The following is a 57,671-nucleotide window of genomic DNA, read 5'->3' as shown; positions in this document are numbered from 1 at the left end:
CGTGTTTGTCTAACATCACGGATATCAAATACGTCATTGTCTTTGGTTAAAATGCACAGTAGTACGTCGCTACCTGTAATTTCTACACCACATGTTCTCATGGTCTTTCTCTAAATAACTTAATTTGCGCAATTATAGCAAGTAACGTTATGAAAAACAGGTGCTTTAAAAATGAATTTTAATAGCGATAGCACTGTGGTCACTTACGCTAATATCTTCACTAAGGATGCTTGGTGATATATGCCTATCATAACTTTCATAATCGAGCGCTTTAACTTTCGAAACTTGGCAGTCAGGATTAAAATGTGCAGAGGCGAGAATGTAATCAAGTACATTCCCTTTTGATTGATAATAATGGCTAAAGGGCTTTGATTTATTCTCATAAAATGAGCGGCTAAACTCATAGCTGTCGGTTAAACCTACAACGGGTTCGTTATGTTCTATGCAAGGTTCGCGACGAGTTGGGTGAAACCCTTGAGTCATAAACGATAAAGTTGGGCTGGTGAGTACATCATTAAAATCCCCCATAACAAGTGTTGCACATTGCTTTTCGCGTTGGGTTTTAAGGGCATCATAATAAACAATGGATGCCTCTAATGAGCGCGAGATTTGAGACTGCATGGTGCCTACAGTTTGATGTAGTAACTGCAAAAGTGGATCTTCAAGGTTATGGATATTAAGAATATGCGCCATTGACTGGACGCGCTGTGATTTAAAGTGAACTACATAAAAGCACACTTCACCAAAATCAGGTAAATCAATTAAGCATTTAATAGGCGTGCGATTAAATTTGAACTCATTTTGATTATTTAAATACTCAAGTAATTCAGGGCAAGGCGATAGTGCATCGGAAGATTTAAATGGGTGTTTACTCGCGATAGCGACAACAGGGTTAAATAATACCTGTGGATAAAGACCATCATGGGATGGGCTATCTACGGTATTAAAATAATCGTAGCCTGCTTCTTTACATTGAACTTCTAAGTCATGTGGACTGAACACTTCTTGAAAAGCCACTACATCTGCATTTGACTCACTCAAAAAGTTAGCAACAAACAACTGTTTTTGCTGCCATTGTGTATTGTTGTATCGTTCATGTAGCTGATAAAAGGAGTAGGGTGGAGCGGTATAATTTAATAAATTAAACGTCGCAAATTTAAACGTACGCGTGTGTGGCATTTTGATCACCCTAAAAGTACTAACTCATTAAGTATGAAATGAGTTAACTAATTGTCAATTTAGTCTTCTAACTACTTGTATTTGAGTACGTGAGCGGCGACAATGGTCGCTTGTATTTGTGAAGACTCAGTAAATACAAGCTTAATTAGCAATGCTATTCGTAAAAGCGTTGCAGAGTTACTTAAAATTAATTTAAAAATATTACATGTGGTGCATTGTAGGCATCACCACTGTATAAGGATTTATAATGCCAGTTATTACCCTCCCTGACGGCAGTCAGCGTAGTTTTGAAAACCCAGTAAGCACATATGATGTAGCAAATGATATCGGTCCAGGTCTTGCCAAAGCAACTATTGCAGGCCGTGTAAATGGCACCCGTGTAGATGCATGTGACTTAATTACCGAAGATGCGCGTTTAGAAATTATCACTGCAAAAGATGATGATGGTTTAGAGATCATCCGTCACTCTTGTGCGCACCTTATCGGCCATGCGGTTAAGCAACTTTTCCCTGAAGCAAAAATGGCAATCGGTCCGACCATCGATAACGGTTTTTATTACGACATCGATATGGATCACTCTTTAAGCCAAGACGATTTAGATGCAATCGAAAAGCGTATGCTTGAACTTGCTAAAACAAACTACGATGTTGTTAAAAAGACCGTAAGCTGGCAAGAAGCGCGTGATACTTTTGAAGCACGCGGTGAAACATATAAAATGGAAATCCTAGACGAAAACATTGCAAAAGATGATCGTCCAGGTTTATATCACCACGAAGAATACATCGACATGTGTCGTGGTCCACACGTACCAAACATGAAATTCTGCCAACACTTTAAAATTATGAAAGTGGCAGGTGCATATTGGCGTGGTGATTCAGAAAACAAAATGCTGCAACGTATCTACGGCACAGCATGGGCAGATAAAAAGCAACTTAAAGCGTATTTAAAACGCTTAGAAGAAGCTGAGAAACGTGATCACCGTCGTATTGGTAAAGCGCTTGATTTATGGCATTGGCAAGAAGAAGCACCAGGCATGGTGTTTTGGCACAATGATGGTTGGAGCATTTACCGTGAGCTAGAAGACTTCGTTCGTGAAAAACTACGCGAGTATGATTACGAAGAAGTAAAAGGCCCATTAATGATGGACCGTGCTTTGTGGGAAAAATCAGGTCACTGGGACAAATACGCAGATGCGATGTTCACAACTGAATCTGAAAAGCGTGAGTACGCAATTAAACCAATGAACTGCCCAGGTCACGTACAAATATTTAACCAAGGTTTAAAATCATACCGTGATCTACCTTTACGCATGGCAGAGTTTGGTTGTTGTCACCGTAACGAACCATCAGGTGCATTACACGGCCTAATGCGCGTTCGTGGCTTTACCCAAGATGATGCGCATATCTTCTGTACTGAAGAGCAAATCATGGATGAAGTATCGTCATGTATCAAAATGGTTTACGACACATACGAAACGTTTGGCTTTGAGAAGATCGTTGTAAAACTTTCTACTCGTCCTGAAAAGCGTATCGGTGAAGACGAAATGTGGGATAAAGCTGAGCTTGCACTTGCAGAAGCATTAAAAGCAAACGACATTGAGTTTGATTACCTACCAGGTGAAGGAGCGTTTTACGGTCCGAAGATTGAGTTCACACTGTATGACTGTTTAGACCGCGCATGGCAATGTGGTACTGTACAGCTAGACTTTGCATTACCAGATCGTTTAGGTGCAACTTATGTTGCTGAAAATAACGAACGTCGTACACCGGTTATGATCCACCGTGCTATTTTAGGTTCAATCGAGCGTTTCATCGGTATTTTAACTGAAGAGTATGCTGGTTTGTTCCCAACATGGCTTGCTCCAAAGCAAGTAGTGATCATGAACATCACGGATAAACAAGCAGATTATGTGCAAGAAATTGTACAAAAATTAAATAAACTTGGAATTAGAGCCGCTGCTGACTTGAGAAATGAGAAGATTGGCTTTAAAATCCGTGAACATACGTTAAAACGTATTCCATATTTACTTGTTGTTGGCGATAAAGAAGTTGAACAACAAGAAGTGGCAGTACGCACTCGCACAGGTGAAGACCTAGGCAAATTTAATGTTGATGATTTCGTTGCAAAAGTAAGCGAAGAAATTAAAAATCGACAATAAATCATGAGCGTGTAGGGCAAAACAAACAGCCAACTACACGCTTTTTATTTTATATTCTTGGAGGATCGTACCATTAGAGGCGGCAAGAAAGGGCAACAAACAGCTCAAAAAAATCGTATCAACGAAGATATTACAGCTAAAGAAGTTCGTTTAATTGGCATCGAAGGCGAGCAAGCTGGCATCGTGTCATTAAAAGAGGCGCAAGCTATCGCTGATGATGCGGGTGTAGATCTTGTAGAAATCAGTCCTAATGCTGAGCCACCTGTTTGTAAGGTTATGGACTACGGTAAGTTCATCTTTGAGAAAAGCAAAGAACTAAAAGAACAAAAGAAAAAGCAAAAGCAGATCCAGGTTAAAGAAATCAAATTCCGTCCTGGTACTGACGAAGGTGACTACCAAGTTAAACTTCGCAGCTTACGCAAGTTCTTAGAAGCGGGTGATAAAGCTAAAATCACTATCCGTTTCCGTGGTCGTGAAATGGCTCACCAAGAAATTGGTATCGAATTATTAAACCGTGTTAAAACTGATTTAGAAGATGTTTCACAAGTTGAATCATTTCCAAATCGTGTTGAAGGTCGCCAGATGGTTATGATGATGGCACCTATTGCTAAAAAGCAATAAACAGGGTATATTACGCACCGATTTTATTTCAGGTCTGCAAGTAACAGTTTACTGTTCACCTGAAATAACCGGTTATAAGTAAGGTTGCACTGCTTTTGTAGTGAGCCTTCACCGGATTATGGCAGTAAGTTAGGCCTTAAAAGTAGAGCTATTTTATATCTCTCGCCTGCTTGCTAATTTTTAAGCAATACATTTGGAGTTATTGCAATGGCTTACAAGCTAAAAACTCACAGAGGCGCGGCTAAGCGTTTCAAGAAAACTGCTTCTGGCGGTTTCAAGCGTAAACAAGCGCATCTTCGTCACATTCTGACTAAGAAAACTTCTAAGCGTAAATTACACTTACGTCCTAAGATGATGGTTCATAAGAATGACCATGGTCTAGTTTCACGTATGTTACCATTCGCTTAATAGGAGTCTTCAGAAATGGCAAGAGTTAAACGCGGTGTTATCGCACGTGCACGTCACAAAAAAGTTTTAAAGCAAGCTAAAGGTTACTACGGAGCACGTTCACGTGTTTACCGCGTAGCTTTCCAGGCAGTTACTAAAGCAGGTCAATACGCTTACCGTGACCGTCGTGCTAAGAAACGTACTTTCCGTCAACTTTGGATTGCACGTATCAATGCAGCAGCTCGTCAAAACGGTCTTTCATACAGCCGTTTTATCAATGGTCTTAAAAAGACTTCTGTAGAAATCGATCGTAAGATCCTTGCAGATATCGCTGTTTACGACCAAGTTGCATTCGCAGCTGCTTGTTGCAAAAGCAAAAGAAGGCCTAGCGGCTTAATTTCGCTTTTCATAAAGTTTAAAAAGGAGCCTAGTGCTCCTTTTTTTGATCTTAAATAAAATTCATAAATAACAACGATTTTGCATAGCGTATGTCGTTTGCTCCATTTTTTTGTTGAATCACCGCAGTTTACGCAATCCATTCAGATTAGTTGTTATAATTTCCCCAATAGAATAAGTACCGCACTTGAGAGTGATATGTTTGCGAGTTTAGTGTTTTTATCTGCTGCAGTAACTTTAGACAGCCACTTACCCCCATTGTTGCCATGGCAAGGCGACAGTGTGTCTTTAATGCAAGAAAAAGGACCATTGACCACTGATTTTGAGTTAAGCAATGGCACATTATCGCCGAACTACACAGACACAATGGCGTTTGTAGACCGCCTTGTTGCAGCAAACCCAACGCAATTCAAAGTCACGACTATTGCAACTAGCAGTGCAGGTCGTGCTGTTAAGATGTTAGTGGCGAATGAACAAGGTTTATTTGATGCAAAACAACTTGTTGCAGATACTAAACCAACTATTTTCATTCAAGCAGGTATTCACAGCGGTGAAATAGATGGCAAAGATGCCATGTTTATGCTGCTACGCGATATTGCTACAGGTAAACGCCGCGATATTCTTAGCAAATTAAATATTCTGTTTATTCCTATTTTAAACGTTGATGGTCACGAGCGTAGTAGCCAATATAACCGTATTAATCAGCGTGGCCCAGTAGAAATGGGTTTTCGAACGAATGGTTTAAATTTAAATTTGAATCGTGATTACACTAAGCTTGATACACCTGAAGTACGCGGTGTGATGCAAGTGATTAATCAATTTAAGCCAGATTTATACGTGGATGTCCATGTAACTGATGGCGCTGATTATCAGTATGACGTGACCTACGGCTATAATCCTGTTTTTTCTAGTGAGTCACCGAGCGTCTCAGAGGCGCTTGATAACCTATTTAAACCTGTTATTGATGCAAAATTAGAAAAAGCAGGGCATATTCCAGGTCCACTGGTATTTGTAATGGACAAGCGCGAGTTTAAAAAAGGCTTAGCAGGTTGGGTTGCAACACCTCGTTTCTCGAATGGTTGGGGGGATTTACGTTCATTACCAACTATTTTGGTTGAAAACCATTCATTAAAACCGTATAAACAGCGTGTTTTAGGTACGTATGTGTTTATCGATGGCGCAATTGACGCCTTAGCTGCAAACGAAAAAGCACTGAATGATGCAGTTAAAAAAGAGCTCGATTTCAAACCAACACAGTTAGTCGTTGAACGTGGTTATGCAAAAGAAGCAGATACCATCGAATTTAAAGGTATCGCTTATTCAAGAACTGAAAGCGCATTGTCAGGGCAGCCTGAAGTTAAATATTTAGGTGAAGCTAAAAACTATGACGCCTTGCCTATTTACTGGCAAAAAGACGTTAAAAAGACCGTAAATGTGCCAACCGCATTTTATATTCCGCCTGCGTACAGCCAATTGGTTAGTAAACTTAAATTACATGGCATAGAAGTAACGACACTCAATGAAACTGTTTCTGAGCCATTAACCCAAGCAAGCGTTGCGGATTATTCATTTGCAAAGGCTCCCTTTGAAGGGCGCTTTCGTGTAGAGGCGACATTTGAATACAATACCGTTGAAAATGTTGATATGACGGGTTGGTACAAGGTTTCAACCGATCAACCATACTCTGAGCTGGCTACGCATTTATTACACCCAGAAGCGCCTGATTCATTCTTTGCTTGGGGTGAGTTTAATACTATTTTTCAGCGCACTGAATACGTTGAGAATTACGCGTTAATGCCGTACGCACGCCAAATGCTTAAAGAAAAGCCAGCATTGGCTTTAGAATTCGATAAAAAAATTCGTGAAGATAAAAACTTTGCAAAAGATGCAGATGCACGTTTGCATTGGCTTTATGAGCGTACACCGTTTTATGATCAAGGCTATTTAAAATACCCAATTTTAATGGCGTTTGAGCAGTTACAAAAAGGACAATAACATGAAGGTAGTCTCTGTTCCTGTTACTGGCTTTGCGCAAAATTGCCGCATTATCATTTGTGAGCAAACGAATAAAGCTGCACTGGTAGACCCAGGTGGTGATGCAGAGAAGCTGCAAGCGGAACTAGCTGCGTTAAATTGTGAGTTAGAGGCAATTTACTTGACCCATGGTCACTTAGACCATGTGGGTGCTGCAAAGCAACTCGCAGATCACTTCAGCGTCGATATCATAGGCCCACATCTAGACGATAAATTTTGGTTTGACGCTTTGCCAATGCAAGCACAAATGTTTGGTTTTGCAGCCATCGCGCCATTTTATCCAACCAAATGGTTAGCTCATGGCGACACTATCACAGTAGGTGAACTTGTATTAGCCGTACGTCATTGCCCAGGGCATACACCTGGTCACGTTGTTTTTTATCATCAAGATTCAGAACAGCTGATTGTGGGTGATGTGATTTTTCAAGGCTCTGTTGGTCGTACTGATTTTCCAAAAGGGGATAGTGCACAATTACTCGAATCAATTAAGTCTGAGATTTTATCTTTCCCAGATGACGTTGCTATTTTGCCAGGCCACGGTCCGAATACCACCGTAGGGCACGAGCGAAGAACAAATCCATTTATTAGTGGTCGTTTTGGTTAATGCCAACTCGCACAAACAGCTAGTTATTTGATTAAGTGGATCGGTATAAAATTGCAATTTTTTTGCATAAATAGTAGAAAATAGGCAGACTGATTTTTAAATCAGTTATATAATTTAACCAGTATTTTTACAGAAAAAGAAATAAAATGTCTCTGAACCAAGTAGATCGCCAAATTTTGGCATTATTACAGCAGGATGCTAGCTTATCTACGGCAGAAATTGCCGATAAAGTTGGTTTATCTCAATCTCCATGTTGGCGTCGTATCGCTAAGCTTGAGCAAGATGGCTATATCAAAGGTAAAGTTGCTTTGCTTGATGAGAAAAAGCTTGGCTTTGATATGTTGGTTTATGCCCATGTTCGCTTATCTAATCACGGCAGAACAAACCTCGCTGAATTTGAGCGTTTGATCATGAGCTATGATGAAGTGACTGAGTGTTATAGCATGGCGGGTACGATGGACTTTATGCTTCGTATTATCTCTAAAGGTATTGAGGGCTACGAGCAATTTGTCCGTGATAACCTGCTAAACCTTGAATTTGTTCAAGAGGTTCACTCGAACGTAACAATGACTTGCGTTAAGCGTAGTACGTCTTTACCTCTTTAATCTTTTTCTACTACGTTTTATTTTTTCAAAAACGGTTAGTGCTTTTCGGTACTAGCCGTTTTGTTGTTAATAATTGTTAACTTTTGCGGATTTTGCTAGAATTCTGCGCCTTGCCGAAATGCACTCATTACAAAGAGGATTTTAATGTTTAACTTACTCAGCAAAGCGCCAAGCTCTGCTAAAAACGATATATTATCAGGCCTGACCGTTGCGTTAGCCTTGGTACCAGAAGCAGTCGCGTTTGCTTTTGTTGCTAATGTTGAGCCTTTGGTTGGTTTATATGCCGCATTTATTGTTGGTTTAATCACGGCTATTTTTGGTGGTCGTCCAGGAATGATTTCTGGTGCTACAGGTGCACTAGCCGTTGTGATGGTAAGTTTAGTATTAGATCATGGCGTAGAGTATTTATTTGCAACCGTCTTGCTGATGGGGATACTGCAAATACTTGCCGGCATTTTTAAGCTGGGTAAGTTTATCCGAATGGTACCTCACCCAGTTATGCTGGGTTTTGTTAATGGTCTTGCGATTGTTATTTTCTTAGCGCAACTCGGTCAGTTCAAAGTGCCTGATGGCATGGGCGGTCAACAGTGGATGGAAGGACAAGCGCTTTACATCATGCTTGGTTTAGTGGCTTTAACCATGGCCATTATTCATTTTTTACCAAAGTTAACCACAGCAGTGCCTTCATCATTAGTTGCGATTGTTACCGTGACTGCAATCGTGATTGGCTTTGATTTAGAAGCGCGCACTGTACTTGATTTCTTAAAAGGTATGACTGGTAATGAGCAGGCAACCATTGCCGGTGGCTTACCTGAATTCCATATTCCAATGGTTCCGTTTAACTTAGAAACGTTTAAAATCATTTTTCCATATGCATTAATTTTAGCGGCGATTGGCTTAATTGAATCGTTATTAACGCTGACCTTAATTGATGAAATTACCGAAACTCGCGGTCAAAGTAATAAAGAGTGTATTGGCCAAGGTGCTGCAAACATTACCTGTGGTTTCTTCGGCGCTATGGGTGGATGTGCAATGATTGGTCAATCTATGATCAATATTAACTCGGGTGGTCGTTCACGCTTATCGGGTATTACTGCTGCGCTAATGCTGCTTGTGTTCATTATTTTTGCAGCAGGGTACATTGAAATGATCCCACTGGCAGCGCTAGTGGGTGTTATGTTCATGGTTGTACTGGGCACCTTTGAATGGGCAAGCTTTAAGATGATGAAACGTGTACCAAAATCGGACGCGTTTGTTATTGTACTTGTTTCAGGTGTTACAGTAGCGACAGACCTTGCAATTGCGGTATGTGTAGGTGTGATTGTGTCTGCACTGGTTTTTGCTTGGCAACATGCTAAACACATTTATACGAGTAACTACATTGATGAGCAGGGCTCTAAAGTGTATGAGCTTCATGGCCCATTATTCTTTGGCTCGGTTAAGAATTTTGCTGAGTTATTTGATGTTAAAAATGACCCAGAAGATGTGATCATTGAATTTAAACACAGCCGTGTCGCTGATCACAGTGCTATCGAAGCAATTGATAGCCTAGCTGATAAATATGCTAAAGCAGGCAAACAACTACACTTGCGTCATTTAAGCCCAGACTGTATTCAGTTATTGCATAAAGCACGTGATTTAGTTGAAGTAAATGTCATTGAAGATCCACATTACAAAGTGGCATCAGATAAATTAGCTTAAAAATCAATCTTAGGAAAAGCGAAGGCGGGAATCGTCTTCGCTTTTTTTATATCTGCAGAATGCGGTAAGGCTATTAAAAATTAAGATAGGCGGCAGTGCTTTGTTCTCGTGACTATCGGTATAATAAAAATAATTATGAAAGGTAATCTGATATTTTGAATTGGCAATCATTAGTTGATAATCGACAACGCTTTTTCTGGGTGCTGCAAATTGCAGGCTGGATAGGGTATGCGTTAGTTAATTATATCGGCTCTAAAGTCTTTGAAATGCGTGATATTTACGTATTTGTTATTGTATTAAACGCTTATGCAGGCTGTTTAATGACAGTACCTTTACGTTATATGTATCGTAAAGTCTGGAATGCCTCACCGTGGGTGTTGATGCTTGTTGTATTTGGGGCCTCTTATGTTACTGGTACATTGTGGGCTGTTGTTCAAAAATTCAATTTATGGGAAATCTACCGTCACGGTTACCGACCAAATGAATGGTTTTATTATTTTCAACAAGGCTTAGATTCGGTTTATATCATACTTTGTTGGAGTGGCTTGTATTTTGGTATTAAGTACTACCAGTTGTTGCAAAGTGAGCGTCAAAAAGCCCTAAAAGCAACCACCATGGCGCACGAAGCACAGCTTAAAATGCTGCGTTATCAACTTAATCCACACTTTTTATTTAATACTTTAAATGCCATCTCAACCTTAATTTTGGTTAAAGAAAACAAAGATGCGAATTTAATGGTATCTAAATTGAGTGACTTTTTACGTTACACACTCAATACCGATCCGATTAAGAAAGTACCGTTAGAGCAAGAAATTCACGCTTTGATGTTGTACTTAGAGATTGAAAAAGTACGCTTTGATGAACGTTTACAAGTTAACGTCGAAGTAAGCGAACAGGCAAAAGAAGCCTTAGTACCAAGTTTGATCCTCCAGCCTATTATCGAGAACTCGATTAAATATGCGATAGCGCAATTAAATGAAGGCGGTGTGATTGATATTAAAGCACAAGTTTTTGCAAATGAACTATTATTGGAAGTAGGCGATAATGGTCCTGGCACTGAGCTAAAAAATGGCCAACTGGTTAATTCACAAGGCGTTGGCATAGCAAATACACAGGACCGCTTAAAAACACTTTATGAGAACAACTACTCATTCGTTCTCTCTGACAATACGCCAAGTGGATTAAAAGTTAATCTGCGAGTTCCGTTTGAAAAGGCTGTTAAGAAATGAGCAAAATTAGAACTTTGATCGTTGACGATGAACCGTTAGCACGTAAAGGCTTAGCTGTTCGACTATCTGAGTTTGACGATATAGAAGTCATTCGTTTATGTAGCAATGGTCAAGAAGCAATTGATGAATGCGTATCAGGCAATATTCAATTGGTTTTCTTAGATATTCAAATGCCAAATATGAACGGTTTTGAGGTGGCACGTGCGCTTAGTGAAAGTGTTAACCCATTACCAGCAATTGTATTTGTTACAGCTTTTGATCAGTTTGCTGTTAAAGCATTCGAGATTCATGCGTTGGATTATATTCTTAAACCAGTCGATGACAACAGACTAAAACAGGCGGTAGAAAAAGTGCATACCTATTTAAAAACGCAACAAGATAACGCCCATAAGAAAAAACTAGCGAGCTTTGTTGCAGGTATTACCGGTAATAATTGCGAAGAAATTTTAAAGAAGTTAGCAACGGGAGATAGCCTTGCTGATCGTCGTTATCCTGAATCGTTAGCAGTAAAAGAGCAGGGAGAGATTGTTCGTGTCCCTGTGGTGACAATTCAATGGGTCGATGCGGCTGGTGATTATATGTGTCTACATTGCCAAGACGGGCAAACACATATTCTTCGTAAAACAATGAAAGAGCTTGAACAAGAGCTTGATCCACAATTATTCGTGCGTGTTCATCGCGACGCAATTGTGAATACGAAACAAATTAGCAAACTTGTTACCCAAGTGAGCGGTGAGTATCTTTTAGTGTTAGATAACGGCCAAGAATTAAAAGTAAGCCGTAGTTATCGCGACAAAGTGAAAGCAGCTCTGGCGAGCTAATAGCTGTATAAAACTAAATAAGTTAAAAACAAAAAAGGCGCAATAAATTGCGCCTTTTTTAATGAATAATTGTAACAGTTTAAACGGTTACAATTTTCATCGTGTTTGTCGCACCAATCGTTTCCATCGCATCACCGTGAGTTAAAATCACAGTATCACCAGCAACAAGCGAGCCTTGCTCAACAAGTGTGTTTAATGCGTCACGTACCATGCTGTCATCTTCACATTTGGTTGAATCGAAGAATACAGGGTAAACACCACGGTAAAGTGCCGTTTGACCAAGTGTGCTTGCATGGCGTGATAACGAATAAATTGGTAAGCCAGAACTAATGCGCGACATCAATTTAGCTGTACTGCCTGATTCAGTCAGTGTCACAATCGCTTTTACAGAATCAAGGTGGTTAGCTGCATACATCGCCGATAAAGCAATTGATTCTGCATTTGAAGAAAAACGGCTGTCTAAACGGTGTTTAGAAACGTGAGTTTCTTTTTGTGATTCGGCACCTAAACAAACGCGAGCCATAGTCGCTACAGTTTCTTCAGGGTAGTCACCAGCAGCTGTTTCAGCTGATAGCATAACGGCATCAGTACCATCTAATACGGCGTTTGCAACGTCCATAACCTCAGCACGTGTTGGCATTGGGTTATCGATCATAGATTCCATCATTTGTGTTGCAGTCACAACAGTACGGTTAAGTGAACGAGCACGGCTAATGATAAGCTTTTGTTTACCAACAAGCGCTGCATCACCAATTTCAACACCTAAGTCACCACGCGCAACCATTACGGCGTCAGATGCTAGAACGATATCGTCAATTGCTTCAACAGTTTCAACTGCTTCTGCACGTTCGATTTTTGCAAGAAGTTGAGCGTTTGAGCCCGCAGCTTCTGCTAAAGAGCGAACATAACGCATATCGTCGCCACTACGTGGGAATGACACAGCAATATAATCAACACCGATTTCTGTCGCTGTAATTAAATCTTCTTTATCTTTATCAGTAAAAGCAGGGGCTGTTAAACCACCACCTAAACGGTTAATACCTTTATTGTTCGAAAGCACACCGCCAACAGTTACTGTTGTGTGTACTAGGGCACCATCAACGCTATCAACTGTTAATTGAATCAAGCCATCGTTTAAAAGAAGTAAGTCACCTGATTTAACATCATTTGGCAATTCTTTATAGTCGATACCAACAGCATTAACGTTGCCTTGACCTTTTTCCATTTTTGCATCAAGGGTAAATTTTGCACCTACTTCAAGGTTTACTTTACCGTCTTTAAACGTTGATACACGAATTTTAGGACCTTGTAAGTCTGCAAGGATAGCAACGTGTTTGCCTAAACGCTTAGCAATGCTACGTACCGCATCTGCGCGGTCTTTGTGATCTTGTGCTACGCCATGTGAGAAGTTCAAACGAACCACATTTGCACCTGCACGAATAATTTTTTCTAGGTTGTTATCGCGATCGGTTGCCGGTCCAAGGGTCGCAACAATTTTTGTGCGTCTTAGCATCAAATTCTCCTGTGCGCTTAAATTTTTAAGCGAATTGATGGTTATCTATTAAAATGTCGTGCTATAAACCTTCTTTATTGGCTTATACATCTGCACGAAGTAGAACTCATAAGTAAAAAATGATTGTTTTTACTTATGAGGATCTGGCTCTTTGTATTAATTATAGAGTATACAAAGGGTGAATGACGTTATTATGACACCGGTGTCAGGTAGCGTCAATACACATACCTTTTTAAAGGGTATTATAAAAATCTGGTCCGATGCCTTGGTTATTTTGATATACTGAGTGCAACGTCGCTTCATGATTTCGATGATTTATCTCAAGTTGGCTTACAAGCTCGCATTTTTGGGCTGCTTGGGTATAATGCGCGCGTAATTATTTTGATTAACTAACCAATAGTTGTTACCGAGGAGGACACTAAATGCAAGTTGCATTAGTAGGGTTAGGCGTTATGGGTAAAAATCTTGCCCTCAACCTGATTGAAAAAGGGCTGACATTAGTAGCTTATGATAAAAACCCAGATGCGGGTGCCGAGTTACTAAGCTGTGCGAAAGCACTAGGTTTGGCAGACCGTTTACATATTGTGTCTGATTTAAATGATATGGTTAGACGCTTAGAGCCGCCTCGTTCGATTCTACTTTTAGTTCCTGCTGGTGAATTAGTTGATAAAGTATGTACAGAGCTTGCAGAAGCAGGTGTTGACTGTGATGACATTATCGTAGATTGCGGCAACAGTAACTACAAAGATGGCATTAGCCGCAAACTTAAATATCAAAACAAATTTGAATTTGCCACTATGGGTATTTCTGGCGGTGCAGAAGGTGCACGTCACGGCCCTGCAATGATGGCAAGTGGTTCAGAAGGCGGCTGGGAGCGTGTTGAGCCGTGGTTTGAAAAAGTAGCGGCAAGCTACAAAGGCGAGTCATGTTTCGCGCGTGTAGGCCAATCTGCAAGTGGTCACTTTGTGAAAATGGTTCATAACGGTATCGAATATGCGTTAATGCAATTAATTGCTGAAATGTATCAATTACTACGTTTAGGTACTAATCGTTCACCAAAAGAAGTGGCTGACATTTTCAATGAATGGTCAGAAGGCACTTTAAATAGCTACTTACTGTCAATTTCAAGCCATATCTTAAGCCTTGAAACGACAGAAGGTGAGCCGCTCGTTGATTTAATCGACAATAAAGTTGGCGCGAAAGGCACGGGTTTATGGACTGCACAAAATGCCCTAGAGCTTGGTATTGCAGTGCCATCACTAGTTGCAGCTGTTCAAGCTCGTCACTTAACAAATACCTGTGATACGCATGCTGCTAAAGAAATGACTTACGCTGCTAAAGCAACGGATACCGTTGATTTAGACTTAGCTGAGTTAAAAGATGCATTTACATTGGCAAGTTTACTTGCTTATCGTCAAGGTTTAGCGCTTATCAAAGGTGCGTCACGTGCGCATCAGTGGAAAGTTGATCTTTCTAAAACGCTACAAACGTGGCGCGCAGGTTGTATCATCCGTGCTGATTACTTAGACAATGTCGCTGAAGGTGTAGAATTTATTGATTCTATGCAGCGTGAATCAGCAGCTTTACGTAAAGTAACGGGTGCAGCCGTTGCATCTGGTTTAGCTTTCCCTGTGTTAACTGCAACGCAAACTTACATTGCGACGTTAACAACACCAAGTAATGGTCACCTTGTGCAAGCACAACGTGACTACTTCGGTGAGCATGGTATTAAAACTCACAGTGGTGAGATTTGCCATTTAACAGACTTAGTTGAGATTGACGAAAAAGTTCGTTAATTATCAAATAGTTTTAAAAAAGGCACCAATTGGTGCCTTTTTTGTACTTGCTGCATTAACGGCTTAACTCACCGCGCAGATTGTCTTGCATCAAGTGACGAATTGTTTCTACTTCCAGCTTTTGACTAAATAGGTAGTGTAGCTTGGTCAAACAGGCTTCTAATGTCATATCGTAGCCACTGATCACGCCACAGTTTAATAAAGCATTACCGGTTGCATAACCGCCCATATTGACATGGCCTTTTAGACACTGTGTTAGGTTAACAATCACCATCCCACGTTTGCTTGCGTCATTAAGAATATCTAAAAATGCGGGATCTTGCGGGGCATTCCCCACACCAAAGCTCAGTAAAACAAGTGCTTTGATATTGTCATTAACTAAGCTTTTCACCACCTCAGGACTGATCCCCGGATATAAGTAAAGTACACCAATAGGCTGTGGCGTGATATTCGATACCTGTAGTTCGTTATCAACGTAAGGGCTAAGTTGACCTTTGATTAGTTGAATATTAATTCCTGACAGTGCTAATGGTTCAAGGTTTGGTGATGCAAACGCATCAAAGCCATCAGCATGGGCTTTTGTCGCACGGTTACCACGGAATAATTGATTATTGAAAAACAGGCTTACTTCTGCAATTGGATAATTAGCGGCTAAATACATTGCATTCAGTAGGTTGACTTGGCCATCAGAACGAAGTTGCGACAAGGGAATTTGCGAGCCTGTCACAATCACAGGTTTCGTTAGGTTTTCGAACATGAAAGACAAAGCAGAAGCCGTGTAGGCCATGGTATCGGTGCCATGTAAAACCACAAAGCCATCATAGTCTTGGTATTTACTCTTAATATCGTCAGCAATTAATTGCCAGTGGGCAGGGGACATATCTGAAGAATCAATGAGTGGGCAATATTCGTGAATATCAAACAAAGGCATTTCATCACGATTAAACTCTGCATTATTGACCACTGTTTCGGTTAAAAAACCCTCTGCCGGTACATAGCCGCGGCTCGATTTTTTCATACCGATGGTACCACCCGTATAGGCGATATATATACGTTTACGTTTCATAAAAAAAGCCCAGTTAAATAACTGGGCTTAGTATACCTAAAATCGTTTAGCTAAGTAACTTATTGAATTACATTACACACTAAACAACGAGCGTAAACGCCTTGTGGATCGTTGTAGTCTTTTAGGTTATCAATTTCACTACTTAACTGATTAATAAGGCTTTGTAAGTTAGCTTGTGTTGCTAGTACTGAGTGTGATGAATCAGACTTAGCAAAGAAACTCTTAACAGCCGCTGTTCCAAAGATATCTTGCAGCATTTGCTCTTGTGGTGTTAATGACTGTTTGATGGTCTTAACATCATAATGATTAAGTTTAGCAAGCTCAGCAGCAGCCTTAATTGCATCTTGCTTATCGCCAAGTTTATCAACTAAACCCAGTTCTTTTGCTTGAGTTGCAATCCATACACGGCCTTGGGCAATTTTATCCACTTGCTCAGGGGTCATGTTACGTGCTTCAGCTACGACATTTAAAAAGCGTTTATATGCATTTTCAACGCTCATTTGAATGATGTTTGACATCTTCTCATCTAGTGGGCGTGCAATAGAGAAGCCAGCAAGGTCAGTTGTTGCAACACCGTCAGAGTAAATACCTAACTCAGCCATGGTGTTTTCAAACGTCATGAAAGTACCGAATACACCAATTGAACCTGTAATTGTGCTAGGGGCTGCCCAAATTTCATTGGCAGCTGATGCAATCCAATAACCACCTGACGCAGCTACTGAGCTCATTGATGCGATAACCGGTTTACCTGCTGCTTTAAGTGCTAATACTTCAGCACGAATAACTTCAGAGGCAAACATACTACCACCACCTGAATCGATACGAAGCACAACAGCTTTCACTTTATCATCAAGACGTGCTTTACGAAGTAGGGCAGCTGTAGAGTCACCACCGATTTCACCTGCTTTACGTTCGCCATCAACAATGGTGCCTTTAGCAACAACAATAGCTACTTTTTCAGTAATTGGGTTATCGAACACAACAGGTGGTTTTACCAGAGATAAATACTCACGGAAGCTTACTTGTTTAAATGTTTTACCTGTTTCTTCAGCACCGACTAATTCAATAAGTTGCTGGCGAATTTGTTGTGATGTTTTTAAAGAATCAACCCATTGATTATTTAACGCGTACTGACCTGAGTTACCGTCAACGGCTTGCATTTTTGCAAGGTAAACATCCATATCTTCATCAAAATTGCTTTCATCGAATGGACGGCTCGCTGCAACGTCAGTTTTGTACTCGTTCCAAAGTGCAGTCAACCAAACGCTGTTCGCTTCTTTTGCCGCATCTGACATATCATTACGAATGAATGGTTCAACCGCTGATTTATAAGTTCCCACACGGAAAATATGTTGAGTCACTTTTAACTTTTCAAGCGCGTCTTTGAAGTACAGTGGGAACATACCATAGCCTTCAATGCTCACACCACCATAAGGGTGCATAGACACTTCATTGGCATGGGCAGCAATATAATATTGAGCTTGTGTATAGTAATAGCCTGTTGCGATAACTTGCTTGCCTGCATCTTTAAACGCATCAATTGCTTTGGTTATTTGTTTTAGCTTATTAATGTGCGCGCTTGGCATTTTTTGTAGGTCAAGAAGCAAAACAGTGATGCGATCATCTTTAGTTGCTTCATTGATCACTTCAATGACATCATCAAGAAGAATTTCTGATGGCGCTTCTTTGCCCATAGTTGCATCGTTGATGGCTGCTTCTACAGGATCAACATAGGTTTTTTCTTCAACAATAGGGCCATTTAAGTTTAGGCGTAGCACGGTTCCGTCTGCTACTTTTACTTGATCTTCTTCACCTGTTATAGCGACAAAGAAGAGTATTACTAGTAATAGAAATAATATGTTTAGGACCAAACGGCGGGAAAAATTAATCCCGGTCCAAATGCCTTTAAATATCTTTGCTAGCAAAATAAATCCTTAATTCAGTACAGCTTAGTAGTGAACTCATCTTAGCTTAGAATAACTTTAAAATTAACTGTTAAATAGTAACAGAGTGTTTAAAACGACAATTTGCTACAGATTAATTACGAGTGAAAAGTTGATTATTCTAAGTTATTGCCGCAGAATCTATTTCAAATAGAGGTTCGACCAGTTAACGGGGCACACAATGTTAGAACAAAAATTACAATTACCGCATACCGAACTTCGTAATCGTTTGGTTATGGGCTCAATGCATACCGGCTTAGAAGAAGGCTGGCATAACCGTAAACGTTTACGTGCATTCTACGAAGCACGTGCTAAAGGCGGCACAGGCTTGATTATTACAGGTGGCTACAGCCCAAATATTCGTGGCAAGTTATCTCCGTTCGCATCAACATTTAATTCTTTCTATGATGTGATCAAGCACAAAGCATATACTGATGCTGTGCATCAACATGGCGGAAAAATTTGCTTACAATTATTGCATGCAGGTCGCTACGCGTATCATCCATTCAATCAAGCACCAAGCTCGATTCAGGCTCCTATTAATCCATATAAACCTAAAGAAATGTCGTTAGGATCGATTAAAAAAACCATCAAAGACTTTGCAAACTCAGCAAAACTGGCTGAAAAAGCAGGTTATGACGGTGTTGAAATTATGGGTTCTGAAGGCTATTTGATTAATGAATTCATGGCTAACCACACCAATAAAAGAACAGACAACTATGGTGGTAGTCTAGAAAACCGTATGCGTTTGGCGGTAGATATTGTTAAAGCTGTACGCGCTAAAGTAAGTCAAAAGTTCATTATTGTATTTCGTTTGTCTGTGATGGATTTAATTCCTAATGGATCAACACCCGATGAAGTAAAGCAACAAGCCCTGGCATTAGAACAAGCTGGCGTTGATATCTTTAATACAGGTATTGGCTGGCACGAAGCTCGTGTACCAACCATTGCCAGTATGGTACCAGCAGGTGCCTTTAAAGAAGCATCAAAACGCTTAAAAGATACGGTATCAGTGCCAGTTATCGCGGTTAACCGTATTAACACTCCAGAAATTGCCAATGGAATTTTAGAAGCAGGCGAGTCTGATTTAATCTCAATGGCACGTCCCTTATTGGCTGATCCTGAGTTCTTTAATAAGTACGCGAATAATAAAGCTGAGCAAATTAATATTTGTATTGGCTGTAATCAGGGCTGCTTAGACCATGTGTTTAAAAATAAACGTGCTACCTGTTTGGTTAATCCACAAGCTGCGTTTGAATTAGATTATAGCCTTGAAAAAGCACCATCTTCTCGATTAGTACTGGTTGTAGGTGCAGGCCCTGCAGGCCTTGCTGCAAGTTGTTACTTAGCAGCGAAAGGTCACAAAGTGACTTTAATTGAACGTAAAGAACAAATGGGTGGCCAATTTAATTTAGCCATGCAAGTACCGGGTAAAGAAGACTTTAACCATACCCTTAACTACTTTACTAATGAATTAAAGCGTTTAAATGTCGATTTACAGCTAGGCACTGAATTTACCGACAATATGCTCAATCAATACGATGATGTGGTGTTTGCAACAGGTGTACGTCCGCGCGAAGCTAAAATTGAATGCAGTGATGGCAAACGCGTATTCGCTTACGATGAAGTCATTCGTGGTGAAGTAGAACTCGGTGAGAAAATTGCGATTTTAGGTGCCGGTGGTATCGGTTTTGATATGGTTGCCTTTTTAAGTGAACACAAAGGACAAACAATTGAGCAGTTCAAAACTCAATGGGGTATTGAATGTGAAGCCGCGCCCGAAAAAGACAATCGCCAAATTTACATGCTTAAGCGAAGTGCAGGGCGGTTTGGTAGTGAACTGGGTAAAACAACGGGGTGGATCCATCGTCAAGTTGCCAAACAGCACGGTGTTAAACAAATCGCTGAGTGTCAGTATCTAAGCTTTGATAAGCAAGGTTTGAAGATTACTGTAAAAGGTGAAGAGCAAATCCTCGATGTTGATACTGTGATTGCATGTATTGGTCAGGTGTCTAATACTGAAACGTTCGACAATCAAACCGAAAACGCTAAAGTTCACGTGATTGGTGGCGCAAAACTAGCTGCTGCTATCGATGCTAAACGTGCGATCTTTGAAGCGCTACAAGTTGCTCGTAAAATTTAATTGAAAGTAAACTAGAAAACGTGCGGTCTGTGTGATTAATCTATTTAGTCACGAGACCGCTATGTTGAACACACACCTAATACCCCTTTACCAACGCATCTTAAATAAAATGCAGTTTCTAGATGGGCTTCCCAGCCTGTTAATTCGCTTGATCTTAGCCCCAGTGATGATCATTGCCGGCTTTAATAAACTAGCTTTGAGCGGTGATATAACTCACATTTATCAATACTTTTTAGCGTCAGAAGATATTGTTGCTTGGTTCGGCAATAGTGAATGGGGTTTAGGCCTACCCATGCCCTCTGTATTGGCTTTTTTAGCTGCATGGACTGAGTTTTTAGGGGGGATCTTTATATTATTGGGTTTATTTACTCGTTTAACCGCAATTCCGTTGATGATCACTATGCTGGTTGCTGCGACGACCGTACATGCTAGTAATGGCTGGTTTTCTGTAACACCCACAGATGCAAGCACTAGCCCTGCAAGAGTACTCAATTGGCTTGCAATACCTGGTAGTGAAACCAGTTTAGTTAATTCAAAGGAAGCCAGTGAGCGATTAACGAAAATGCGTGAGTTGCTAGAAACGCATGGTTATACAGAGTACCTCTATGCGAAAGGAAAACCTGTGATCTTAAATAATGGCATTGAGTTTTCGGCCATCTATTTTGTGATGTTATTAAGTTTATTTTTTACAGGCGGTGGTCGTTTCGTCAGTATTGATTATTGGTTAACTAGAAAAGTATCGAATAGCTTTATTGCTCATAAAGATAAATGATAAGCTTGGGTTTTCTGCCCCTATTAATAAGGGGCGTCGTACTTAAGCATTTACGGAATATACATGGACGCTTTAACGCTATTACAAACTCGACAATCAGATCCTCGCCTTATCGCACCAGGGCCTACAGCTGAACAACTTGACATAATTAAGCGTGCGGCCATTAAAGTACCCGATCATGGTTGTATTGCGCCTTGGCGTTTTATTGTTGTTGAAGGCGACGCACGTAATAAATTGGGTGAAATTTACCATCAAGCCGCTGTTGCTGAAAACCAAGATGATAGAACCATTGAGCGTGCTAAAGAGCTACCGTCGCGTTCACCTATGATGATCATTGCCATTGCGGATGTGAAAGAAAATCCAAAAGTGCCACGTATCGAACAGGTTCAAAGTGCGGGCTGTGCAGTACTCGCTATGCAACAAGCCGCATTTGCTCAAGGTTTAGGGGAATTTGGCGCACAGGTTATTTTGCACAAAGCCCTGCTGTTAAAGCGGCACTTGGCTGTAAAGAAGACGATGAAATTGTAGGTTACCTCTATTTAGGTACGCCAGAAATTGACATTAAAAAACCTATTAGGCACAAACCTGAGTCATTTTTTGAGAATTTATAAATAGTAGGAACTTTTATACAGTTAAGCAGTCAGACACTATTAAGCTTACTTATGTTAGTTTTTTCAGATTTAGCTTAGCTGTAAGAAGCGCACGGATGCAAAAAACGAAATAATTCTTCTTCAGTGTGTTTTTTAATCGGTTGTTTTTTGTTAACGTATGGATGGTCTTAAAAAAATAACGATAAAGAAGACGAGAACAATGGGAAACTTATTTTTACGTGAAAAAGAAAATTGGTTCGCTTGGTCAGTTTGGGGCGTAATAGGCGCTGTAGTAACCTTCTTAGTTGCTATGTCTACGAAGCAACCTCATTACCTTGGTTTATCTGCTGTAGTAGTATTACTTCTACTTACATGGTGGATGCAAAGTACTAAACGATTCGATTTTGGCCGCGCTTTTAAAGTTTGTTGCTACGTTTTAACGATCACCTGTTTACCTGCTTTCGCGTTAGTCATCATACCAAGTTACAATCTTAATAAAATTGATGTGATAGTGCAGGGCTCTGGATTTGCTTTAGTTAGTTTAATTGTCTGCTTAATTTGTTCATTAATTGCAAAACGCCCTAAACAATATTACTGAAAATTACTTTTTTAAAGTTTTTTACAATTAAGACTTTACAACGAACGCGGTAAACACTATTATGCGCGCCGTACGGAGAGATGGCAGAGTGGTCGAATGCACCGGTCTTGAAAACCGGCAGGGGTTTGTAGCCCCTCTAGGGTTCAAATCCCTATCTCTCCACCATTATTTAAAAAACCGCCTAATTGGCGGTTTTTTGCTATCTGGAGATAAGTAATGTCTACAAGCGAGTCTTCTTCTGCACAAATGCGCATAATTAAACATGTTTTGCTTTGGTGTATCTTTTCTTATTTTTATCACAGCGGTATTAATGTACTTGTCGCTATGGCCCATGATGCGCAGCCCGACTACGGTTTATTGTCTTCGATTGCTTATGGTATCGGCTTTAATGTATTAGTCGGTCATTTGATCAGTAAGTATGATAAACATTGGCCATTAATTGCTGCTGCTGTTATTGCTACTGTGGGTCTTATTGCTGTGCCTTTAGTTATGTTCGGTAAAGAGGGGTTAATGAATGGGATTTTTATTGCCTCAATGATTGCCACATTACCTGTTTCTACATTTGTGATTGCTAAAATAAAGCAGCGAATTAGTGCAAACACTGAGCAAACGCAGTAAAACTAAGCGATATTCGTCGTTTTTTTATGTTAGTATGGGCACGTCTTTTAACTAAATAAACGTGAATTAAAAACATGTCAGATAATTTTACAACAGACGCTGAAAAAGCAAGTTACGGTATTGGTTTACAAATGGGTGAGCAATTAAAAGCAAATCCATTCGAAGGTTTAAACTTAAATTCTGTATTTGAAGGTATGAAAGACGCATACACTGGTAACGATTTCCAAGTTGAAATCCCAGCAATTCAAGCAGCTTTCGAGAAAATCAATGCTGAGATCCAAGCTCGTCGTGAAGAAGAAGCTAAAGTTCTTGCAGCTGAAGGTATCGCATTCTTAGAAGAAAACGCGAAGCGTCCAGAGATCACAGTAACTGAATCAGGTCTTCAATTTGAAGTATTAACTGCAGGTGAAGGTGAAAAACCAACTGCTGATTCAACTGTTCGTACGCACTACCACGGCACATTAATCAACGGCACTGTATTTGATAGCTCTTATGAGCGTGGTCAACCTGCTGAGTTCCCAGTAGGTGGCGTTATCAAAGGTTGGACTGAAGCACTTCAAATGATGGGCACTGGTTCAAAATGGCGTTTATACGTACCTCATGAGCTTGCTTACGGTGAGCGCGGTGCAGGTGCAGCAATCGCTCCTTTCTCAACGCTAATCTTTGACGTTGAGTTATTAGAAATTATCTAATCGATTTCTAATAGACATAAAAAAACCTGCTTAATGCAGGTTTTTTTATGTCTGAAGGAATAGCGAATTAGCTATTTGCTTCAGCGTATTCTTTACACGCGACGGTGTCTTCGCATTCACCATAAAGGTAAAGAGAGTGGTTAGTAAGCTTGATGCCATTCTCTTTTGCGATTTCTTCTTGACGACGTTCAATTGTATCGTCTTCGAACTCAACAACTTTACCACATTTTAGGCACACTAAGTGGTCATGGTGAGTGCTACCTGATAATTCAAATACTGACTTGCCACCTTCGAAATGGTGACGAGAAACAATACCTGCATCATCAAATTGGTTAAGAACACGGTAGACAGTTGCAAGACCAATCTCTTCGCCTTTGTCTAAAAGAATTTTATAGACATCTTCAGCGCTGATGTGTTGGTTGTCCGGAGATTGTAGAATCTCTAAAATTTTAATACGTGGCAAGGTTACTTTTAACCCTGCTTTTTTTAATTCCAAGTTGTGATCAGTCATTCAATCTGTCTCAATTTTATTTAGTTATACTAGGCATCATAAAGATGCACACGACACATTAGCAACTATTAGAATAACGTGCCTAGTTATTAAGTGCAAAGAACAATTCGTTTAATTGCCGATTTTTCAGACAAATATGAACTGGTTGTGCATCTTTACATCAGCTAGTAAATGCGAGTAGTACTTGTTATTAATCAGCAAGTTCCGCTAAACACATTTCATCATAAACCTGAGCACACCAGTCTTTAACACGCTTTTCAGTTAATTCTGGTTGACGGTCTTCATCAATACCTAAACCAACAAAATGGCCGTCATCTACTAGTGCTTTTGAAGCTTCAAAGTCGTAGCCTTCAGTTGACCAATGACCCACTACGATTGCGCCACGCTCAGTAACGATATCGTTGATCATGCCCATTGCATCTAAGAAGTATTCTGCATAGTCTTCTTGGTCACCACAGCCGAAAATAGCAACTAGTTTACCTTCGAAGTCAACTTCTTCTAATTCAGGGAAGAAATCATCCCAGTCACATTGTGCTTCACCGTAGTACCAAGTTGGAATACCGAATAACAATAAATCGAATTCAGCAATCTCTTCTTTAGAACTCTTTGCAATGTCATGAACCGCTACAAGCTTTTTACCTAATTCTTTTTGAATCATTTTAGCTACGTGTTCAGTATTGCCTGTGTCGCTTCCGAAAAAAATACCTACGCTTGACATGGATTTAAAACCTTCTATCTATCAATAGCCAATCTTTCTTGTAAAATTGTTTCAATCAACGCGCTACGGCTAATATTCTGCGCATCTGCCATATCGCTTAACGCTTGATATAACTGTGATGAAACCTTAAATTCTACACGCTTTAAACCACGTGCTTTATCTCGCTTTATTTGATTACGTTTGTTTACTTTTAATTGCATATCGCGAGGTAGGGGATTTGTTTTCGGCCTACCTGGACGCTTTTCGTATTCAAATAAATCGGGTGTTGTTCTATCTGTTTCTGACTTTGCCATGTCTAGCCCACACCTGCGCCTTGCCAGAAGACTTGAATAAGTCCTTTCGCTATAAACCCAGAACAGCCTAAAAATAGCACTAACCAAACGATGTATCGGCCAAATCGTGGTACATCACCTTTTTTAAGGACGTCTTGAATTGCCATTCCAATAAAAAAGAAAATACCGGCTAAGCCAAAATACAACCCTAAGGTATCAAATTCGTTAATTAACTGACTGACCATCAACGTATAAACCTTTAAATTAAACGGCGCGTACTATAGCACACAAATTTGTAATAATTTAGTGCGCACGATCAAAAACAGCGAATTTTATCAGGCCAATTATTGCGCTAAAAAATCACTGATTGCTTTATTTACAGCAAGTGGTTTTTGCGCATGAAGCCAGTGACCTGCACCATGAATAATTTTTGCTTTCGCATTAGGAAATAACGCCATAATAGCAGGGCGGTGCTCTGCTAAAATATAGTCTGAATCATTACCTTTAACGAATAAAGTATCACATAAACAAGAATCATTTTCATCAACTTGCGCTAAAATATTTTCATATTGCTGGTATAACACCGCTAAATTAAAGCGCCATTGATAGTGACCTTGCTCATTCTTGGCAAAGCTTTTTAATAAAAACTGACGCACACCCATTTCATCAATGTGTTTGGCAAGAATTTCATCAGCTGCTTTTCTATCGGTGACATTCGATTGTGCAACTTCGTTAAGGCCTGCAAAAATAGCACTGTGCCTTGGGTTATTCGCAACAGGAGAGATGTCTAACACAACAAGTTTATCAATAAGCTGTGGGTGATTAAGAGCTAATTGCATGGCTACTTTGCCACCCATTGAGTGACCTATTATGTGCGCTTTACTAATATTTAGATGTTCAAGTAACTCACTGACATCTTTCGCCATAGCGTGATAATTCATCGTATCGCTGTGGAATGACTTACCATGATTGCGCAAATCGATATTCGTTACGCGGTAATTTTCAGATAAAGCTTTAGCAATAACATTGAGGTTTTCAAGCGAGCCAAACAAACCGTGGATCAATACAACGTCTGAACCTTGACCCATTTGTTGGTAGTTTAATAGCATTTTCAACTCCTAATTTTAATGGCAGTATTTTGCCTAGTGAAATTACAAATTGCAAAACATAGAGAATTGCTGCGAGCTTAGGTATAATCATTGAGAACTTTTAAAATGTGACCCGTAAAGACAGGAATAACATGAAAAAAATCGACATAGACGACGAGTTATATCAATACATCGCAAGTAACACGCAAAGTATTGGTGAAAGTGCATCAACCATTTTACGTCGTTTATTAAACCTCTCTGATGGCACTAATGCCCCAGTTGAAACAACGACTACCAAAACTGAACAAGAAACCCCAGTTGTTGAAGTACAAGAAGAAATAAAACAAGAATTAAGCCCGCAATCGAGCACTGAAGATACAAAACACGCAGTTAACACTGTCACAGCACCGACACAAGTTAAAGGTAATGTGTTTAATGTTCTTAATAAAGAAGAGTTAGCAATGCAAAAAGGTGTTGTTGGTCGTTTCTTATTTATTCTTGCGGCTCTTTATAGAACGCATAAAACTGATTTTTCAAATGTGCTTGAGATTAAAGGCCGTGACCGTGTGTATTTTGCAACAAGTAAAGAAGCATTACTTGAAAGCGGTAGCAGCATGAATCCAAAAAATATCACTGATACTGAGTATTGGGTGATGACAAATTCAAACACAACCAGAAAGAAAATGATGCTTCACGAAGTAGCACTGTGCTTAGGTTACAGCGCAGAAGAAGCAGAAAAAATACGTGATTACTTATAATCCATAAGGAAATAATATGGCGATTCATCCAGATGCAGGCAAGCCTGCACCGCAAGAAAGCTTAGTGAATGTACCAAAACTGATCTCAGCTTATTACTTAAATGAACCAGACCTAGAACAAAATCCAGAACATTGCGTTGCATTTGGTACGTCTGGCCATCGTGGTTGTTCGTTCGATGTAAAATTTAATGAATCGCATATTTTAGCGATCACGCAAGCAATTTGTGATTACCGTAAAGAAAACAATATTTTTGGCCCACTTTTCTTAGGTAAAGATACTCACGCGTTAAGTGAAGCAGCTTTTAATTCTGCAATTGAAGTACTTGTAGCGAACGAAGTACAAGTCATTACACAAGAAAATGATGACTACACACCAACACCCGTGATCAGCCATGCTGTTGTTTGCCATAACAAAGCAAACCCAAATGAACTTGCTGATGGTATTGTGGTAACACCTTCACATAATCCACCAGAAGATGGCGGCTTTAAATATAATCCGCCAAATGGTGGTCCAGCTGATACTGATGTAACAAAGTGGATTGAAGACAGAGCAAATCAATTACTTTTAGAAGACTTAGTTGAAGTGGAGTTATTCCCTTACGCAAAAGCATCACGCTCTGGCTTTATTAAGTATCAAGATTTGATTACACCTTATGTTGATGATTTGGTTAATATCGTTAATTTAAAAGCGATTAGCGATGCAAAAATCAAAATTGGTGTGGATCCACTAGGTGGTTCAGGTATCAACTTCTGGCCAGTTATTGCAGAAAAATATAATTTAGACTTAACGGTCGTAAATAAGTCTGTTGATCCAACATTCTCGTTCATGCCTTTAGATAAAGACGGCAAAATCCGTATGGATTGTTCATCTCCTTATGCAATGACAAACCTTATTGCTCTAAAAGATGAATACGATATTGGCATTGGTAACGACCCTGATTATGACCGTCACGGTATTGTTACGCCAGACGGCTTAATGAACCCAAATCACTTTTTAGCGGTCGCTATTGATTACTTACTAAATAACCGTGAATGGTCAAACGATGTTGCAATTGGTAAAACGCTCGTATCTAGCGGTATGATTGATAAAGTCGTTGCACGTAATAACCGCGAAGTAAAAGAAGTACCAGTAGGCTTTAAGTGGTTTGTTGAAGGCTTAAGCAAAGGTACGCTTGCTTTTGGTGGTGAAGAAAGTGCAGGGGCGTCATTCTTACGCTTCGATGGTACAGTTTGGAACACAGATAAAGATGGCTTTATTTTAGGTCTACTTGCTGCTGAGATTTTAGCAGTAACGGGTAAAACACCGTCGCAGCTTTACAAACAGCTTGAACAAGAGTTCGGTGCACCTATTTATAAACGTATTGATGCACCAGCGAATGCTGAGCAGAAATCACGTTTAAAAGCGTTATCAGCAGATGATGTGACTGCTAGCACGTTAGCAGGAGACGCTATTACACAAAAGCTGACTCATGCACCGGGTAACAATGCTGCTATTGGTGGTTTAAAGGTTGTGACTGAAAATGGTTGGTTTGCAGCACGTCCATCAGGTACCGAAGACATCTATAAAATTTACCTTGAATCATTCAAAGGTGAAGAACATCTAGCATTATTAGAAAAAGAAGCAAAGAAACTGGTTGATTCAGTAATTAGCTAATCTTTTTTTATCTATCAAAACGGCTGATATTATCAGCCGTTTTTGTATTCTACTCTCACGCATTTTTAGGATAGAACAATGAGCTATTCAACCCCGTCATATCTCGACGAATTAAAATCTACCGGCGACTTCTTAACACTCACTCGCAGCAATGAATTTTCACTTGAGCCAACGTCATTCACCCTTGAAAATGGCACAGAGGTCACAATTCATGATACGGGTATCATTGAGTTTCAACCAACACAGCAAACAAACAAAGATATTGTGCTTTCAAGTGCTATCCATGGTAACGAAACTGCGCCAATTGAGATCTGCGATCAATTAATTAAGTCAATCATTACAAACGAACTTGAACTAAAGCAGCGTGTTTTGTTTATTTATGGTAATCCTAAATCAATTAATATCGGTAAACGTTTTGTCGATGAAAACTTAAACCGCTTGTTTAATGGTCATCATACTGTAGAAGGTATTGCCTCAAACCCTGAGCGAGTGCGTGCAAAGCTACTTGAAGATGTGGTTGCTGATTTCTTTGCTAGAGGCAGCGAGGGGAGTGAGCGTTTTCATTATGATCTACATACGGCAATTCGTGGCTCTAAAAATGAAAAGTTCGCAGTGTATCCTTTCTTACATGGTAAACCATGGAAAAAATCACAACTGCAATTTCTACTTAGCTGTGGCGTAAATACAGTATTAATGATGAAATCTGCAGCTACCACCTTTAGTTACTACTCATCGTTTGTACATGGCGCTGATTCGTTTACTGTTGAACTAGGCCAAGTAAAGCCATTTGGTGAAAACGACATGTCACGATTTGAGAAAACCAAACAAACTTTAATTGCATTAATTAGCCAAGAATCTGTTAAATACAAAGAATTCAATGCAGAAGACTTTGAGTTGTTTTCAGTTTATAGAACAATAAACCGTACTTGCGAAGACTTTAGTTTTCCATTTGCTGATGATGTCGAAAATTTCACCGGGTTTGCGAAGGGGGAATTATTAGCTGTAGATGGTCAGACCAGATATGAAGCGGATTTAGACGGTGAAGCAATTATCTTCCCAAACGCAGATGTAGCCTTGGGTCAGCGCGCTTTGCTTACCGTTATCCCAATGCAAGTTGATAGAAACTTTATTTAAAATCTCTGCATTAACACCCATCTAAATTAAGTTAACTGTATGACTTTTAATGTTTTATTGTGTTGTATAGTTAACTTTCCATGCGTTTTTAGCCATTTAGCGCCTATTCGTCTATGATTAGTTGAATAACAACTTACGTTAACGTAAAGTGACGGCAGTTTAATTTAATTAGATTGAATATTGCGCAAACTTTATCCTTACAGCTTATGCTGATAAAAATACAAATAAGGGCAGTTGCGTAGGTTTCTGACAACGAAAGAAGGTAGGTTATGAGTAATCCAAATAACGTATCGCTAAACATTAATCATGAACTGTCATTTATTGATGGTCACGCATTAACGATCCCTACATTAAGCATTCTTAATGAGGAAGGCGACATCTACGAAGGTGCAACCGCACCTGATATCGACAAAGCAACAGCAATCCGTTTATACGAGACAATGCGTTTTATTCGTGCACTGGATGAGCGTATGCAGGCTGCACAGCGTCAAGGTCGCGTAAGCTTCTACATGCAATGTTTAGGTGAAGAAGCGGCTGTAACTGCATCAGCAGCAGCCCTTGATCAAAACGACATGATCATGGCTCAATACCGTGAGCAAGCTGCTCTACGTTATCGTGGTTTTAGTCTTGACCAATTCATGAACCAAATGTTCTCAAATGAAAAAGATTTAGGTAAAGGCCGCCAAATGCCAATTCACTATGGCTCTCGCGAACTTAACTACATGACCATTTCATCACCGCTTGGTACACAAATTCCACAAGCAACAGGCTATGCGTACGGTCAAAAAGTACGTCATATCGATGCCCAAACTGGCGAGTTAAATAGCACAATTGATAACATCACTATTTGTTATTTCGGTGAAGGTGCTGCCTCTGAGGGTGATTTCCACGCTGGTTTAAATATGGCTGCGGTACATGAAGCACCTGTTATCTTCTTTGCACGTAATAACGGCTATGCGATTTCAACACCTGCAGAAGAGCAGTTTAAAGGCGATGGTATTGCATCACGTGGTGTTGGTTACGGCATTAAAACAATCCGTGTTGATGGTGCTGATGCACTTGCTGTTTATGCAGCAACGAAAAAAGCCCGTGAAATCGCGACTACTAAAGGCGAACCAGTTTTAATTGAATCGATAGCCTATCGTCTAGGTGCTCACTCAACCAGTGACGATCCAAGCGGTTACCGTAGTAAAGATGAAGAAGCGAAACATAAAGGCTGTCCAATCGAGCGTTTCCGCAAATGGTTATTAAAGCAAGGTTGGTTAGACGAGGCGCAAGACGCTAAAGATAAAGAAGCTATTCGTGAAGAGATCTTAGCGGCTCTTAAGCGTGCAGAGAAGGTTGCAAAACCTGCTTTAGAAGAGCTTATTTCTGACGTATACGATACGCCAATTCCATCACTGCAAAAACAATACGAACAATTAAAAGAACATATTTTGCAGCATCCTGATGCTTATCCAACAACTGCAGGGAGATTAAAGTAATGGCTAAAATGAACATGCTTCATGCAATTAACTCTGCCCTTGATATCACTATGGCAGAGCATCCAAATGCCTGTATTTTTGGTGAAGATGTTGGTTATTTTGGTGGTGTATTCCGTGCTACATCCGGCTTACAAGAAAAATATGGTAAGCACCGTGTGTTCAATACACCATTAACAGAACAAGGTATTTTAGGTTTTGCCAATGGCTTAGCGGCATTTGGTGCACCAGCTTTAGCTGAAATTCAATTTGCTGATTATATTTTCCCTGCATTTGACCAAATCGTGAATGAATCAGCTAAGTTCCGTTACCGTAGCGGTAATGAATTTAATGTTGGCAACCTAACAATTCGCACCCCTTACGGCGGTGGTATTGCGGGTGGTTTATATCACTCTCAATCACCAGAAGCTTATTTTGCTCATACACCAGGTTTGAAGTTGGTTGTACCGCGTAACCCGTATCAAGCAAAAGGCTTACTTCGTGCTTCAATCAAAGACAATAACCCTGTTATTTTCTTTGAGCCGAAACGTTTATACCGTGCATCAACTGGCGAAGTACCAGAAGAAGATTACAGCATTGAGCTTGGTAAAGCTGAAATCGTACAAGAAGGCACTGATGTCACTGTACTTGCTTGGGGTGCGCAGATGGAAATCATCGAAGATGCCGCTAAAAAAGCAGCAGAGCAAGGTATTAGCTGTGAAGTAATCGACCTACGTACCATTTTACCGTGGGATGTTGAGACTATTGCTAAATCAGTGACCAAAACGGGTCGTTTAGTGGTTAGCCATGAGGCACCTATTACCAATGGTTTTGGTGCAGAAATCGTTGCAACAATTCAACAAGAGTGTTTCTTGCACCTTGAATCGCCAATTGCTCGCGTGTGTGGTTTAGATACACCATACCCATTAGCACTTGAAAAAGAATATGTGCCGGATGCACTTAAAGTGCTTGCTGCGATTAAGCAATCAGTAGAGTTTTAGGAGTCAGTATGTCTAAAGATTTTATCTTGCCAGATATCGGCGAAGGCATCGTAGAGTGTGAAATTGTTGAATGGTTAGTGGCAGAGGGCGAGTCAGTAAAAGAAGATCAGCCTATTTGTGATGTTATGACCGACAAGGCGCTTGTGCAAATTCCTGCTGTTCATGATGGTGTGATCAGTAAGCTTTATTATGCAAAAGGTGATATTGCAAAAGTTCATGCGCCATTATTTGCTATGGATGTTGATGGCGAAGCACCAACACAAAGTGAAGAAACGCAAGCTCCAGCAGTTACAACAGGGTCGGCTGAACACTTAGAAGACTTTATTTTACCAGATATCGGTGAAGGTATTGTCGAGTGTGAAATTGTTGAGTGGTTAGTCAGTGAAGGTGACGAAATCGTTGAAGACCAAGCTGTGTGTGATGTTATGACAGACAAAGCATTGGTGCAAATTCCGGCTAAATACACAGGTAAAGTAGAAAAGCTTTATTATCAAAAAGGCGATATTGCGGCGGTTCACAGCCCATTATTCCAAATGAGCATTGCCGGCCAAAGCGCAGAGCCAGATGTAAGCTCAGCGGTAGTTAAAGCACAAACAAATGCAGCGACTAAACCTGCACAGAAGCCTGCGGCTTCAACAAACTCTAGCAAACAACTTAATAAGAAAGCAGTTGCTTCACCGGCTGTTCGTCGTAAAGCCCGCGAACTTGATGTTGATTTAACACAAGTACCAGGCTCTGGTAAAAATGGCCGTATTTATAAGCAAGATATCGAAGATTTCTTGAATGAAATGCCAAGCCAAGCAGCATCACAACAAGCTGCGCCAAAAGCGGCAGAGCCTGTATCAACTATTGCGTCTGCTGGTGGTCGTCGTGTTGAGTCAATTAAAGGCATTAAAGCGGCAATGGCGAAGCAAATGGTTGCCTCAGTTTCGACAATTCCTCACTTTACTTTCTGTGATGAAATTGACCTCACTAAACTGATTGCAATGCGAAGTGAGCTAAAAGAGCAGTATAAGCAACAGGGCGTTAAGCTCACGATGATGCCGTTCTTTATCAAAGCACTGTCGTTAGCGATTAAGCAATTCCCAGTGCTTAACTCGCAAGTGAATGATGATTGTAGCGAGCTAACTTACTTTGATGATCATAACATCGGTATGGCCGTTGATTCTAAGATTGGTTTACTCGTACCAAACATTAAATCATGTCAATCTAAGAGTATTGTCGATGTTGCTAACGAAGTTACCCGCTTAACTGAAGCGGCACGTGATGGTCGTGTTTCACCAGATGATTTGAAAGGCGGCACTATTAGCATTTCTAACATCGGTGCGATTGGTGGCACAATTGCAACCCCGATCATCAATAAACCTGAAGTAGCGATTGTTGCTTTAGGTAAACTTCAACATTTACCTCGCTTTGATGCGCAAGGTAATGTGATTTCAGCAGCAATTATGCAAGTAAGTTGGTCTGGTGATCACCGTGTGATTGATGGCGGAACAATTGCTCGCTTCAACAACTTGTGGAAGTCTTATTTAGAAGATCCTGCAAAAATGATGATGGCGATGAGCTAAATCAGTAAGCATTAAAAAACCAGCCTTGGCTGGTTTTTTTAATGCTACGGATTATATGCCGTAAAAATACAGCCCATAACCGAGTAACAGCGCAGGTATTGTTGAATACACTGTCGCCATTAGTGCAGCTTTTGGTGCTAAGGCGATAGCTGGGAATAGGGCATCGCCATCATTTGAAATTGCATTGGCCGCCATCGCACTAAATGGAATAATACCTTGTATATACAGTGTCATCACAACAATTTGTGGCCCGCAGCCAGGTAATAAGCCAATAGCCACAGCCACCAGCGGTGCAAGATAAGCATACTCAGAAAACCAGGCTGTTAAATCAACACCAACTAGGTTAACGAGAATTTCAAACAGCATAAAACTGGCAACAACCCAGGCAGTAACAAAGTGCGTGTCCATTAACACTTTCGTGAGTTTTGAGGGAGGTGTGCAAGGCGCTTCTTCACTGGTTACTTGTTTATAACTGCTGCCTTTTGATGAAAGTGCCCATACAACCACAGTAAAAAGTGCCATGATTGAGCCAAACAGGGTGATGCCAGTGTTAGCGCTATGACTAAATGCGCTAAGATCAGAGTTGGTCGCTATGACAGAAGCAATAATTAAGCTTGGTACTAAGGTAAATTTCCAAATAGGTCGGCTAAACTTCAAAGCCCTTGGTTGGCATTGTGGCTGCTCGCTATATTCACCCGCTTCATCAGGTTGAAATTGATTGGGGTTATGAAAGGTATTAACTATCTGACCGCTAATAATACCCACTGCAACACCGATAAACATCATTAATAAACCATCAAGCGGGCGGGTTGCTAAAAGTAAAAAGGCGGCATCGCCCATGGTTGCTGTTAATACGGCAACGACAGAGCCAAAGCTAGCTTGCTTTTTGGTAAATTGGGTTACAACGATTATCGCACCCCCACAGCCAGGTAAAGCACCTAAAATAGACGCAAAACTCACCTCTAAAATGCCTGATTTAGCGCGTAAATAGCTAAGCTGCAATTGAGGAAGTCGATCAATAAGGTAGTAATAGATTAATAAGGTGGCTGCAACAAACACAGATACTTGAAAAAAAGCATCACTTAATGCTTGTAGGGTAAACTCTCGGGTTGCAGGTATTGCTAGGGCTATTAGCAATAAAAGAGGTAAAAATAAGCGTTTATTGTCCGTAATATAACACCTCGCTTTGTGTGGAAAAAACCTCGTTTGTGTCAATGAAAGCATACAGTGCAACCTATCAATTAATCAGGTTACACTGTAGTATCAAATTAAATGAAAATCAATCTCATTTACATCTATTTGCGTTGGAACTCAGAAGTCGCATTCCAAGTCGGCCATTCTTTACGTTCAGAGATATCAAAACCTACTTGATAGAATAACTGAAGGTCCTGAACGGCACCTGATAAATCCCACTCATCGCGGTAACGGTCACATGGCTGATGGTAACAACCACGAAGCACTAGGCTCATACGCTTACGGTAATTTGCAGTTTCTTCATCAAGAGCTTCACTACCACCACCGGCATACATTGCTGGGACACCCATGTTTGCAAATGCAAAGTGATCAGAGCGGTAGTAACCACCTGAAGACGGTTTAGGATCGCCAGATACTGTACGACCTTGTGCTTTTGCAGCTGTTTCTAGCAGGCTATCCATTTCTGATTTACCAATACCAACAACACTGATGTCTTTTACCTTACCTAATAGGTTTAAGCTATCCATATTGATGTTAGCAACCGTTTGAGACGCAGGGATCACTGGATGTGCAGCGTAATACTTTGAGCCAAGTAGCCCTTGTTCTTCTGCAGTAACAGCTAAGAATGTCATTGAGCGACTAGGGTGCTCAGGTAAAGTAGCAAATGCTTCTGCAACTTCAATTAAACCCGCTGTGCCTGTCGCATTATCGTGGGCACCATTATAGATTTGGTCGCCTTTGCGGGTTTTATCAGTACCAAGGTGATCCCAGTGAGCAGAGTAAATGATGTGCTCATTAGGCTTTTCGCTACCCGGTAACGTCGCGATAAAGTTATACGAAATTGATTTTTTGATTGTGTTGTTTACTTCAACGCTCGCAGTTAGGTCGCCCATATCAACATGGTAAGCGCCTTTTGCCGCATTAGCTTTCATGGTATCGAAATCTAAGCCTGCTTTTGTGAAAAGCTCTTTAGCAACATCAGTTGTTACCCAGCCTTCAACAGCCACACGATCCATGTTGTTATTTTCTTTTTGGAAACCAAATTGCTCACCGCTCCATGAGTTTTCAACAACAGACCATGGATAAGAAGCTGGTGCTGTTTCGTGGATGATAATCGCACCTGCTGCACCTTGACGGCTTGCTTCTTCATATTTGTACGTCCAACGACCGTAATAGGTCATGGCATCGCCCGTGAATAAATCAGGGTTTTTAGTTGCAAAACCTGGATCGTTTACCAGCATCACAACAGTTTTGCCTTTGACATCTAAACCTTCGTAGTCGTTCCAGTTGTACTCTGGTGCATTAACACCGTAGCCAACGAATACTAATTCAGAATCTTTAATACTGTGTTTTGCACTAATACGGCTGCTACCCATTACCATGTCTTTTTTGTATTGGTAGTCTTTACCGCCAATGCTAAGAACCATGTTTGAGTCTGCTTCAAGTGAAACAAGCGGTACTTCTTGTAAAAAGCTATCACCGTTACCCGGTTCGAAACCAAGCGCTTTAAATTGCTCTGTTAAATAGGCAAGCGTGAGCTCTTCACCTTTAGATGATGGTGCACGACCACCGAACTCGTCAGACGCAAGCACTTTAATGTGCTCTGCAAGTTGCTCTGCGTTAATGCTTTGATAGGCTTTTTCGACATCACTTGATGTGATACTTGTTGAAGCACAGCCAGCAAGAATGGCACTTGCAAGTACTGTGAGTGGAAAATAGCGTTTCATAATAGCTCTTTTTTTGTTTTATGGTGGCATTAGTATATGAGGTTCTATTAATGAGAACCAGTTTTTACGGTAAACTACCCACAATACATCAAGAAGTTAAAAATTAAGCAATGAAACGATTTACTGCTCCTGAGCAATGGTCAACGCAATACCTTACAACGGGTGCTTTTAGTGACCTAGCAACACTATTTAAGATCGATAAACTGTCTGATTGGCCATCTTGCCAATGGTTTAGTCAATACCTCAATGCCGAAACGTCACAAGGCACTGCGATTAGTTTTGTTGAAGATGAAAAGTTTGCAGATGAAACCCGTTATTATGAGCAAATCATATTTGAGACAGGGCAAGTACCAACCAGACAACAAAATTGGCATGATCTTTTTGGTGGCTTTATTTGGTGTTTATTCCCAAAAACCAAAGCCTTGATCAATCATCAGCATATTGAAGAAATTAAACTACATGGTCTAAAAGAGCGTAGTAAACACCGCAATGCGCTTACTTTATTTGATGAATGCGGCGTGGTTCTCGCGATTACTGAGCAAAGCTGGCAGCAGCAATTACGCGACCATCAATGGCAGCAGGCCTTTGTAGAACAACGTGAACAATGGGGAAAGAGTATTAGACCATTTATGTTTGGTCATGCTAATTACGAAATGCTTACTCAGCCGTATATTGGTTTAACGGGTAAAGCATTATTTGTAATTGTACCTAATGACATATTTTGTAAAGATTTAAGCGAGCAATATGCGTATCTAGATCAACGGCTTTATGAGATGATAAAAGTCGATGATTGTTTACGTGATAATAAAAATTTATCACCTTTACCCTTGTTAGGCGTACCAGGATGGTGGACTGACAATGAAAATCCAGAATTTTACAGTAACACTGATTACTTTAGACCGAAACGAAGGAAACGCACATGATTGAAGTGGCAGGGCTTAAAAAGAAGTTTAAGCTAACAAAAGATCATAAAAAAAATAAAACGGACAACATAGATCCCCGTGAAGATAAAGAGTTTTTTCATTCTGTAAGAGACGTCAGCTTTCAATGTAACAAAGGTGAAGTGCTCGGTTTACTCGGCCCAAATGGTGCTGGTAAAACAACCACCCTTAGAATGATTTCAACAGCATTAAAACCCGATGAAGGCAGCATCACCATTTCTGGTCACGATATTGTTAAAAAGCCTTTAGTTGGCCGCAAATCAATTGGATTTCTGTCAGGTAGTACAGGCTTATACGGTCGTTTAACGGTCAAAGAAAACGTCGAGTATTTTGCTCGCTTACATGGCATGAGTAAAAAAGCAGTCGCAGCACGTTGTGACGAGTTATTCTCCTTACTTGATATGCACAATTTTATTGATAAACGCGCCGAAAACCTCTCAACGGGTATGAAGCAAAAAGCCAATATTGCTCGTGCAGTCGTTCATCACCCTGACGTGGTTATACTCGATGAGCCAACGACTGGCTTAGACATTATGACTACACAAACCGTAATTAACTTTATTCGTGGCCTTAAAGAACAGGGTACACCGGTTATTTTTTCAACCCACCATTTAGATGAAGTTGCGTTACTGTGTGACCGTGTTGCGGTGATAAACCAAGGTATCAGTTGCTTTGATGGCACTTTAGATGAGTTTAAACAAACGGGTCAAAGCGAAGAGCTAAACCAAGCGTTTATGAATATTTTGACGGAGAGTCGTGATGTTTGAAGTATTTAAAAAGGAATTACGAGAGCTTTTGCGTGACCGTAAAACATTGATTTTCGTGGTCGCATTACCAGTTGCTGTTTTCCCATTATTATTTGCAATAATGGCCTTTATCAGTTCACAAGCGGCGTTAGAGGCAGAACAAGAGGTCCACACTTACGCCATTATTAATGGTAACTATGCACAAGAGTTTACAGATAAGGTGTTTTACCATAAAAGCTTTGCTTTATATAAAGGCGACGAAACCTTTAATACAGTAGAAGAGCTCACCAAAGCGGTTAAAGCAGGCACCATCGACATGGGGATCTATTTACCGTCAGACGCAAAGCAAACACTAGATGATGCTAAGCAAAGCGAATGGCAAGTTGTTTATAACGACGCTAAGGCGATTAACTTTTTGTTTGACCGTGTAAAAGAGCTTGCAAAAGAGTATGGCGATAAACTGCGCACGACAAAGCTATTAAGTTTTGGTGTTTCAGAGCAGCAGCAAGCCGCCATTATTGAGCCTATTAAAGTGGTGAAAGTCGATACAGCAGATAAACGTGAAAATCTCGGTGAGAAAATTGGCGGATTTATTCCTTACCTACTCATTCCTCTCGTATTAATGGGCGCAACATATCCGGCGATTGATCTCGGTGCTGGTGAAAAAGAGAGAGGCACACTCGAAACCCTTCTACTTACACCAATCACACGTACACAACTTGTATTAGGTAAGTTTGTAACTTTACTCGCTTCTTCAATTGCAACAACCACCATTACCGTTCTCAGTATGGGGGTGTGGATATCAGTGGCTATTGCATTTGTAGATTTAGCAGTTGTTAAAAACGCATTTAGCTCTTTAACAGTATTAGATTTAGGGCTGATTTTTGTGTTGTTATTGCCTATAGCTGCAATCTTCTCATCATTAGCGCTGGCTATTTCTATTTATGCGCGAACCTTTAAAGAAGCACAAAACTACATGGCACCACTAAGCATGGGTGTCATTTTTCCAATTATGGTTGCTTTAATGCCGAATGTTGAACTGACGAGCAAAACCGCTTTTATTCCAGTGACAAACGTTGCGCTGGCAATAAAAGAAATCATTAAAGGCACCGTCGATTACACACTTGTGGGTTTAATTTTCCTAGCGACAGTGATTGTCGCAGGTGCATTACTCGCATTTTGTGTTAAATGGTTTAATAAAGAAGATGTCTTATTTAGATAAGCGATTTATTGATTTTACCTAATGATAAAGCACCATTTTGGTGCTTTATTTGTTTATGAGCTTATCTAAGTGCTTGCTAGTTCTTATTAATTAATATTTTTTCTGTATACTCGTCCTTTGTTATCAATCTCTCCTATACTCTATTGCAGAGTAGAAAAGAAGGCTTTCGATTCAATGGATTCTGGACATTCAGCGCATTTCTATCAACGTCATAAATTACCAATACTGGCATTCTGTATTCTTTTAGTATTGGGCATTTTTGTTACTGTAAAATATGAATATGATCTACGAGAAGATGTGTTCACTCGCACCTTTGAACAGATGCAGCGAGAGCTCGACACTAAAGAAAGTGTATTAAAAACAAGTTTAAGAGAGAATATTTCAGCACTTAACTTCTTAGATTCAACCCCGCCAGTGCTTGCAATCATGCGTGCTACAAATGATCAAAATATAGATCCCGTTTTAGGCACGCCTATCTCAGCATGGAAAGACCGCCTAGCAAAAATCTTTACTGGTTTTATGTCAACAGATAAAGACCTCGCACAAGCTCGGTACATTTATATTGCTGATAATGGCAAAGAAGTTGTGCGGGTTGATAGTTCAAATGGTCAGGCTTATAGAGTGGCTGATGACAAGTTACAACACAAAGGCCAACGTGATTATATACAAATTACGGCAAAGCTTGAAAATGGCCAAATTTACATTTCACCCATTAACTACAATCGTGAAAATGGCCGTTTACAACAGCCTTATATCAGTACATATCGGATTGCCAAATTAGTAAAAGATAATGAAGGTAAGCCGTTTGCAGTGTTGATCCTCAACTATTATGCAGCCGATTTGCTTAATAAGCTTACCAGTAACACCGCTGATAATCTGTCAATGTATTTATTAAATGCGCAGCAACAATTTATCTATCATCCAAAGGAATCATACCGTTTTAGTTTTGAGCTGGATGATGCTCATTATTGGTCTGAAGAGTTTAGTACTGAACAACAAATGGCAGGCGTTGATTTTTTTGATGTAGTTAACTTGCCCGAAAAATTATATGTTCAGAAAATTATTGAGTTTAACAATGGCGTTCAAATGCAGCCACTGACATTGGCTGTCTCAATAAATACAGATACATTGCTCAATGAAATACATCAAAAGCGATTAAGGTTTATTGGCATATTATGCTTAATTATTTTTGCAGTCATGATGTTATTTATAGTGTATCAACGTGACATCAACAGAAAAATTGAGCTCAGTTTTTTAAAAGAAAAAAACAGCAAAATAATTGAAAGCTCAACAGATGCCATCATTATGGTTCAGCCAAATGGCGTTATTTGTAATGCCAATGAAACTGCAAAAACATTTTTTGGTATCAAAGAACAAACGACCCATTTTGATACTTTATTTAATTATAATGATGAAGATTTTCAAGGGATTGGACAAGCCATAAAAGAGGGGCAGCGATGCTCGTTTGAAGCAGTCCACATTAGCAAAGATAACACACACTACTTTTCTATCACTATGGCACCAGTCTTTGATGCTGCAAAACAGCAGTACCAAATAGCTGCCATACTGCGCAATATCGATTCACTAAAGTGCGCTCAACATCAACTTGAAAAGCTTAATGTTACTTTAGAAGAAAAAGTAAAAAGTCGCACAGCAGAACTTGAAAAGGCGACCGAAGAAGCATTAGCGGCCAGTAAAGCGAAAAGTGAATTTGTCGCTAATATCTCCCATGAAATCCGCACTCCGATGAACGGTGTTCTCGGTATGCTGGAAATGCTTGAAGAAGAGCCATTATCTACTCAGCAAATGCAATACTTACACTACGCGAATACCAGTGCAAACTCATTGATGACATTGATCAATGACATTCTCGATTTTTCAAAAATAGAAGCTGGTAAACTTGATTTAGATAGTCACGCGTTTGATGTTGTTTCAGTGTGCAGTGATTTAATAACGTCTATGGCTGTTCAAGGACAGAAAAAAGGCCTTGAAATACTGTTTGATGCGCATGCTATTACTCAGCGAACCGTGATGGGTGATAGCCACCGCTTAAAACAAATTCTCAATAATTTATTGAGTAATGCATTTAAATTTACCCACAAGGGTCATGTTAGCTTAACGGTAAAAGAGCAGCTGCATTCACACAATACCCTTTGCCTAAGCTTTGTTGTTGAAGATACAGGTATTGGTATTTCAAAAGAAAACCAAAGTAAATTGTTCGAAGTGTTTACACAAGAAGACTCAAGTACAACGCGCCATTATGGCGGTAGTGGCTTAGGACTTTCAATCAGTCGAAAACTCGCTCAGTTAATGGGGGGCGATATTATCGTAGAGAGTGAAAAAGGTCAGGGCAGCCGATTTTGGGCAAGTATTTGTGTATCAATAAGTGAATCGCCAAAAGGTCAACATCAGATCAATCTACTTAATGATAAACAAGTAGGCTGTGCGCTTCATTATGATTTACTAGCTAGCAATGTTGAGCTGCAACTAGAAACACTATGTCAGCATCATCGACCTACAATAACACGTTTATCCGATGTATCTGAAAACGCCTTTAAACAATTAGACTTACTTATTATCGACCATAAACACCCTGATTTTAATACTGTTTTAGGTTTAGCATCACACTATCCAGATAAACATGTATTAATTTTAGGTGTAATGGCATCTCTTAAGCAAAAGCAAACATTACCAGGTAACTGTACGGTTATAGCAAAACCAGTGACCCCGGATGAATTGGCTTATAAACTGGCTGTGTTGTTCAATGATAAAGACTCTGTAATTGAGCGTAAATCCCCTGATGAAAAGGAACGTATTGAACTGGATTTAACATCTCGCTCAGTGCTTATTGTCGACGATAACATGATCAACATTGAAGTGAGCAAAGCGATTTTAAGAGATAGCCATGTGCATATTGAGTCTGCCGGTGATGGTCTAGAAGCAATTGAGGTATTAAACAACAGTGATACTCAGTTTGATCTGATTTTAATGGATTGCCAAATGCCAAACTTAAACGGTTATGACTGTACTAAAGCAATCCGACAAGGTAAAACAGGTCCAAGGTATCAAGATGTGGTGATCATTGCGATGACCGCAAGCGCCATGGCTGGTGATAGAGAAAAATGCTTGAGTGTTGGCATGAATGACTATATTACCAAGCCCATTAAACAAGCCACATTGCGCAAAAAGCTCTCAATGTGGCTGAAAGCTTAAGCGGCATCTTGGTTTTTATTTAATGCAGGTTTAGGTGTCAGTGTACTAATGTCTGCAGAGTGAATCACTTTTTGTGTTTCACTCCAATGTAGTAGCTCAATACGGCCAGCACTGTTTTCAACTAACGCAGTACAGTTTTCAATCCAGTCACCATCATTGCAATATAAAATGCCATCAACCACTTTAACGGTTGGGTGATGAATATGCCCACAAATGATGCCATCGACGGCTTGTTTTTTTGCTTCGTGAATGGCTGCTTTTTCAAATGCATCAATCGCTTCGCGCGCTTTATGCACTCGTGCTTTGATCCAAGAGGCCAATGACCAATAATTACCACCAAATAAACGGCGAATGCGATTAGTCCAGCGATTTAAAAATAGTAAAAAGTCGTATCCTGCATCGCCTGCAATACTGATTAATTTGTTGTAACGCGTTGCTGAGTCAAAATCGTCGCCATGTAGAAGTAAAAACCGTTTGTTGGCTTTTGTGGTATGGATATATTGCTTATGTACTTCGATACCGAATAATGAATCATTAGCATAATGGCGAAAGGTTTCGTCATGGTTTCCCGGTATATAAATGACGCGCGTGCCATCTTTCGCTTTTTGTTGAATAAGCGCTAGCACATCGTAATGGCTTGGGTGCCAGAAAAATTGCCGTTTCATTGACCATAAATCAACAATATCACCGACCAAATACAGTACATCGCATTCAATGGCATTTAAAAAGTCTAGTAAGTACTGCGCTTGGCAGTCTTTGTAACCTAAGTGAACGTCGGAAATCCAAACGGCAGAATAGTGGGTTTTACTACTGCAAGTGGTGTTATTCATGGCATTTACTCATGGTGTAATAAAGTAAATGCTAGGTAGGAACGATGACAGTTAAAAGACGCTTTAACGAAACATCTATGACAATTAATAAAACAAAAAAACCGCCGAAGCGGTTTTTATATTTTGTAGAGCTGACTAAATTAGCCTTTAGTCAATGCTGCGATCTCTGCCACTGCAGTGTCTAAATCAAGCATTAACTTTTCACCAGTACGACGGTTTTTAAGTTCAACCTTGTTTTCGTCTAGGTTACGCTCACCAATAACGAGTGTGAAAGGTACACCTAGAAGTTCCATATCGTTAAACATTACACCAGGGCGCTCTTTGCGGTCATCAAATAACACGTCTAAACCGGCTTCTTTCAAGCCTTTGTATAGGTTTTCAGCGATATCAGGAATACGATGAGACTTATGCATGTTCATTGGTACAATTGCTAAGTCAAATGGTGCGATTGGTTGTGGCCATTTAATACCGTATTGGTCATTGTTTTGCTCAATTGCCGCCGCGACGATACGTGAAACACCAATACCATAACAACCCATTGTCATTATTTGGTTTTTACCAGACTCACTCAGTACGCCTGCTTTCATTGCTTCTGAGTATTTAGTCCCTAGTTGGAAAATATGACCCACTTCAATACCACGTTTGATTTGCAGTGTACCTTGACCACAAGGGCTTGGGTCACCTTCAACGATGTTACGAATATCGGCTACTTCGTAGTTTTCTACATCGCGATCCCAGTTGATACCACTGAAGTGTTCGCCATCTTTGTTTGCACCCGCAACAAAGTCAGCTAAAACATTAGCAGAGCGGTCAACAATGATTGGCATTGTAAGGCCTACTGGACCTAATGAACCTGGTTTTGCACCAATAGCAGCAACGATATCTTCCTCTTTCGCCATTTCAAGCGGTGAGTCTACTAGTGGGTGTTTTTCAGCTTTTAGCTCGTTTAACTCATGGTCGCCACGTAATACAAGGGCAACTAAACCACGTTGTTCGTTTTCATCTGGCGCACCATACACGATTAATGTCTTAACACCGCGATGAGGTTTAACACCATAATGTTCTTTCAGCTCAGCTATGGTTTTTGCATCAGGCGTTGGGAACGCTTTTAACTCTTTGCTTGCTGCTGGGCGTTCTTCAGCCGGTGCTAATGCTTCTGCTTTTTCAATGTTTGCAGCGTAATCACTTGCATCACTAAATGCGATTGCATCTTCACCTGACTCTGCAAGTACATGGAACTCATGTGAAACGCTACCACCGATAGAGCCGGTATCCGCGATAACAGGGCGGTAATCAAGACCAAGACGCTCGAAGATATTACAGTAAGCTTTGTGCATTACTTGGTAAGTTTTCTCTAAACACTCATCACTTAAGTGGAAAGAGTAAGCATCTTTCATGGTGAATTCACGGGCACGCATTACACCAAAGCGAGGGCGAACTTCGTCACGTACTTTAGTTTGTACTTGATATAAAGTAAGTGGTAATTGCTTATAAGAGCTCACTTCTTTACGCACAAAATCAGTGATCACTTCTTCGTGAGTTGGACCAAGGGCAAATGGGCGGTTGTGACGGTCATTGATACGCAGTAATTCAGGACCGAATTGCTCCCAACGACCAGACTCTTCCCACAGATCAGCTGGTTGGATAATTGGCATTAACATTTCGATAGCGCCTGCTTTATCCATCTCTTCACGTACAATGTTTTCTACTTTTTTAAGTACGCGTAAACCAGAGGGCAACCATGTATACAAACCCGACGCAACGCGGCGGATCATGCCTGCTCGTAGCATTAATTGATGAGAAACAATTTCTGCATCAGACGGAGTTTCTTTAAGTGTTGCGAGTATATATTGACTGGTACGCATCTCTATTCCAAGTAGTGTTAAAATTATTATCGTTTACTCAAGACGTTTGAGTAGTAACAAGGCGCTAAGTTTACCAGTGGACGCACTGACACTAAAGCGCTATGTGTTAAAAAAAGTGCAAAAAAGCTAGCATTTTTCAATGCTGGTCACTGTATTATGATTATCTTGAACATGCCACCTAATATTAAAATCATATAGGGTCATGCCGTAGCTTTGATCAGACTCGCGTTGTTTTTTATAAGCTGGGCGAGGATCTTGCTTTAATACATTGGTGATAAACGCTTTTAATTCAGGTTGTTCGGTCTGTTTTTCGATAAACGCAAGGGCTACTTCGCTAAACTCGACACTCATATCGGTTTCTGGTCGGGTATCGGCAAACCCAGCACTGGCATCCGTCATGGCATCTGAATAGGGTAAGTAAGGCTTAATATCTAAAATTGGTGTGCCATCAAGTAAATCGATACCGGATAACAACAAGCTTAACTGACCATTTTTATATTCGATGCCCTCTAATTTTACGGCACTCATGCCAATTGCATTGGGGCGAAAGGTGGCACGTGTCGCAAATACACCTTTACGTTCATTACCACCTAGGCGAGGGGGTCTCACCATCGCTGAATACCCCTTATCAGCGGTTTCATGAAATCTGAATAGTAGCCAAATATGGCTAAACTCATCGAGGCCGCGTACAAACTCTTCACGATTAAAATCGCTACTAAATACCAGCTTTGCTTTCGCTTCAGGAACCAAACGAGGTTGGCGAGGTATGGCAAACTTTTGTTTGTATGGAGATTGAATGTGGCCGACGGCAGTTAGTTGGTATTCGCTCATTGTGCATTGTCGTTATGAAAATCTGCCGACATTCTACATGCAAACGTAAAAAAAGGCAGTCGAGACTGCCTTTATAATAATTAGACTGTATAGTCTAAATTAAAACATGTATTGGAATGATACAGACGCTACATCCATATCTGGGTCAATGTCATCTTCTAATTCATAGCGTTCATACTCTAAACGAACTTGCATGTTTGTTGTGAAAGCATATTCAATACCTGCACCATAAAACACGTCGCCGCCATCTGTATCGGCACTAATGCTACCAAGCTCTCCTAAATCTTGCTCGATTTCAGCATCCCATTCTAGCCAGCCACCTTTGGCATATACAGAAAAGCTATCTGTAATTGGTGCTGCCAAACGTGCTGCAAGTGAAACACCGTCAATTTCAGCTTTTGAATCGATATCACTTACTTCATCAAAATTTTGATACGCAAGTTCCAGGCTTAAGTACTTGTTAAACTGAGTACCGATATAGCCTTTAAGCATTTGCGAATCATCATCGAAGTCAGTGTCATTTTCGCTGTCTTCAAATTGGAAAGAATATTGGCCGTAGCCGATACCGGTATAAATACGCGGAGAATCCATTTCGGTAATATCTGCATGTGCAGCATTATTAAAACCTAGTAGTGCTAGAGAAAGTGCAGAAAGTGAAATTGCTTTAATCATTTAATAGCTCCTTTATAAAATAAATAAACGAATGTTTCGCGTCATTCACAAGGAGTATTGCAACGGCAATGCCAAGGTCAAAACAAAGCCTAAAGTATTGTTTTTAGGCTTCATTAAGTGATTTTTTGCGCAGTTTGTTGAAACTGTAATCAGGCATTCAGTTTGGCAGTCGTAACAATTTCAGGGTGATCTGTAGAAGTTACTAGGTGCAGTTTTTAAATCGGTTTAGTTTTATGCTTTTTGTAACAGGGTTTCTGTTTCTATCGCGATCTCTTTCATTTTTATCGCATAGTTTTCAATTTTCTTTTCTTCGTCTGTCACGGCAGTATATGAAGGCACTTCGATGGGGTAACCTGCTTCATCCATCGCTATAAAACTAATAACACAATGATTGGTTTCAACTAGATTTTGTGTTTTAGGGTCTCCGCGACGTACTTGAATAAAGATTTGCATGCTGGTTTTACCCGTGTGGGCGATACTGGCTTTCACTTCGACTATTTGGCCAACCAGAATAGGGCGCTGAAACTTTACACCCGCAACAGACACAGTAACGCAGTAATGACCGCTCCAACCCGCAGCACAGGCGTAACCAGCTTGGTCAATCCACTTCATTACTACACCACCATGAACCTTACCGCCAAAATTGACATCGGTAGGTTCAGCTAAAAAACGAAAGGTTACACTTGAAGACGGCATACTTTACTCACTTATTAATTCACGACAGTTTCAGCATAGCCTAAAAAAGGGGCCGAAGCCCCTGCAATTTAGGATAAATTTTAATTAAATGAGTAACGTGCGTTACATATTAGGGTAGTTTGGCCCGCCAGCGCCTTCAGGTGTTACCCAAGTAATGTTTTGACTTGGGTCTTTTATGTCGCAGGTTTTACAGTGCACACAGTTCTGTGAGTTGATCACAAACTCTTTCTCACCTTCGACTTCTTGTACTTCGTATACACCTGCAGGGCAGTAGCGTTGTGCTGGTTCATCGAATTGCGGTAAATTTACGGCAATAGGGATCGAGTTATCTTTTAGCTTTAAATGACATGGCTGCGATTCTTCATGATTGGTATTAGATAAAAACACCGATGAAAGTTTATCGAAGCTAAGTTTGCCGTCTGCTTTCGGGTAGTCGATTTTTTCGGCCTGATCAGCTGCAACTAAAGTGGCATGGTCTGGCATATTATCTTCAAAGTTAAACGGTAAGCTGCCACCAAATAGGTTTTGATCGACTGTGTTATAAGCACCGCCTAAGAACTTACCGAGTTTATGCATTACAGGGCCAAAGTTACGCGATTGATAAAGCTCTTTGTACGCCCAGCTTTGTTCAAAGGCTGATTTATATTCTACTAAATCGGCATTTTCTTTACCGTCACTTAGGGCTGCAACGATTACATCAGCGGCAACCATGCCTGATTTCATCGCAGTATGATTACCTTTGATCTTGGCAAAGTTCAATGTGCCGGCATCGCAACCCACAAGTAAACCACCTGGGAAATGCATTTTAGGTAATGAACGTAGGCCACCTTTGGCAATGGCTCTTGCGCCATAGGCTATACGTTCTCCACCTTCTAAAACATCTTTAAACACAGGGTGATGTTTCATGCGCTGGAATTCATCAAACGGGCTTAAATGCGGGTTTGAATAGTTAAGATCGACAATTAAGCCAACCACAACCTGATTGTTGTCGCTGTGATACATAAATGCACCACCACTGGTATCACCAGTTAACGGCCAGCCCGTACCATGTACTACAGTGCCTTCTTTGTGTTTACTCGGGTCGATTTGCCAAATTTCTTTGAACCCTAAACCGTAATGCTGTGGAGACGCATCTTTATCAAGGGCAAAGTGTTTGATTAGCTCTTTACCTAAATGACCGCGGCAGCCTTCAGCAAATACCGTATATTTTGCTCTAAGCTCCATACCCGGCATGTACCCATCTTTTTCGTTGCCGTCTTTATCAAGACCCATATCGCCAGTGATAATGCCTTTCACTGTGTCGTCTTCAATAATTAAAGAGTGCGCAGTAAAGCCTGGAAAGATTTCAACCCCTAAGTTTTCCGCTTGCTCAGCTAAAAAGCGGCACACATTACCCATAGAAACAATGTAATTGCCTTCGTTATGGAATGTTTTAGGGCTAGCAAAGTGGGGGATGCTGGTGGCTTTTTCACTGTTATTGAACCAGTAAATATCATCTTGCGTTACTTTAGTGGTAACCGGAGCACCTAATGATTGCCAATCGGGTAATAACTCATCCAGCGCTTTGGTTTCAAAAACCGCGCCCGATAAAATGTGTGCGCCCACCTCAGAGCCTTTTTCTACCACACAGATCATTAATTCTTGTTGTTTTTCTTGTGCTTGTTGAGCCAATCTAATCGCAGTTGATAAACCTGCTGGGCCTGCGCCTACGATGACTACATCAAATTCCATGGTTTCGCGTTCGACCATATAAACCTCTTCTCGGTGACGGACCTGCTGTAAAGAACCTTATTTCATACTTGCAAATGAAACGTTACAGGCTGTGAATACTTTAAGGTTATTTTAGGTTGACGTTTACGTCAACAGGAAGTAGTCTGAATTCATAAAATAAATAAGTTGACGCGAAGGTCAACTTTGAGAACACACAATTTATGGAGTCACGATGAAAGTCCTCGTTCCAATTAAAAGAGTAATTGACTACAACGTCAAAGCACGCGTTAAAGCCGATAAAACGGATGTTGATCTAGCTAATGTAAAAATGGCGATGAACCCGTTTTGTGAAATTGCAATTGAAGAAGCTATTCGTTTAAAAGAAGCAGGGACGGCCACTGAGGTTGTTGCTGTGACTATTGGTAATAAATCATCTCAAGAGCAATTACGTACAGCCTTAGCACTCGGTGCTGATAAAGCCATTCATATTGAAACAGAAGAAAAACTTGAATCTTTACATGTTGCTAAATTACTGAGCAAGATTGTAGAGCAAGAATCACCTGAGCTGGTTATATTAGGTAAGCAATCGATTGACTCTGACAACAATCAAACCGGTCAAATGCTTGCTGCTTTAACGGGTCGTGGCCAAGGTACTTTTGCATCTAAAGTCGATGTTCAAGCAGGTACCGTTAATGTAACGCGTGAAGTAGACGGAGGTTTACAAACAGTTACTCTTAAACTACCTGCTATTGTAACCACAGACTTACGTTTAAATGAGCCACGCTACGCTTCATTGCCAAACATTATGAAGGCAAAACGTAAACCACTTGATGTAATTGCTGCTGATAGTCTAGGTGTAGACCTTGCGCCTCGTGTGCAGCTGGTAGAAGTAAATGAGCCAGAAAAACGCAGTGGCGGCATCATTGTAGAAGATGTAGCAACATTGGTAGAAAAGTTAAAAACAGAAGCGAAGGTGATCTAAATGAAAACATTAGTGATAGCCGAACACGATAAAGGTGTTCTAAAGCCTGAAACCAATAAAACGATTACTGCTGCTGTTAAACTAGGCTTTGATGTAGATTTACTACTTGCCGGCGAAAACTTAGCTGCAATGAGCGAGCAAGCAGCGTCAATTGCAGGTGTTAGCAATGTACTGATTGCCGATGATGCAGCTTATGCTCATCAGCTTGCTGAAAACCTAGCGGATTTGGTTTTATCTTTAGCAGATAACTATTCACACATTGTCGCAAGCGCTACAACAACGGGTAAAAACTTTATGCCTCGTGTTGCAGCACTTTTAGATGTTGCGCAAATCTCTGAAATTATTGATGTGATTGATGCAGATACTTTCAAGCGTCCTATTTATGCAGGTAATGCGATTGCGACAGTAAAGTCGCTAGATAGCAAAAAGGTGATTACTGTTCGCGCAAGTAGCTTTGATGTTGCACCAGAGCAAGCGCCAGTAGCTGTAACAAGCGTTACGGGTAAAGGTTCTGTTGGTCTGAGTGAGTTTGTATCAGAAGAACAAACTGAGTCAGAACGCCCAGAGCTAACGGCTGCACCTGTGGTTATTTCAGGGGGTCGTGGTATGCAAAATGGTGAAAACTTTGCGTTATTAAATGGTATTGCCGACAAACTAGGCGCAGCAATTGGTGCTTCACGTGCTGCTGTTGATGCGGGCTTTGTACCAAACGATATGCAAGTGGGTCAAACCGGTAAAATTGTTGCTCCAGATTTATATATTGCTGTAGGTATCAGTGGTGCAATTCAACACTTAGCGGGTATGAAAGACTCTAAAGTGATCGTTGCCATCAATAAAGACCCTGATGCGCCAATTTTCCAAGTTGCAGACTATGGTTTAGTTGCTGATTTATTTGATGTGTTACCAGAGCTAGAAACCGCTCTGTAATTCATAACGATTCTGGTTGTTAAAAGCTGTTCACCTTTTAGGTGCGCAGCTTTTTTTCGTTTTATACCAATCCGCTTAATTAAGTAGTCTATTTTGAGGCAATAAAACCTTGTTGATAACAAGGCAAAAATTTCGTTATTTAGTTGTTCTAAATGAGAAATTTTTAACGCAGTTAGCGACAGGTTTAATCCCTCAAAATGTTTAAGTATTATTGCGGGTTGGTATTATATCTATAGATTACTGTTTTACCGGAAGGTAACCAAACTCAAGCATTTTCTGTTGTATCTTGTTTGATTTAACAATCACAGCAAGTTTGTCGCCAATCTTTTTTGAGCGGGGTGATTGTGTGTTTACAATTAGCACTAGCGGCCTAACAAAGGCATAGTCGCCACTTTGAATTGATTCAACTGAAGGGCTTACACCATCAATCTCAAGTAATGTCACTTTATTAATTCGTCTGTCATTTTCTAATTTACTAATAGCGCCATATGAATCGTAAGCAATGGCATTTGGAATACGCTGCACTATACCCAACGCTTGATTGAACTGATCGTAAAGTTCCACTTTTTGTTCTGAAAATAAGCCTCTGTTACCTGCCATTTTTAGGCGTATGTAATTACTGCCTGGCTCTTGAATATAATCTAAGTTTAAATATTCCAAAAACACATCAAAACTACCATGACTAGTGCCTTTACTAAAAAGCAGGATCTCATCATTTTTTGTACTGAGCTCGGGAGTATAAGGCGATACCGCCGACCATTTGTTTAGTTTACCTTGGTAAATCTCGCTTAGCTTTTTAGTCGTTAGCTCAGTGATGTTTAAGTTTTTATTTACAAAAAATGCGATTGCGTCTTGGGCTATGATTATTTGCCGTAAAAAGGGCCAACGTTGCTGCTCTTCTTTTGTTAAGTAACGAGAGCTGGTACCAATATCAATTACATTATCAGCAATGGCTTTAATGCCTTTATCACTGCCCATTGGTCTAATTTGTATGCTATTGCCAAACTCTTGGCTTAAGTCGTCTTTTATATCGACTAATAATTCTGTCACTGTGGTTGAGCCTGCAATAAAGATTGGCTTCGAATTAATATTTTCTTCTATTGCATACGCACTATGTGCAGAGATAAGGGTTGTAGATAGCAAAAGGGCTTTCATAGAGCGAAATAGCATAGTAGACACAAACTCCTTAATAGTTAGCTACCTATCAATATAGGCAATATGTCTGGCTTTGCTAATCAGAATTTATAAAATATTGAATGATTTATACACAAAAAAGCCGCTCGAAAGCGGCTTTTAGATTATGTGGCGTTACTTATTAGTAAGTCGCGCTGCCTTTTGTTCGTGGGAAGGCGATAACGTCACGTACGTTACCCATACCTGTTACATATGCAACTAAACGCTCAAAACCTAGACCAAAACCAGAATGTGGAACCGTACCGTATTTACGTAGGTCACGGTACCAGCTGTAATCTTCTTTGTTTAAGCCCATTTCTTCTAGACGCTTATCTAATACATCTAGACGTTCTTCACGTTGAGAGCCACCGATGATTTCACCAATACCTGGTGCAACTACGTCCATCGCTGCCACTGTTTTGCCGTCTTCGTTTTGACGCATGTAGAAGGCTTTAATATCACGTGGGTAGTTTTTGATAACAACTGGCGCGTTAAAGTGTTCTTCAGCAAGGTAACGTTCGTGCTCAGATTGTAAGTCCACACCCCATTCAACAGGAAATTCGAATTTCTTGCCACATGCTTTTAAGATTTCGATAGCATCAGTGTAATCAACTTGCGCGAAATCTTTAGTTACGAACTCTTCTAAGCGAGAAATAGCTGTTTTCTCAACACGTTGTGCAAAGAATTCCATATCATCGCGACGCTCAGTTAATACTGCATTGAAAACATATTTCAGCATGTTTTCAGCAAGTTTTGCGATGTCCTCTAAATCTGCGAATGCAACTTCAGGTTCAACCATCCAAAACTCAGCTAAGTGACGAGATGTATTTGAGTTCTCAGCACGGAAAGTTGGGCCAAAGGTGTAGATTTTTGACATTGCAGATGCGTATGTCTCACCGTTTAACTGGCCAGATACTGTTAAGAATGCTTCTTTACCGAAGAAATCTTCACTGTAATCGATGTCGCCTTTCTCTGTGCGTGGTAAGTTTTCCATATCTAATGTAGATACACGGAACATTTCACCTGCGCCTTCACAGTCACTTGCTGTGATGATAGGTGTGCTGATCCAATAGAAACCTTGCTCGTGGTAAAAACGGTGAATAGCTTGTGCTAAACAGTTACGTACACGTGTTACTGCGCCCATGATGTTAGTACGAGGACGAAGGTGAGCGTGTTCGCGTAAATATTCAATGCTGTGACGCTTCGCAGCCATAGGGTAAGTATCTGGATTCTCAACCCAACCTAACACTTCTACAGAGTTAGCTTGAATTTCGAAAGATTGACCTTGACCCGCAGAAGGCACAAGAACACCCGTTACAGAAACAGAACAACCTGCTGTTAAACGTGTTACTTCATCATAATTATTGAGTGAATTAGGTACTACCGCTTGAATAGGATCAAAACACGAACCGTCATGAACGGCTAAAAATGAAATTCCTGCTTTTGAATCGCGGCGTGTACGGATCCAGCCTTTTACTGTTACTTGGCTGTCTACCGCAACCTTGCCTTCTAATAGCTCTGAAATCGCTAAATGGCTCATCTTCACTCCAATGATATAAGTTGCCTAATATTATAATGCTGTGCATTGCACTTGAATCGACTATCTTACCCTCGTAAATCAAATAAAAAAACTATTCAGGCATACTCTTTGGTAGTTTTTCTTCAATTGAGTAAAATAGCAGCAATATTTTGCGTAAAATTTGCGTTTATTTAAATTCTCGCCGCGCTAATCGGTTATTTTGTGGCATTATTAACAATTCTGAATAGGATAATGGTCCTTTAATCTTTAATTAATTTGTATATCAGGTGCTATGAAACAAGTTTTTATTCTTCGCGGCTTACCAGGCTCAGGTAAATCATATTATGCGCAAAGCCTAGCTGATGAGCTGGTGGCTGGTAATGAAAGTGATTATGTAGTGTGCGCAACAGATGATTATTTTTACAATAGCGAAGGTGAGTATCAATTTGATAAGTACAAGCTGCCTGAATATCACAACTTAAACTTAGCGCGTTTTATTAATGCGCTAGCTGAAGAAATCCCGTTAGTGATTGTCGATAACACCAATATCAAAAAATGGGAATTCATTGCCTATGCACAAGCCGCCACTGCACTGGGTTATCAAGTAAAAGAAGTGATCGTAGGTGAAATTAAAGATAAATCTTTACAGCACCTTTATGCCAAGCGCTGTGAACATAAAGTGCCACTTCGCATGATAAGCAAAATGGCTTATATGTTTGAATGGTAAAGTTTAAAGGAAAAGGAAGCATTCGCTTCCTTTTTTAATGTCTAGAGGACGTGTTGACCTTTGTGGATTAAAATTTGTTCACTCTAGGGGCGATTTAATCGCGGCGCGAGATTTGTAACCTAGTGGGCTAAGTAAAAATCGAGCAACAAAGAGTTAATCGCCCCTAGAAAGAACCCGAAGGGCAGCGCGTGTTTGGCATTGATGCTGCGTTATCGCCTATTTATGTGGAACAACTACACTACATAGGCTCTGCCTTGCCTAAATACCAAACACACTGCTGCAAAATTAATCACAAAGGGTCAACACGGCCTAATACGCCTGCTGTTCTATGGCTGCATAAATAGCGTTACACAACTTAGTTAAGCTTTGTTCATCACTTATGTAAGGCGGCATTAAGTAAATTAATTTACCAAACGGGCGGATCCACACACCTTGCTCGATAAAAAAGCGTTGAATTTTTGCTACATCTACAGCTTGATTAAGCTCTACAACACCAATTGCCCCCAATGTTCGCACATCAACGACCGCATCGAGCTGCTTACACTTTGCAAGTTGCGCTGTCAGTACATCATTTATGTGTTCAATTTGCTCTTGCCAAGGTTGCTCGAGCAGTAAATCAATACTCGCACAGGCTGTAGCACAGGCAAGCGGGTTACCCATAAAAGTTGGGCCATGCATTAATACGCCGGCTTCACCTTCACTAATGCCAACAGCGACTTTGCTGGTGGTTAATGTCGCTGAGAGCGTCATCATGCCACCCGTTAATGCTTTGCCAATACATAAAATATCAGGTTCTATGGAGGCGTGCTCAACAGCGAACAAGGTGCCAGTGCGGCCAAAGCCTGTGGCGATTTCATCACAAATAAGTAAAACATCATACTTATCACAAAGAATGCGCAGGTGTTTTAAGTAATCGGGATGGTAAAAATTCATGCCCCCAGCATTTTGCACAATGGGTTCGATGATAAATGCCGCAACATCTTGATGGTGAGCGGCAAAGTAGCTTTCAAGCGTATCAGCTTCAGCAGGGCTAAACTCGCCATTAAATTTAGCACTCGGCGCAGGTACAAAAACATGTTCAGGTAAAAAACCTGAGTACATGCTGTGCATTGAATTAACCGGGTCGCAAACGCTCATGGCTGCAAAGGTATCGCCATGGTAGCCCTTAAGCGGCGTCATTAACTTTTGTTTGCTGGTATAACTTTGGCTTAACCAGTATTGCAAGGCCATTTTAATGGCAACTTCAACACTCACAGAGCCACTGTCGGCTAAGAACACCTTATCGAGTGACTTGGGTGTGATACTGACTAGCTTTTTACACAGCTCAACAGCAGGCTCATGAGTTAAGCCACCAAACATGACATGGCTCATCTTACTAACCTGTGTAGTGATTGCCTCATTTAAAACAGGATGGCAGTAACCATGAATCGCACTCCACCAAGAGGCCATACCATCTATTAGGCTTTCGCCTGTTTCTAAGAAAATGCGATTTGCATTGGCATGACTGACTGGGTACACAGGAAGGGGCTGAGTCATAGAAGTATAAGGGTGCCAAATATGCTCACGATCAAAATCTAAATCTATTGGTTGTTTATTAATCATATGTAAACTTTGTATCACTTCGATTCGTTGACAATGTTACGTCAAGTCGTAGACTAAGCCAATCTAACCGTCCCAATAATTTAAAAAAAGAGACTATTATGGAGCACGCAGTTGTCCGTCACGATTGGACTCACCAAGAAGTAAAAGCATTATTTGAAATGCCGTTCAATGATTTGTTATTTAAAGCGGCCAGCGTACATCGTGAAAACTTCAATCCAAATGAAGTACAAATTTCTACTTTATTATCGATTAAAACTGGTGCTTGCCCAGAAGATTGCAAATATTGCCCTCAGTCAGGTCATTATAAAACTGATCTAGAGCGTGAACGTTTAATGGAAGTCGAAAAAGTGGTTGAGCAAGCACGTGTTGCCAAAGAAAAAGGCGCAACTCGTTTTTGTATGGGCGCCGCGTGGTCTGATCCGAAAGAACGTGACATGCCTTATATTTCAAAAATGGTAAAAGAAGTGAAAGAGCTTGGGCTTGAGACCTGTATGACCCTTGGCATGCTAGATAACGAAAAAGCTCATGCATTAAAAAACGCGGGCCTTGATTATTACAACCATAACCTAGATACATCACCTGAGTATTACCAACAGATCATTACAACACGTACTTACCAAGACCGTTTAAATACCATTGATAATGTGCGCGATGCCGGCATGAAAGTGTGCTCTGGCGGTATTGTGGGTATGGGCGAGCAGGCTGCTGACCGTTTTGGTTTATTAATGCAATTAGCTAATTTGCCGCAGCAGCCAGAAAGTGTGCCAATTAATATGTTGGTTAAGGTTAAAGGGACGCCACTTGAAGATGTAGAAGATTTAGACCATTTTGAATTTATTCGTACTATTGCTGTTGCACGTATCATGATGCCGAAAAGCTATGTTCGTTTATCAGCGGGTCGTACGGCGATGAATGAACAAATGCAATCTATGTGTTTCTTTGCTGGTGCTAATTCAATTTTCTACGGTGATAAATTACTGACTACAGAAAACCCTGAAGCAGACGCAGATATGATGCTGATTAAAAAATTAGGCATGAATCCAGAAACACGTGAAGATTACTCAGATGAAGCAGTTGCAGCATCACTTTCATCAAAAGTTGCTGATAAAGCGACATCAGAACTATTTTACGAAGCGTAATATTTAAATGGCTTTTGATTTTATTGCCGAGCATCTTGTTGAGCGACAAGCAGATGCATTACTGAGAAAGCGTCAACTTGTTGAGCAATCAAGCGGGCGCTTTATTCAGGTTGCAGGCAAACAGTATTTAAATTTTGCCAGTAATGACTACCTTGGTTTTGCGGATGATTTTATTGAAATACAAGTGCAGCAACTAGGTAGCCACAGTTCAGCGCTAGTAAATGGTTATAATCAAGTGCAGCAACAGCTAGAAAAGCGTTTATGCGAGTTATTAGACTATGAAAGCGCCATGTTATTTAATAGCGGATTTAGTGCTAATAGCAGT

At 40.4% G+C, this 57,671-nt stretch carries 52 protein-coding genes, 1 tRNA gene and 1 pseudogene (2 of these 54 running past the window's edge); 33 read left to right on the top strand and 21 right to left on the bottom strand.

The annotated features are described in order from the left end of the window. Positions 1 to 101 carry the 5' portion of a DUF3010 family protein gene (locus P4S60_RS08155; protein WP_054554891.1) on the bottom strand. It extends 352 nt beyond the left edge of the window, so only the first 101 of its 453 coding nucleotides appear in the window; it begins with the start codon at positions 99 to 101; its stop codon lies off the left edge, out of view. A 64-nt stretch (positions 102 to 165) separates the two neighbouring features. After that, entirely contained in the window at positions 166 to 1,179 is a 1,014-nt protein-coding gene (locus tag P4S60_RS08150; RefSeq protein WP_337115608.1) for an endonuclease/exonuclease/phosphatase family protein, read from the bottom strand. A gap of 247 nt (positions 1,180 to 1,426) precedes the next feature. Between P4S60_RS08150 and thrS the strand changes: the two genes are divergently transcribed. The 10 genes and pseudogenes from thrS (at position 1,427) to P4S60_RS08100 (ending at position 11,735) form a co-directional block, all read left to right on the top strand. Continuing rightward, positions 1,427 to 3,337, top strand: coding sequence for a threonine--tRNA ligase (thrS, locus tag P4S60_RS08145; protein WP_337115607.1), 1,911 nt, complete (start codon positions 1,427 to 1,429; stop codon positions 3,335 to 3,337). A 57-nt stretch (positions 3,338 to 3,394) separates the two neighbouring features. Further along, complete coding sequence (gene infC / locus P4S60_RS08140) at positions 3,395 to 3,958, top strand: translation initiation factor IF-3 (protein ID WP_337115605.1); 564 nt, start codon at positions 3,395 to 3,397, stop codon at positions 3,956 to 3,958. A 207-nt stretch (positions 3,959 to 4,165) separates the two neighbouring features. Next, a complete protein-coding gene (gene rpmI, locus P4S60_RS08135; protein ID WP_054554888.1) occupies positions 4,166 to 4,366 on the top strand; it encodes a 50S ribosomal protein L35 in 201 nt (66 codons plus the stop codon). A gap of 15 nt (positions 4,367 to 4,381) precedes the next feature. Continuing rightward, positions 4,382 to 4,742, top strand: a pseudogene (rplT, locus tag P4S60_RS08130) (50S ribosomal protein L20). Between the two features lie 197 nt (positions 4,743 to 4,939). After that, a complete protein-coding gene (locus P4S60_RS08125) occupies positions 4,940 to 6,736 on the top strand; it encodes a M14 family metallopeptidase (protein ID WP_337115604.1) in 1,797 nt (598 codons plus the stop codon). A gap of 1 nt (position 6,737) precedes the next feature. Beyond that, positions 6,738 to 7,379, top strand: coding sequence for an MBL fold metallo-hydrolase (locus P4S60_RS08120; RefSeq protein WP_337115603.1), 642 nt, complete (start codon positions 6,738 to 6,740; stop codon positions 7,377 to 7,379). A 146-nt stretch (positions 7,380 to 7,525) separates the two neighbouring features. Beyond that, positions 7,526 to 7,984 (top strand): Lrp/AsnC family transcriptional regulator, encoded by a 459-nt coding sequence (locus tag P4S60_RS08115; protein ID WP_036968198.1) that lies wholly within the window; start codon positions 7,526 to 7,528, stop codon positions 7,982 to 7,984. 144 nt (positions 7,985 to 8,128) lie between these two features. Beyond that, positions 8,129 to 9,685 carry a SulP family inorganic anion transporter gene (locus P4S60_RS08110; RefSeq protein ID WP_063705036.1) on the top strand — a complete coding sequence of 519 codons (1,557 nt, stop codon included), beginning with the start codon at positions 8,129 to 8,131 and terminating at the stop codon, positions 9,683 to 9,685. A 155-nt stretch (positions 9,686 to 9,840) separates the two neighbouring features. Further along, positions 9,841 to 10,914, top strand: coding sequence for a sensor histidine kinase (locus P4S60_RS08105; protein ID WP_063705038.1), 1,074 nt, complete (start codon positions 9,841 to 9,843; stop codon positions 10,912 to 10,914). Next, positions 10,911 to 11,735 (top strand): LytR/AlgR family response regulator transcription factor, encoded by an 825-nt coding sequence (locus P4S60_RS08100; RefSeq protein ID WP_337115601.1) that lies wholly within the window; start codon positions 10,911 to 10,913, stop codon positions 11,733 to 11,735. Before P4S60_RS08105 ends, P4S60_RS08100 begins: the two co-directional genes overlap by 4 nt. Positions 11,736 to 11,814: 79 nt before the next feature. Here P4S60_RS08100 and pyk read toward each other — a convergent pair whose 3' ends face one another. Beyond that, positions 11,815 to 13,248, bottom strand: coding sequence for a pyruvate kinase (gene pyk / locus P4S60_RS08095; protein WP_337115600.1), 1,434 nt, complete (start codon positions 13,246 to 13,248; stop codon positions 11,815 to 11,817). Between the two features lie 422 nt (positions 13,249 to 13,670). Here pyk and gndA point away from each other — a divergent pair, with 422 nt between their 5' ends. Then, on the top strand, positions 13,671 to 15,044 hold the full coding sequence (gene gndA / locus P4S60_RS08090) for an NADP-dependent phosphogluconate dehydrogenase (RefSeq protein WP_054553937.1): 1,374 nt from the start codon (positions 13,671 to 13,673) through the stop codon (positions 15,042 to 15,044). A 55-nt stretch (positions 15,045 to 15,099) separates the two neighbouring features. On the opposite strand, the gene ansA is transcribed toward gndA, so the two are convergent. Then, the gene (gene ansA, locus P4S60_RS08085) at positions 15,100 to 16,110 is read right to left on the bottom strand and encodes an asparaginase (RefSeq protein WP_063705045.1); all 1,011 of its coding nucleotides are present in this window, start codon (positions 16,108 to 16,110) and stop codon (positions 15,100 to 15,102) included. Between the two features lie 59 nt (positions 16,111 to 16,169). Beyond that, complete coding sequence (sppA, locus tag P4S60_RS08080; protein WP_337115599.1) at positions 16,170 to 18,035, bottom strand: signal peptide peptidase SppA; 1,866 nt, start codon at positions 18,033 to 18,035, stop codon at positions 16,170 to 16,172. Positions 18,036 to 18,234: 199 nt separating this feature from the next. On the opposite strand from sppA, the gene P4S60_RS08075 reads away from it, so the two are divergent. The 7 genes from P4S60_RS08075 (at position 18,235) to P4S60_RS08045 (ending at position 23,466) form a co-directional block, all read left to right on the top strand. Further along, on the top strand, positions 18,235 to 20,196 hold the full coding sequence (locus P4S60_RS08075) for an NADPH-dependent 2,4-dienoyl-CoA reductase (protein WP_337115598.1): 1,962 nt from the start codon (positions 18,235 to 18,237) through the stop codon (positions 20,194 to 20,196). 61 nt (positions 20,197 to 20,257) lie between these two features. Then, complete coding sequence (locus P4S60_RS08070; RefSeq protein WP_337115597.1) at positions 20,258 to 20,968, top strand: HvfX family Cu-binding RiPP maturation protein; 711 nt, start codon at positions 20,258 to 20,260, stop codon at positions 20,966 to 20,968. Between the two features lie 63 nt (positions 20,969 to 21,031). Beyond that, on the top strand, positions 21,032 to 21,496 hold the full coding sequence (locus tag P4S60_RS08065; protein ID WP_337115596.1) for a nitroreductase family protein: 465 nt from the start codon (positions 21,032 to 21,034) through the stop codon (positions 21,494 to 21,496). A 282-nt stretch (positions 21,497 to 21,778) separates the two neighbouring features. Beyond that, positions 21,779 to 22,156, top strand: coding sequence for a hypothetical protein (locus P4S60_RS08060; RefSeq protein WP_337115595.1), 378 nt, complete (start codon positions 21,779 to 21,781; stop codon positions 22,154 to 22,156). A 74-nt stretch (positions 22,157 to 22,230) separates the two neighbouring features. Continuing rightward, positions 22,231 to 22,321 (top strand) — tRNA-Ser (locus P4S60_RS08055). 51 nt (positions 22,322 to 22,372) lie between these two features. After that, a complete protein-coding gene (locus P4S60_RS08050) occupies positions 22,373 to 22,774 on the top strand; it encodes a hypothetical protein (RefSeq protein ID WP_337115594.1) in 402 nt (133 codons plus the stop codon). A gap of 74 nt (positions 22,775 to 22,848) precedes the next feature. After that, positions 22,849 to 23,466: an FKBP-type peptidyl-prolyl cis-trans isomerase gene (locus P4S60_RS08045; protein ID WP_063705059.1), complete on the top strand. Its 618-nt coding sequence runs from the start codon at positions 22,849 to 22,851 to the stop codon at positions 23,464 to 23,466. A gap of 67 nt (positions 23,467 to 23,533) precedes the next feature. Here the strand turns inward: P4S60_RS08045 and fur are convergent, their stop codons facing one another. From fur to P4S60_RS08020, 5 genes are all read right to left on the bottom strand, one after another. After that, positions 23,534 to 23,977 (bottom strand): ferric iron uptake transcriptional regulator, encoded by a 444-nt coding sequence (fur, locus tag P4S60_RS08040; RefSeq protein ID WP_337115593.1) that lies wholly within the window; start codon positions 23,975 to 23,977, stop codon positions 23,534 to 23,536. A 190-nt stretch (positions 23,978 to 24,167) separates the two neighbouring features. After that, positions 24,168 to 24,695 (bottom strand): flavodoxin FldA, encoded by a 528-nt coding sequence (gene fldA, locus P4S60_RS08035; RefSeq protein WP_063705064.1) that lies wholly within the window; start codon positions 24,693 to 24,695, stop codon positions 24,168 to 24,170. A gap of 14 nt (positions 24,696 to 24,709) precedes the next feature. Then, on the bottom strand, positions 24,710 to 24,988 hold the full coding sequence (ybfE, locus tag P4S60_RS08030; RefSeq protein WP_004586673.1) for a LexA regulated protein: 279 nt from the start codon (positions 24,986 to 24,988) through the stop codon (positions 24,710 to 24,712). A 2-nt stretch (positions 24,989 to 24,990) separates the two neighbouring features. Next, positions 24,991 to 25,212 carry a DUF2788 domain-containing protein gene (locus tag P4S60_RS08025; protein WP_036968243.1) on the bottom strand — a complete coding sequence of 74 codons (222 nt, stop codon included), beginning with the start codon at positions 25,210 to 25,212 and terminating at the stop codon, positions 24,991 to 24,993. A gap of 99 nt (positions 25,213 to 25,311) precedes the next feature. Then, positions 25,312 to 26,076: an alpha/beta fold hydrolase gene (locus P4S60_RS08020; protein ID WP_188729742.1), complete on the bottom strand. Its 765-nt coding sequence runs from the start codon at positions 26,074 to 26,076 to the stop codon at positions 25,312 to 25,314. Between the two features lie 131 nt (positions 26,077 to 26,207). On the opposite strand from P4S60_RS08020, the gene seqA reads away from it, so the two are divergent. From seqA to P4S60_RS07990, 6 genes are all read left to right on the top strand, one after another. Next, complete coding sequence (gene seqA, locus P4S60_RS08015; RefSeq protein WP_337115592.1) at positions 26,208 to 26,813, top strand: replication initiation negative regulator SeqA; 606 nt, start codon at positions 26,208 to 26,210, stop codon at positions 26,811 to 26,813. A 16-nt stretch (positions 26,814 to 26,829) separates the two neighbouring features. After that, positions 26,830 to 28,467: a phosphoglucomutase (alpha-D-glucose-1,6-bisphosphate-dependent) gene (gene pgm / locus P4S60_RS08010; protein ID WP_337115591.1), complete on the top strand. Its 1,638-nt coding sequence runs from the start codon at positions 26,830 to 26,832 to the stop codon at positions 28,465 to 28,467. A gap of 78 nt (positions 28,468 to 28,545) precedes the next feature. Further along, on the top strand, positions 28,546 to 29,601 hold the full coding sequence (astE, locus tag P4S60_RS08005) for a succinylglutamate desuccinylase (RefSeq protein ID WP_337115590.1): 1,056 nt from the start codon (positions 28,546 to 28,548) through the stop codon (positions 29,599 to 29,601). Between the two features lie 269 nt (positions 29,602 to 29,870). Then, a complete protein-coding gene (locus P4S60_RS08000) occupies positions 29,871 to 31,085 on the top strand; it encodes a thiamine pyrophosphate-dependent dehydrogenase E1 component subunit alpha (RefSeq protein WP_337115589.1) in 1,215 nt (404 codons plus the stop codon). After that, on the top strand, positions 31,085 to 32,062 hold the full coding sequence (locus tag P4S60_RS07995; protein WP_337115588.1) for an alpha-ketoacid dehydrogenase subunit beta: 978 nt from the start codon (positions 31,085 to 31,087) through the stop codon (positions 32,060 to 32,062). The genes P4S60_RS08000 and P4S60_RS07995 overlap by 1 nt, the downstream gene beginning before the upstream one ends. A gap of 8 nt (positions 32,063 to 32,070) precedes the next feature. After that, entirely contained in the window at positions 32,071 to 33,630 is a 1,560-nt protein-coding gene (locus tag P4S60_RS07990) for a dihydrolipoyllysine-residue acetyltransferase (protein ID WP_337115587.1), read from the top strand. 51 nt (positions 33,631 to 33,681) lie between these two features. On the opposite strand, the gene P4S60_RS07985 is transcribed toward P4S60_RS07990, so the two are convergent. Together P4S60_RS07985 and P4S60_RS07980 are read right to left on the bottom strand one after the other, a co-directional pair. Beyond that, positions 33,682 to 34,854, bottom strand: coding sequence for a putative manganese transporter (locus P4S60_RS07985; RefSeq protein ID WP_337115586.1), 1,173 nt, complete (start codon positions 34,852 to 34,854; stop codon positions 33,682 to 33,684). A gap of 71 nt (positions 34,855 to 34,925) precedes the next feature. After that, a complete protein-coding gene (locus tag P4S60_RS07980; RefSeq protein WP_337115585.1) occupies positions 34,926 to 36,551 on the bottom strand; it encodes a M28 family metallopeptidase in 1,626 nt (541 codons plus the stop codon). Between the two features lie 110 nt (positions 36,552 to 36,661). Here P4S60_RS07980 and P4S60_RS07975 point away from each other — a divergent pair, with 110 nt between their 5' ends. The 4 genes from P4S60_RS07975 to P4S60_RS07960 all read left to right on the top strand — a co-directional run bounded on the left by P4S60_RS07975 (position 36,662) and on the right by P4S60_RS07960 (position 42,673). Next, on the top strand, positions 36,662 to 37,474 hold the full coding sequence (locus P4S60_RS07975) for a DUF3025 domain-containing protein (protein ID WP_063705081.1): 813 nt from the start codon (positions 36,662 to 36,664) through the stop codon (positions 37,472 to 37,474). Beyond that, positions 37,471 to 38,259, top strand: coding sequence for an ABC transporter ATP-binding protein (locus P4S60_RS07970; protein ID WP_337115584.1), 789 nt, complete (start codon positions 37,471 to 37,473; stop codon positions 38,257 to 38,259). Before P4S60_RS07975 ends, P4S60_RS07970 begins: the two co-directional genes overlap by 4 nt. Beyond that, positions 38,252 to 39,460, top strand: coding sequence for an ABC transporter permease (locus tag P4S60_RS07965; RefSeq protein ID WP_063705085.1), 1,209 nt, complete (start codon positions 38,252 to 38,254; stop codon positions 39,458 to 39,460). The genes P4S60_RS07970 and P4S60_RS07965 overlap by 8 nt, the downstream gene beginning before the upstream one ends. Before the next feature lie 174 nt (positions 39,461 to 39,634). Further along, positions 39,635 to 42,673, top strand: a complete 3,039-nt coding sequence (locus P4S60_RS07960) for an ATP-binding protein (RefSeq protein ID WP_337115583.1) — start codon at positions 39,635 to 39,637, stop codon at positions 42,671 to 42,673. Here the strand turns inward: P4S60_RS07960 and P4S60_RS07955 are convergent. From P4S60_RS07955 to P4S60_RS07930, 6 genes are all read right to left on the bottom strand, one after another. After that, the gene (locus P4S60_RS07955; protein ID WP_337115582.1) at positions 42,670 to 43,503 is read right to left on the bottom strand and encodes a UDP-2,3-diacylglucosamine diphosphatase; all 834 of its coding nucleotides are present in this window, start codon (positions 43,501 to 43,503) and stop codon (positions 42,670 to 42,672) included. The genes P4S60_RS07960 and P4S60_RS07955 overlap by 4 nt on opposite strands. 140 nt (positions 43,504 to 43,643) lie before the next feature. Continuing rightward, a complete protein-coding gene (locus P4S60_RS07950) occupies positions 43,644 to 45,368 on the bottom strand; it encodes a proline--tRNA ligase (RefSeq protein ID WP_337115581.1) in 1,725 nt (574 codons plus the stop codon). A 126-nt stretch (positions 45,369 to 45,494) separates the two neighbouring features. Beyond that, positions 45,495 to 46,199 carry a tRNA (N6-threonylcarbamoyladenosine(37)-N6)-methyltransferase TrmO gene (gene tsaA, locus P4S60_RS07945; RefSeq protein WP_337115580.1) on the bottom strand — a complete coding sequence of 235 codons (705 nt, stop codon included), beginning with the start codon at positions 46,197 to 46,199 and terminating at the stop codon, positions 45,495 to 45,497. A 99-nt stretch (positions 46,200 to 46,298) separates the two neighbouring features. Then, positions 46,299 to 46,871: an outer membrane beta-barrel protein gene (locus tag P4S60_RS07940; protein ID WP_063705094.1), complete on the bottom strand. Its 573-nt coding sequence runs from the start codon at positions 46,869 to 46,871 to the stop codon at positions 46,299 to 46,301. Positions 46,872 to 47,102: 231 nt separating this feature from the next. Next, the gene (locus tag P4S60_RS07935; protein WP_337115579.1) at positions 47,103 to 47,567 is read right to left on the bottom strand and encodes an acyl-CoA thioesterase; all 465 of its coding nucleotides are present in this window, start codon (positions 47,565 to 47,567) and stop codon (positions 47,103 to 47,105) included. Positions 47,568 to 47,669: 102 nt separating this feature from the next. Then, complete coding sequence (locus tag P4S60_RS07930) at positions 47,670 to 49,316, bottom strand: electron transfer flavoprotein-ubiquinone oxidoreductase (RefSeq protein ID WP_337115578.1); 1,647 nt, start codon at positions 49,314 to 49,316, stop codon at positions 47,670 to 47,672. Between the two features lie 193 nt (positions 49,317 to 49,509). Here P4S60_RS07930 and P4S60_RS07925 point away from each other — a divergent pair, with 193 nt between their 5' ends. Then, positions 49,510 to 50,259 (top strand): electron transfer flavoprotein subunit beta/FixA family protein, encoded by a 750-nt coding sequence (locus tag P4S60_RS07925; protein ID WP_337115577.1) that lies wholly within the window; start codon positions 49,510 to 49,512, stop codon positions 50,257 to 50,259. Beyond that, the gene (locus tag P4S60_RS07920; RefSeq protein WP_063705100.1) at positions 50,260 to 51,186 is read left to right on the top strand and encodes an FAD-binding protein; all 927 of its coding nucleotides are present in this window, start codon (positions 50,260 to 50,262) and stop codon (positions 51,184 to 51,186) included. A 237-nt stretch (positions 51,187 to 51,423) separates the two neighbouring features. Here P4S60_RS07920 and P4S60_RS07915 read toward each other — a convergent pair whose 3' ends face one another. Beyond that, positions 51,424 to 52,356, bottom strand: coding sequence for a PstS family phosphate ABC transporter substrate-binding protein (locus P4S60_RS07915; protein WP_337115576.1), 933 nt, complete (start codon positions 52,354 to 52,356; stop codon positions 51,424 to 51,426). Positions 52,357 to 52,501: 145 nt separating this feature from the next. After that, positions 52,502 to 53,899 (bottom strand): asparagine--tRNA ligase, encoded by a 1,398-nt coding sequence (gene asnS / locus P4S60_RS07910; RefSeq protein ID WP_337115575.1) that lies wholly within the window; start codon positions 53,897 to 53,899, stop codon positions 52,502 to 52,504. 271 nt (positions 53,900 to 54,170) lie between these two features. Between asnS and P4S60_RS07905 the strand changes: the two genes are divergently transcribed. After that, a complete protein-coding gene (locus tag P4S60_RS07905; protein WP_054553905.1) occupies positions 54,171 to 54,605 on the top strand; it encodes an ATP-binding protein in 435 nt (144 codons plus the stop codon). A 309-nt stretch (positions 54,606 to 54,914) separates the two neighbouring features. Here P4S60_RS07905 and bioA read toward each other — a convergent pair whose 3' ends face one another. Continuing rightward, positions 54,915 to 56,207 (bottom strand): adenosylmethionine--8-amino-7-oxononanoate transaminase, encoded by a 1,293-nt coding sequence (gene bioA, locus P4S60_RS07900; RefSeq protein WP_337115574.1) that lies wholly within the window; start codon positions 56,205 to 56,207, stop codon positions 54,915 to 54,917. A 98-nt stretch (positions 56,208 to 56,305) separates the two neighbouring features. On the opposite strand from bioA, the gene bioB reads away from it, so the two are divergent. Then, positions 56,306 to 57,346, top strand: a complete 1,041-nt coding sequence (gene bioB / locus P4S60_RS07895) for a biotin synthase BioB (protein ID WP_337115573.1) — start codon at positions 56,306 to 56,308, stop codon at positions 57,344 to 57,346. Positions 57,347 to 57,353: 7 nt separating this feature from the next. Continuing rightward, on the top strand, positions 57,354 to 57,671 hold the start of the coding sequence (locus tag P4S60_RS07890; protein WP_337115572.1) for an aminotransferase class I/II-fold pyridoxal phosphate-dependent enzyme. It continues 816 nt past the right edge of the window; the window shows 318 of its 1,134 coding nt (coding positions 1–318); it begins with the start codon at positions 57,354 to 57,356; its stop codon lies off the right edge, out of view.

It is taken from the genome of Pseudoalteromonas sp. Hal040 (genome assembly GCF_037162425.1).
Lineage (GTDB): Bacteria > Pseudomonadota > Gammaproteobacteria > Enterobacterales > Alteromonadaceae > Pseudoalteromonas > Pseudoalteromonas gelatinilytica.
This window is presented reverse-complemented; position numbering and strand designations above follow the sequence as displayed.

Bases quoted from the DNA above. Each gene is read 5' to 3' on its own strand.
- P4S60_RS07935 (WP_337115579.1), bottom strand. From the start codon at position 47,567: ATGCCGTCTTCAAGTGTAACCTTTCGTTTTTTAGCTGAACCTACCGAT.
- thrS (WP_337115607.1), top strand. From the start codon at position 1,427: ATGCCAGTTATTACCCTCCCTGACGGCAGTCAGCGTAGTTTTGAAAAC.
- P4S60_RS07990 (WP_337115587.1), top strand. From the start codon at position 32,071: ATGTCTAAAGATTTTATCTTGCCAGATATCGGCGAAGGCATCGTAGAG.
- P4S60_RS08150 (WP_337115608.1), bottom strand. From the start codon at position 1,179: ATGCCACACACGCGTACGTTTAAATTTGCGACGTTTAATTTATTAAAT.
- P4S60_RS08020 (WP_188729742.1), bottom strand. From the start codon at position 26,076: ATGCTATTAAACTACCAACAAATGGGTCAAGGTTCAGACGTTGTATTG.
- P4S60_RS08115 (WP_036968198.1), top strand. From the start codon at position 7,526: ATGTCTCTGAACCAAGTAGATCGCCAAATTTTGGCATTATTACAGCAG.
- P4S60_RS08125 (WP_337115604.1), top strand. From the start codon at position 4,940: ATGTTTGCGAGTTTAGTGTTTTTATCTGCTGCAGTAACTTTAGACAGC.
- ybfE (WP_004586673.1), bottom strand. From the start codon at position 24,988: ATGGCAAAGTCAGAAACAGATAGAACAACACCCGATTTATTTGAATAC.
- fur (WP_337115593.1), bottom strand. From the start codon at position 23,977: ATGACTGATCACAACTTGGAATTAAAAAAAGCAGGGTTAAAAGTAACC.
- P4S60_RS07995 (WP_337115588.1), top strand. From the start codon at position 31,085: ATGGCTAAAATGAACATGCTTCATGCAATTAACTCTGCCCTTGATATC.
- seqA (WP_337115592.1), top strand. From the start codon at position 26,208: ATGAAAAAAATCGACATAGACGACGAGTTATATCAATACATCGCAAGT.
- pyk (WP_337115600.1), bottom strand. From the start codon at position 13,248: ATGCTAAGACGCACAAAAATTGTTGCGACCCTTGGACCGGCAACCGAT.
- P4S60_RS07950 (WP_337115581.1), bottom strand. From the start codon at position 45,368: ATGCGTACCAGTCAATATATACTCGCAACACTTAAAGAAACTCCGTCT.
- bioA (WP_337115574.1), bottom strand. From the start codon at position 56,207: ATGATTAATAAACAACCAATAGATTTAGATTTTGATCGTGAGCATATT.
- P4S60_RS07970 (WP_337115584.1), top strand. From the start codon at position 37,471: ATGATTGAAGTGGCAGGGCTTAAAAAGAAGTTTAAGCTAACAAAAGAT.
- tsaA (WP_337115580.1), bottom strand. From the start codon at position 46,199: ATGAGCGAATACCAACTAACTGCCGTCGGCCACATTCAATCTCCATAC.
- P4S60_RS08075 (WP_337115598.1), top strand. From the start codon at position 18,235: ATGTTAGAACAAAAATTACAATTACCGCATACCGAACTTCGTAATCGT.
- gndA (WP_054553937.1), top strand. From the start codon at position 13,671: ATGCAAGTTGCATTAGTAGGGTTAGGCGTTATGGGTAAAAATCTTGCC.
- P4S60_RS07920 (WP_063705100.1), top strand. From the start codon at position 50,260: ATGAAAACATTAGTGATAGCCGAACACGATAAAGGTGTTCTAAAGCCT.
- P4S60_RS08000 (WP_337115589.1), top strand. From the start codon at position 29,871: ATGAGTAATCCAAATAACGTATCGCTAAACATTAATCATGAACTGTCA.
- pgm (WP_337115591.1), top strand. From the start codon at position 26,830: ATGGCGATTCATCCAGATGCAGGCAAGCCTGCACCGCAAGAAAGCTTA.
- fldA (WP_063705064.1), bottom strand. From the start codon at position 24,695: ATGTCAAGCGTAGGTATTTTTTTCGGAAGCGACACAGGCAATACTGAA.
- P4S60_RS08120 (WP_337115603.1), top strand. From the start codon at position 6,738: ATGAAGGTAGTCTCTGTTCCTGTTACTGGCTTTGCGCAAAATTGCCGC.
- P4S60_RS07930 (WP_337115578.1), bottom strand. From the start codon at position 49,316: ATGGTCGAACGCGAAACCATGGAATTTGATGTAGTCATCGTAGGCGCA.
- P4S60_RS08100 (WP_337115601.1), top strand. From the start codon at position 10,911: ATGAGCAAAATTAGAACTTTGATCGTTGACGATGAACCGTTAGCACGT.
- P4S60_RS07940 (WP_063705094.1), bottom strand. From the start codon at position 46,871: ATGATTAAAGCAATTTCACTTTCTGCACTTTCTCTAGCACTACTAGGT.
- P4S60_RS08065 (WP_337115596.1), top strand. From the start codon at position 21,032: ATGGACGCTTTAACGCTATTACAAACTCGACAATCAGATCCTCGCCTT.
- P4S60_RS08070 (WP_337115597.1), top strand. From the start codon at position 20,258: ATGTTGAACACACACCTAATACCCCTTTACCAACGCATCTTAAATAAA.
- P4S60_RS07965 (WP_063705085.1), top strand. From the start codon at position 38,252: ATGTTTGAAGTATTTAAAAAGGAATTACGAGAGCTTTTGCGTGACCGT.
- bioB (WP_337115573.1), top strand. From the start codon at position 56,306: ATGGAGCACGCAGTTGTCCGTCACGATTGGACTCACCAAGAAGTAAAA.
- P4S60_RS07925 (WP_337115577.1), top strand. From the start codon at position 49,510: ATGAAAGTCCTCGTTCCAATTAAAAGAGTAATTGACTACAACGTCAAA.
- P4S60_RS07980 (WP_337115585.1), bottom strand. From the start codon at position 36,551: ATGAAACGCTATTTTCCACTCACAGTACTTGCAAGTGCCATTCTTGCT.
- P4S60_RS07915 (WP_337115576.1), bottom strand. From the start codon at position 52,356: ATGCTATTTCGCTCTATGAAAGCCCTTTTGCTATCTACAACCCTTATC.
- P4S60_RS07975 (WP_063705081.1), top strand. From the start codon at position 36,662: ATGAAACGATTTACTGCTCCTGAGCAATGGTCAACGCAATACCTTACA.
- rpmI (WP_054554888.1), top strand. From the start codon at position 4,166: ATGGCTTACAAGCTAAAAACTCACAGAGGCGCGGCTAAGCGTTTCAAG.
- P4S60_RS07985 (WP_337115586.1), bottom strand. From the start codon at position 34,854: ATGCTTTCATTGACACAAACGAGGTTTTTTCCACACAAAGCGAGGTGT.
- astE (WP_337115590.1), top strand. From the start codon at position 28,546: ATGAGCTATTCAACCCCGTCATATCTCGACGAATTAAAATCTACCGGC.
- P4S60_RS08025 (WP_036968243.1), bottom strand. From the start codon at position 25,212: ATGGTCAGTCAGTTAATTAACGAATTTGATACCTTAGGGTTGTATTTT.
- P4S60_RS07955 (WP_337115582.1), bottom strand. From the start codon at position 43,503: ATGAATAACACCACTTGCAGTAGTAAAACCCACTATTCTGCCGTTTGG.
- ansA (WP_063705045.1), bottom strand. From the start codon at position 16,110: ATGAAACGTAAACGTATATATATCGCCTATACGGGTGGTACCATCGGT.
- P4S60_RS08045 (WP_063705059.1), top strand. From the start codon at position 22,849: ATGTCAGATAATTTTACAACAGACGCTGAAAAAGCAAGTTACGGTATT.
- P4S60_RS07960 (WP_337115583.1), top strand. From the start codon at position 39,635: ATGGATTCTGGACATTCAGCGCATTTCTATCAACGTCATAAATTACCA.
- P4S60_RS08110 (WP_063705036.1), top strand. From the start codon at position 8,129: ATGTTTAACTTACTCAGCAAAGCGCCAAGCTCTGCTAAAAACGATATA.
- P4S60_RS08050 (WP_337115594.1), top strand. From the start codon at position 22,373: ATGTCTACAAGCGAGTCTTCTTCTGCACAAATGCGCATAATTAAACAT.
- P4S60_RS07905 (WP_054553905.1), top strand. From the start codon at position 54,171: ATGAAACAAGTTTTTATTCTTCGCGGCTTACCAGGCTCAGGTAAATCA.
- asnS (WP_337115575.1), bottom strand. From the start codon at position 53,899: ATGAGCCATTTAGCGATTTCAGAGCTATTAGAAGGCAAGGTTGCGGTA.
- P4S60_RS08060 (WP_337115595.1), top strand. From the start codon at position 21,779: ATGGGAAACTTATTTTTACGTGAAAAAGAAAATTGGTTCGCTTGGTCA.